This window comes from Clostridium sp. C2-6-12 (assembly GCF_009928485.1).
Classification (GTDB): Bacteria; Bacillota; Clostridia; order Clostridiales; family Clostridiaceae; genus Clostridium.
In genome coordinates this window covers 115,343-173,013 of record NZ_JAABNP010000004.1, presented here as the reverse complement: position 1 = coordinate 173,013, position 57,671 = coordinate 115,343, and the positions used below count along the sequence as shown (strand labels likewise).

At 30.0% G+C, this 57,671-nt stretch carries 49 protein-coding genes and 1 riboswitch (2 of these 50 running past the window's edge); of the genes, 42 read left to right on the top strand and 7 right to left on the bottom strand.

What is annotated here, in order from left to right:
- The 6 genes from GXK56_RS05165 to GXK56_RS05140 form a co-directional block, all read left to right on the top strand.
- Positions 1–2,483, top strand: the 3' portion of a protein-coding gene (locus GXK56_RS05165) for a glycoside hydrolase family 2 TIM barrel-domain containing protein (RefSeq protein ID WP_160685825.1). It extends 541 nt beyond the left edge of the window; the window shows 2,483 of its 3,024 coding nt (coding positions 542–3,024); the start codon falls outside the window, past its left edge; it ends in the stop codon at positions 2,481–2,483.
- A gap of 148 nt (positions 2,484–2,631) precedes the next feature.
- On the top strand, positions 2,632–3,417 hold the full coding sequence (locus GXK56_RS05160) for a nucleotidyltransferase domain-containing protein (RefSeq protein WP_160685823.1): 786 nt from the start codon (positions 2,632–2,634) through the stop codon (positions 3,415–3,417).
- Positions 3,418–3,501: 84 nt separating this feature from the next.
- Positions 3,502–4,452 (top strand): glycoside hydrolase family 43 protein, encoded by a 951-nt coding sequence (locus GXK56_RS05155; protein ID WP_202127827.1) that lies wholly within the window; start codon positions 3,502–3,504, stop codon positions 4,450–4,452.
- 110 nt (positions 4,453–4,562) lie between these two features.
- A complete protein-coding gene (locus GXK56_RS05150) occupies positions 4,563–6,551 on the top strand; it encodes an alpha-L-arabinofuranosidase C-terminal domain-containing protein (RefSeq protein WP_160685821.1) in 1,989 nt (662 codons plus the stop codon).
- A 228-nt stretch (positions 6,552–6,779) separates the two neighbouring features.
- Positions 6,780–9,425: an alpha-L-rhamnosidase gene (locus GXK56_RS05145; protein WP_160685819.1), complete on the top strand. Its 2,646-nt coding sequence runs from the start codon at positions 6,780–6,782 to the stop codon at positions 9,423–9,425.
- Between the two features lie 273 nt (positions 9,426–9,698).
- Positions 9,699–11,177 carry a DUF5605 domain-containing protein gene (locus GXK56_RS05140; protein ID WP_347707935.1) on the top strand — a complete coding sequence of 493 codons (1,479 nt, stop codon included), beginning with the start codon at positions 9,699–9,701 and terminating at the stop codon, positions 11,175–11,177.
- Positions 11,178–11,223: 46 nt separating this feature from the next.
- On the opposite strand, the gene GXK56_RS05135 is transcribed toward GXK56_RS05140, so the two are convergent.
- Positions 11,224–12,522 carry a glycoside hydrolase family 27 protein gene (locus GXK56_RS05135; RefSeq protein WP_160685815.1) on the bottom strand — a complete coding sequence of 433 codons (1,299 nt, stop codon included), beginning with the start codon at positions 12,520–12,522 and terminating at the stop codon, positions 11,224–11,226.
- A gap of 170 nt (positions 12,523–12,692) precedes the next feature.
- Here GXK56_RS05135 and GXK56_RS05130 point away from each other — a divergent pair, with 170 nt between their 5' ends.
- The 6 genes from GXK56_RS05130 to GXK56_RS05105 all read left to right on the top strand — a co-directional run bounded on the left by GXK56_RS05130 (position 12,693) and on the right by GXK56_RS05105 (position 21,451).
- Entirely contained in the window at positions 12,693–13,535 is an 843-nt protein-coding gene (locus GXK56_RS05130) for an AraC family transcriptional regulator (protein WP_160685813.1), read from the top strand.
- Positions 13,536–14,257: 722 nt separating this feature from the next.
- Positions 14,258–16,003 (top strand): methyl-accepting chemotaxis protein, encoded by a 1,746-nt coding sequence (locus GXK56_RS05125; RefSeq protein ID WP_243156021.1) that lies wholly within the window; start codon positions 14,258–14,260, stop codon positions 16,001–16,003.
- Positions 16,004–16,111: 108 nt separating this feature from the next.
- Positions 16,112–16,945 carry a deoxyribonuclease IV gene (locus GXK56_RS05120; protein ID WP_160685811.1) on the top strand — a complete coding sequence of 278 codons (834 nt, stop codon included), beginning with the start codon at positions 16,112–16,114 and terminating at the stop codon, positions 16,943–16,945.
- Positions 16,946–17,257: 312 nt separating this feature from the next.
- Positions 17,258–19,561, top strand: a complete 2,304-nt coding sequence (locus GXK56_RS05115) for a diguanylate cyclase (RefSeq protein WP_160685809.1) — start codon at positions 17,258–17,260, stop codon at positions 19,559–19,561.
- 188 nt (positions 19,562–19,749) lie between these two features.
- Positions 19,750–20,505, top strand: a complete 756-nt coding sequence (locus GXK56_RS05110) for a DeoR/GlpR family DNA-binding transcription regulator (protein WP_160685807.1) — start codon at positions 19,750–19,752, stop codon at positions 20,503–20,505.
- Positions 20,506–20,644: 139 nt separating this feature from the next.
- Positions 20,645–21,451, top strand: coding sequence for a Cof-type HAD-IIB family hydrolase (locus GXK56_RS05105; RefSeq protein ID WP_160685805.1), 807 nt, complete (start codon positions 20,645–20,647; stop codon positions 21,449–21,451).
- A 120-nt stretch (positions 21,452–21,571) separates the two neighbouring features.
- Here GXK56_RS05105 and GXK56_RS05100 read toward each other — a convergent pair whose 3' ends face one another.
- Together GXK56_RS05100 and GXK56_RS05095 are read right to left on the bottom strand one after the other, a co-directional pair.
- Positions 21,572–22,435: a winged helix-turn-helix transcriptional regulator gene (locus GXK56_RS05100; protein WP_243156020.1), complete on the bottom strand. Its 864-nt coding sequence runs from the start codon at positions 22,433–22,435 to the stop codon at positions 21,572–21,574.
- 89 nt (positions 22,436–22,524) lie between these two features.
- Positions 22,525–23,166 (bottom strand): hypothetical protein, encoded by a 642-nt coding sequence (locus GXK56_RS05095; RefSeq protein ID WP_160685801.1) that lies wholly within the window; start codon positions 23,164–23,166, stop codon positions 22,525–22,527.
- 247 nt (positions 23,167–23,413) lie between these two features.
- Between GXK56_RS05095 and GXK56_RS05090 the strand changes: the two genes are divergently transcribed.
- The 3 genes from GXK56_RS05090 to GXK56_RS05080 all read left to right on the top strand — a co-directional run bounded on the left by GXK56_RS05090 (position 23,414) and on the right by GXK56_RS05080 (position 26,256).
- The gene (locus GXK56_RS05090; protein ID WP_160685799.1) at positions 23,414–24,892 is read left to right on the top strand and encodes an alpha-N-arabinofuranosidase; all 1,479 of its coding nucleotides are present in this window, start codon (positions 23,414–23,416) and stop codon (positions 24,890–24,892) included.
- A 1-nt stretch (position 24,893) separates the two neighbouring features.
- Positions 24,894–25,148, top strand: a complete 255-nt coding sequence (locus GXK56_RS05085; protein WP_160685797.1) for a DUF6171 family protein — start codon at positions 24,894–24,896, stop codon at positions 25,146–25,148.
- A 163-nt stretch (positions 25,149–25,311) separates the two neighbouring features.
- A complete protein-coding gene (locus GXK56_RS05080; RefSeq protein WP_160685795.1) occupies positions 25,312–26,256 on the top strand; it encodes a glycoside hydrolase family 43 protein in 945 nt (314 codons plus the stop codon).
- 12 nt (positions 26,257–26,268) lie between these two features.
- Here the strand turns inward: GXK56_RS05080 and GXK56_RS05075 are convergent, their stop codons facing one another.
- Complete coding sequence (locus tag GXK56_RS05075) at positions 26,269–27,123, bottom strand: AraC family transcriptional regulator (RefSeq protein ID WP_160685793.1); 855 nt, start codon at positions 27,121–27,123, stop codon at positions 26,269–26,271.
- A 156-nt stretch (positions 27,124–27,279) separates the two neighbouring features.
- Here GXK56_RS05075 and GXK56_RS05070 point away from each other — a divergent pair, with 156 nt between their 5' ends.
- The 15 genes from GXK56_RS05070 (at position 27,280) to GXK56_RS05000 (ending at position 42,579) form a co-directional block, all read left to right on the top strand.
- Positions 27,280–28,080 carry a gluconate 5-dehydrogenase gene (locus tag GXK56_RS05070; protein ID WP_160685791.1) on the top strand — a complete coding sequence of 267 codons (801 nt, stop codon included), beginning with the start codon at positions 27,280–27,282 and terminating at the stop codon, positions 28,078–28,080.
- Positions 28,081–28,136: 56 nt separating this feature from the next.
- Positions 28,137–28,775, top strand: coding sequence for an RpiB/LacA/LacB family sugar-phosphate isomerase (locus tag GXK56_RS05065; RefSeq protein WP_160685789.1), 639 nt, complete (start codon positions 28,137–28,139; stop codon positions 28,773–28,775).
- A gap of 287 nt (positions 28,776–29,062) precedes the next feature.
- Complete coding sequence (locus tag GXK56_RS05060) at positions 29,063–29,701, top strand: lactate utilization protein (RefSeq protein ID WP_160685787.1); 639 nt, start codon at positions 29,063–29,065, stop codon at positions 29,699–29,701.
- 263 nt (positions 29,702–29,964) lie between these two features.
- Entirely contained in the window at positions 29,965–31,719 is a 1,755-nt protein-coding gene (locus GXK56_RS05055) for a heparinase II/III family protein (RefSeq protein WP_160685785.1), read from the top strand.
- Positions 31,720–31,784: 65 nt separating this feature from the next.
- On the top strand, positions 31,785–32,915 hold the full coding sequence (locus GXK56_RS05050) for a glycoside hydrolase family 88 protein (protein ID WP_160685783.1): 1,131 nt from the start codon (positions 31,785–31,787) through the stop codon (positions 32,913–32,915).
- A 111-nt stretch (positions 32,916–33,026) separates the two neighbouring features.
- A complete protein-coding gene (locus tag GXK56_RS05045; RefSeq protein WP_243156019.1) occupies positions 33,027–34,874 on the top strand; it encodes a DUF2264 domain-containing protein in 1,848 nt (615 codons plus the stop codon).
- Between the two features lie 110 nt (positions 34,875–34,984).
- Positions 34,985–35,302, top strand: coding sequence for an L-rhamnose mutarotase (rhaM, locus tag GXK56_RS05040; RefSeq protein WP_160685781.1), 318 nt, complete (start codon positions 34,985–34,987; stop codon positions 35,300–35,302).
- A gap of 281 nt (positions 35,303–35,583) precedes the next feature.
- Positions 35,584–35,994 carry a SoxR reducing system RseC family protein gene (locus GXK56_RS05035; RefSeq protein ID WP_160685779.1) on the top strand — a complete coding sequence of 137 codons (411 nt, stop codon included), beginning with the start codon at positions 35,584–35,586 and terminating at the stop codon, positions 35,992–35,994.
- Positions 35,995–36,155: 161 nt separating this feature from the next.
- Positions 36,156–37,475: an electron transport complex subunit RsxC gene (rsxC, locus tag GXK56_RS05030; RefSeq protein ID WP_160685777.1), complete on the top strand. Its 1,320-nt coding sequence runs from the start codon at positions 36,156–36,158 to the stop codon at positions 37,473–37,475.
- Between the two features lie 107 nt (positions 37,476–37,582).
- The gene (locus GXK56_RS05025; protein WP_243156024.1) at positions 37,583–38,545 is read left to right on the top strand and encodes an RnfABCDGE type electron transport complex subunit D; all 963 of its coding nucleotides are present in this window, start codon (positions 37,583–37,585) and stop codon (positions 38,543–38,545) included.
- A 4-nt stretch (positions 38,546–38,549) separates the two neighbouring features.
- Positions 38,550–39,113 (top strand): FMN-binding protein, encoded by a 564-nt coding sequence (locus GXK56_RS05020; protein ID WP_160685773.1) that lies wholly within the window; start codon positions 38,550–38,552, stop codon positions 39,111–39,113.
- A gap of 1 nt (position 39,114) precedes the next feature.
- On the top strand, positions 39,115–39,741 hold the full coding sequence (locus GXK56_RS05015; protein ID WP_160685771.1) for an electron transport complex subunit E: 627 nt from the start codon (positions 39,115–39,117) through the stop codon (positions 39,739–39,741).
- 8 nt (positions 39,742–39,749) lie between these two features.
- Positions 39,750–40,325: an RnfABCDGE type electron transport complex subunit A gene (locus GXK56_RS05010; protein WP_160686036.1), complete on the top strand. Its 576-nt coding sequence runs from the start codon at positions 39,750–39,752 to the stop codon at positions 40,323–40,325.
- Between the two features lie 92 nt (positions 40,326–40,417).
- Positions 40,418–41,269 (top strand): RnfABCDGE type electron transport complex subunit B, encoded by an 852-nt coding sequence (gene rnfB / locus GXK56_RS05005; RefSeq protein WP_160685769.1) that lies wholly within the window; start codon positions 40,418–40,420, stop codon positions 41,267–41,269.
- Positions 41,270–41,529: 260 nt separating this feature from the next.
- Positions 41,530–42,579: an FAD:protein FMN transferase gene (locus GXK56_RS05000; protein WP_160685767.1), complete on the top strand. Its 1,050-nt coding sequence runs from the start codon at positions 41,530–41,532 to the stop codon at positions 42,577–42,579.
- A gap of 120 nt (positions 42,580–42,699) precedes the next feature.
- On the opposite strand, the gene GXK56_RS04995 is transcribed toward GXK56_RS05000, so the two are convergent.
- Together GXK56_RS04995 and GXK56_RS04990 are read right to left on the bottom strand one after the other, a co-directional pair.
- Positions 42,700–43,260 carry a Gx transporter family protein gene (locus GXK56_RS04995; RefSeq protein WP_160685765.1) on the bottom strand — a complete coding sequence of 187 codons (561 nt, stop codon included), beginning with the start codon at positions 43,258–43,260 and terminating at the stop codon, positions 42,700–42,702.
- A 10-nt stretch (positions 43,261–43,270) separates the two neighbouring features.
- A complete protein-coding gene (locus GXK56_RS04990; protein WP_160685763.1) occupies positions 43,271–43,660 on the bottom strand; it encodes a NusG domain II-containing protein in 390 nt (129 codons plus the stop codon).
- A 537-nt stretch (positions 43,661–44,197) separates the two neighbouring features.
- Between GXK56_RS04990 and GXK56_RS04985 the strand changes: the two genes are divergently transcribed.
- The 4 genes from GXK56_RS04985 (at position 44,198) to GXK56_RS04970 (ending at position 48,351) form a co-directional block, all read left to right on the top strand.
- The gene (locus tag GXK56_RS04985; RefSeq protein ID WP_160685761.1) at positions 44,198–44,872 is read left to right on the top strand and encodes a hypothetical protein; all 675 of its coding nucleotides are present in this window, start codon (positions 44,198–44,200) and stop codon (positions 44,870–44,872) included.
- 198 nt (positions 44,873–45,070) lie between these two features.
- Positions 45,071–45,463, top strand: coding sequence for a BlaI/MecI/CopY family transcriptional regulator (locus GXK56_RS04980; RefSeq protein ID WP_160685759.1), 393 nt, complete (start codon positions 45,071–45,073; stop codon positions 45,461–45,463).
- A gap of 49 nt (positions 45,464–45,512) precedes the next feature.
- Entirely contained in the window at positions 45,513–47,285 is a 1,773-nt protein-coding gene (locus tag GXK56_RS04975; protein WP_160685757.1) for a M56 family metallopeptidase, read from the top strand.
- An 85-nt stretch (positions 47,286–47,370) separates the two neighbouring features.
- Positions 47,371–48,351, top strand: a complete 981-nt coding sequence (locus tag GXK56_RS04970) for a hypothetical protein (RefSeq protein ID WP_160685755.1) — start codon at positions 47,371–47,373, stop codon at positions 48,349–48,351.
- Between the two features lie 97 nt (positions 48,352–48,448).
- On the opposite strand, the gene GXK56_RS04965 is transcribed toward GXK56_RS04970, so the two are convergent.
- The gene (locus GXK56_RS04965) at positions 48,449–48,961 is read right to left on the bottom strand and encodes a hypothetical protein (RefSeq protein ID WP_160685753.1); all 513 of its coding nucleotides are present in this window, start codon (positions 48,959–48,961) and stop codon (positions 48,449–48,451) included.
- Between the two features lie 316 nt (positions 48,962–49,277).
- On the opposite strand from GXK56_RS04965, the gene sdaAB reads away from it, so the two are divergent.
- The 8 genes from sdaAB to thiW all read left to right on the top strand — a co-directional run.
- Positions 49,278–49,955 carry an L-serine ammonia-lyase, iron-sulfur-dependent subunit beta gene (gene sdaAB / locus GXK56_RS04960; protein WP_160685751.1) on the top strand — a complete coding sequence of 226 codons (678 nt, stop codon included), beginning with the start codon at positions 49,278–49,280 and terminating at the stop codon, positions 49,953–49,955.
- Positions 49,956–50,098: 143 nt separating this feature from the next.
- The gene (gene sdaAA, locus GXK56_RS04955) at positions 50,099–50,974 is read left to right on the top strand and encodes an L-serine ammonia-lyase, iron-sulfur-dependent, subunit alpha (RefSeq protein WP_160685749.1); all 876 of its coding nucleotides are present in this window, start codon (positions 50,099–50,101) and stop codon (positions 50,972–50,974) included.
- An 81-nt stretch (positions 50,975–51,055) separates the two neighbouring features.
- Complete coding sequence (locus tag GXK56_RS04950) at positions 51,056–51,745, top strand: response regulator transcription factor (RefSeq protein WP_160685747.1); 690 nt, start codon at positions 51,056–51,058, stop codon at positions 51,743–51,745.
- Positions 51,742–53,274 (top strand): HAMP domain-containing sensor histidine kinase, encoded by a 1,533-nt coding sequence (locus GXK56_RS04945; protein WP_160685745.1) that lies wholly within the window; start codon positions 51,742–51,744, stop codon positions 53,272–53,274. Before GXK56_RS04950 ends, GXK56_RS04945 begins: the two co-directional genes overlap by 4 nt.
- A 305-nt stretch (positions 53,275–53,579) precedes the next feature.
- Positions 53,580–54,602, top strand: a complete 1,023-nt coding sequence (locus GXK56_RS04940; protein ID WP_202127831.1) for an FAD:protein FMN transferase — start codon at positions 53,580–53,582, stop codon at positions 54,600–54,602.
- A 101-nt stretch (positions 54,603–54,703) separates the two neighbouring features.
- Positions 54,704–56,455 (top strand): FMN-binding protein, encoded by a 1,752-nt coding sequence (locus GXK56_RS04935; protein ID WP_160685743.1) that lies wholly within the window; start codon positions 54,704–54,706, stop codon positions 56,453–56,455.
- 200 nt (positions 56,456–56,655) lie between these two features.
- On the top strand, positions 56,656–56,865 hold the full coding sequence (locus GXK56_RS04930) for a hypothetical protein (RefSeq protein ID WP_207710258.1): 210 nt from the start codon (positions 56,656–56,658) through the stop codon (positions 56,863–56,865).
- A gap of 67 nt (positions 56,866–56,932) precedes the next feature.
- A riboswitch (TPP riboswitch) is annotated at positions 56,933–57,042 on the top strand.
- 115 nt (positions 57,043–57,157) lie between these two features.
- A protein-coding gene (gene thiW, locus GXK56_RS04925) for an energy coupling factor transporter S component ThiW (protein WP_160685739.1) crosses the window boundary here: on the top strand, positions 57,158–57,671 show its 5' portion. It continues 26 nt past the right edge of the window; 514 of the gene's 540 nt are visible here — the first part of the coding sequence; its start codon is at positions 57,158–57,160; the stop codon falls past the right edge of the window.

Here is a 57,671-nt window from a genome sequence, read left to right as displayed (position 1 = left end):
GAGAAAATAAGCTTGCAGTCGAAGTATATAAAAGAAGTAGTGCAAGCTGGATTGAAGATCAAGATTTTTGGAGATTTTCAGGTATCTTTAGAGATGTTTATTTATATGCAATTCCAGAAACACATGTAAATGATATTTTTGTAAAGACAGATCTATATGATGATTATAAAAATGCAAAATTAAATGCTGAGCTTAAAATAGTAGGAAATTTAGAAGCTACTGTAGAAGCATATTTAGAGGATAGTACAGGAAGGAAAGTTGCTGAATATAATAAGGTACCGGTTTTTAATGAATTAACTTTAACTATAGATGTGAAAAATATCAGCCCATGGAGTGCAGAAGAACCTAACTTATATACATTATATCTTCTAGTTCACAAAGATGATGGAAGTTTAGCCGAAGTTGTCACACAAAAAATAGGTTTCAGACATTTCGAAATGAATGATAAAATCATGTGCTTAAACGGAAAGAGAATTGTCTTTAAAGGTGTAAATCGTCATGAATTTAGTGCAAGACGTGGACGTTCAATTACTAAAGAAGATATGCTATGGGATATTAAATTCATGAAACAGCATAATATTAATGCTGTAAGAACTTCTCATTATCCAAACCAAAGCTTATGGTATAGATTATGTGATGAATATGGAATTTATTTAATAGATGAAACTAATTTAGAAAGTCATGGTTCGTGGCAAAAAATGGGACAATGCGACCCTTCATGGAACATACCAGGAAGTCTTCCAGAATGGCAAGGTGCTGTTTTAGACAGAGCAACTTCTATGTTAGAAAGAGATAAAAATCATCCAGCTGTGCTTATATGGTCATGTGGTAATGAATCTTATGCAGGGGAAGATATATTCCAAATGTCAGAATACTTTAGAAAGAAAGATCCTTCACGTTTAGTTCATTATGAAGGAGTATTTTGGAATAGAGAATTTGACAAGACAAGTGATATGGAAAGCAGAATGTATGCTAAGGCTGTTGATATAGAGAAATATTTAAGCAATGATCCTAAAAAACCATATATAAGCTGTGAATATATGCATTCTATGGGTAATTCAACAGGTGGAATGATGAAATATACAGAACTTGAGGATAAATATAAAATGTACCAAGGTGGTTTCATCTGGGATTACGGCGATCAAGCACTTTATAGAAAATTACCTAATGGAGAAGAAACTTTATCTTATGGTGGAGATTTTACAGATCGTCCTTCAGACTATAACTTCTCAGGAAATGGTTTGATTTTTGCTGATAGAACAGTGTCTCCAAAGGCTCAGGAAGTTAAGTACTTATATCAAAATGTAAAGTTGTTTCCAGATAAAAATGGTGTAACTATAAAAAATCAAAATTTATTTATTAACACAGATAAATTTGATTTGCATTATTCAGTTGAAAAAGAAGGTAAATTAGTTCAAGAAGGAAAGATAAATGTATCTGTTGCTGCTGGAGAAGAAAAGTATATTGAATTGCCATTACATAACTTTACATGTCCAGAAGAAATTGTACTTACAGTATCTTTAATTTTAAAGGAAGACACCTTATGGGCAGCTAAAGGTTATGAAATTGCATTTGGACAAAAGGTAATTAAGGAAAAGGAAGCTGTAAATAATGGTTCTGATTTTAAAATGAAAGTTGTTCATGGAGATGCAAATATAGGGGTTCATGGAAAAGACTTTAAAGTTATTTTCTCTAAACAAGAAGGTGGAATTGTATCTTTAAGGTATGCCAATAAAGAATTTATAACAAGAACACCAAAGACTTTCTATTGGAGAGCTACAACTGACAATGATAGAGGAAATAAGCACGAATTTAGATGTGCTCAGTGGTTAAGTGCAACTACAGGACAAAGATATGTAGATTTTTCTATGGAGGAAAATACTAATAAGATAGTACTAAATTATACTTATTTATTACCAACAATTCCAGAAACTAAGGTTAATGTAGCTTATGAAGTTTCAGAAGATGGTGTAATCAAAGTAAATGTATTATATAACGGAGCTAACGGACTTCCAGAACTTCCAGTACTAGGTATGAACTTTAGATTATTAGCAGAATTTAATAGCTTTAGTTGGTATGGAATGGGACCAGATGAAAATTACATTGACAGATGTGAAGGTGCTAAATTAGGAGTTTATGAAAGCACACCTAAAGCAAACTTATCAAAATATTTAGTTCCTCAAGAATGCGGTAATAGAACAGGAACAAGATGGGTAAAGGTTAAAAATGAAAAAGGAGAAGGGCTTAAGTTTACTTATGAAAAAGAGCCATTTGAATTTAGCGTTTTACCATACAATAATATGGAACTTGAAAATGCTCTTCACCAAGAGGATTTACCTCCTGTTAATTTCACTAATGTAAACATAATAGGAAAGCAAATGGGTGTTGGTGGAGATGACAGTTGGGGAGCACCAGTATTATCAGAATTCTGTATTGATTCTAGTAAGAATCTAGAATATAGTTTTACAATTTCTAACATATAAATGAAATAATATATTCTGAAGAATATTACAATATATATTCTTCAGAATATTATTATATATGGGAAAGTATAGGGCTGTAGAGATTTTTAAAGACATCATAATAAGTTAATTGAATAATTTATAAGTCTTTTGAAGGAGATGAAATTTTATGTTTGAACATCACAAAAAAGCAATTGATGATATAACTAATAAACTAAAGGTAAAGGAAGAAATATTAGGAATAATTGCAGGTGGATCTGTAGCACATGGATTTGCAAATGAAAACTCTGATATAGATATAATGATTGTTTTATCAAATGAAGATTACAAAAAAGCACTAGAAGAAAAGAAATTTGGTTATTATGAAGAAGACGTGTGCCCTTGGGAAGGTGGATACGTTGATGGTAAATGCATTTCTGTAGAATTCATAGAAAAAGTATGTGAATGTGGAAGTGAGCCAGCTAGATTTGCTTTTAAAGATGCATTTGTTACTTATTCCAAGATAGAAGGATTAGAAAAGCTTATTGAAAATGCAGCTTTATACCCAATAAGAAATAAGGAAAATAACATAAACAAGTTTATTGCTCAATTTAAGGGATGGCATTGGTATTATAATGAAGGACTAAAAAGAAATAATAGATATCTTATGGAGGTCGGATCAACAAATATGATTTTATTTGCTGGAAGATTAATATTGGCTTACAATGAAGTTTTATATCCATATCATAAGTGGTTTTTAAAAGTATTAGAAACTTGCCCTAATAAACCAGAAAATTTAATAGAAATAATGAATAAATTTATAGAAGACAAAAATGTAGATAATGCAAATTTATTGTATGACACAATAATTAATTTCAATACTTGGGAAGATGAAAGTAAACCATGGAATATTCAGTTCATGCTAGATAGTGAATTAACTTGGCTTCATGGGTTTACACCAATTGCTGATATATAAAAATTAACGTGTTGTGCTGGTAAAATTTAAATTAACTATACCAAAGATTATAAATATTGTTAGTGAGTATGGAGTGAAAAGGGGATGAATAAATTGAACAATGAAGCTAAGAGAAGCCTTCAAAATAATAACATGGAGGCATATTTATTTGTGCATTTTTATCATGGAGAAGATACTTCTGAGAAAGAACAAATCTATTTTGCTGTAAGCAAGGATGGAATGAAATGGGAAGCATTAAACAATGAAAAACCTGTATTAATAAGTGAATTAGGAGAAAAGGGAGTTCGTGATCCTTATATTATACGTTCTAAGGAAAATGATAAGTTTTATCTTATAGCTACAGATTTAAGCATTTATAATAACAATGATTGGACAAGAGCACAAACTAGTGGAAGCAAATCCATTATGATATGGGAATCTTCAGATCTGGTTAACTGGTCAAAGCAAAGAATGGTTAAAGTGGCAAGAGATGATGCTGGTTGTACATGGGCACCAGAAGTTGCTTATGATAAAAATTTAGGAGAATATATGGTATTCTGGGCATCAAAAGTAGGCAGTGATAATTATTCTAAACAAAGAATATATAGTTCAAGAACTAAAGACTTTGTGAATTTTACAGAAGCAGAAATGTATATTGAAAAAGCTAATCATATTATTGACACTACTATTATAGAAGAAGAAGGTAAATATTATCGTTTTTCAAAGGATGAAACAAGCTCTTCTATAATAATGGAAGTTAGTGAATCTTTAAATAGGGATTTTGAATTGATTGAAAGTTTCACCATGATGAATGTAAAAGGATATGAGGGCCCAATTTGCTATAAATTAAATGGACAGGGAAAATGGTGTTTATTATTAGATGCCTTTGCAACCGGACAAGGATATCAAGCTTTTGTAACAGATAACTTAGCAAGTGGCAACTTTACTGAAGTAAGTTCAGAGTTTATTACTCCATATAAGTTTAGACATGGTACGGTTATGCCTATAACTATTGAAGAATATAACAAGCTAAAAGAAGCTTTTGGAAATTTATAAATTAATAATTTTATAGTATGTTTTTAGAACAAGAAGAAGTACATACGTATGCAATGAAATGTTAAATATTATGCGATTTATTTAAAAATATGCAGGAGGAAATACTAATAATGGAAGCAAAAAATACGAATACAATAGTATTGAACATGGAGTCAGAAGGTATTGAAATTAGTCCTATGTTATATGGGCTGTTTTTTGAAGATATAAATTTTGCAGGTGATGGTGGAATTTATGGAGAATTGATTAAAAATCGTTCCTTCGAATATTTTGATATTAATGGAGTTTTAGATAAACGCCTTATGGGATGGGAGAAGGTTACAAGTGGAGAGAGCAAATTAGAAATTGGAGTTCTTTCGGAGAAACCTCTTAATGAAAATAATCTTAACTATCTTCACATAAAAGCTGAAAAAATTGATGGAATAACTGGACTTAAAAATTTAGGCTTTAATGATATAGGCTTTTCAATTAAAAAAGGTGAAAAATATGATTTCTCCATGTTTGCAAGAAATTTAAATGCTGAAAAAGCTATAAAAGTAGTAGCAGCAATTCAAAATCCTAAAACAGGAGAAATTTATGGTGAAACTTCATTAGAAATATCAGGTGAAGAATGGAAAAAATACGAAGGTGTAATTTCAGCTAATGAAACTTTTACAAATGCTATTTTTATCTTAATTTTTAAAGAGGCTGTAAAAATGGACATAGATATGGTTTCTTTATTTCCACAAAATACTTTTAACAATAGAAAAAATGGATTAAGAGCAGATTTAGTTCAAATGTTAAAGGATATAAAACCATCTTTTTTAAGATTTCCTGGAGGCTGTATAGTTGAAGGAAGAAGTTTTCCTAATATGTATAGATGGAAGGAAACTATAGGTGATGTCTCTGAAAGGAAGATAAATTGGAATCGCTGGCAATTACAAGAATACCAACTACCTAATCAAAATTCTGAAGAATATTTTCAGTCTTATGGCTTGGGATATTATGAATATTTTCTTCTTTGTGAAGATTTAGGAGCTGAGCCAGTTCCTATAATGAATGCAGGAATGACTTGTCAGTGGCACGAAGGTTTATTAGTAGAGCTTGATCAATTAGATGAATATATTCAGGATGTATTGGATTTAATTGAATATGCTAATGGAGATGAAAGTACAACTTGGGGAAGAAAAAGAATAGAAGCAGGTCATCCAGCACCATTTAATTTAAAATATATAGGAATTGGTAATGAGCAATGGGAAAAACAATATTTTGAAAGATATGAAATCTTCCATAAAGCAATTAAGGATAAATATCCAGAAATTAAACTCATAACTAGTGCGGGCTGGACAGCTGAAGGTGATGATTTTGATAAAGCTTATGAATGGATGAAAACAACAGAGCAAAAGGCTGAACTAGTAGATGAACATTTTTATAAAGCACCTAAGTGGTTTATTGAAAATGTTAATAGATATGATAATTATGATAGAAATCTACCTAAGGTTTTTGCAGGTGAATATGCAGCACATACATCAAATGAAATACCTGAGAGGAGAAATAACTGGGAAGCAGCACTTTCAGAAGCAGCATTTTTAACAGGGATAGAAAAAAATTCTGACCATGTATGGATGGCTAGTTATGCTCCCCTTTTTGGTAAGACAGGATATTGTCAATGGCAGCCTAATTTGATTTGGTTTAATAATAGTGAGGTTTATGGTACTCCAAGTTATTATGTTCAACAGCTTTTCAGTGTTAATGTTGGAAATAAAATTATACCAACAGAGATTAAAGAGAATAATTTTAATAATGATAATAATCGTACAAATAAAAGTGAAGAAGATTTTTACGTAGTTTCAAATTTTCATAGTGAAAGTAAAGAAATTATAATAAAAGTAGTAAATTTATCTGAGGCTTCAAAAAAATCGACAATAAAAATAGAGGGAATTAATAAGGTTTCTTCTAGAGGAACAGCAACTATATTAAAATCAGAAAGTTTAATAGATGAAAATACTTATGTTAATCCAAGAAAGGTTTATCCTGTTGAAAAAGTTATGGAAGAGGTAAGTACAGAATTTACTTATGAATTCTCAAAGTATAGTGTAACTGTTTTGAGATTATCAATGTAGAAAATCAAATTAAATAATAAATATATAAATTTAAAGTATAAATTTCGAAACCTATATCTTACCATAGAAGGAAGATATAGGTTTTATATTATTGATACTTTGATTGTGTTTAAAGATATGTGCTTTTACAACAATTAATTCATGACCACATTATTAGAAATATTTACAATAATAATAAAAATAAAATTTAAAGTGAGAGTTCAAAAACTCTATAGGGAGGAAAAATATTTGAAAATTTTTAGTATGAAATGTAATCGTATAATAAATCCATTGGGGTATACACTTCACAAGCCTAGTTTAAGTTGGATTACTGAAGCTGAAGGTGCAACAACTCAAATAGCTTGTCAAGTGGAAGTTGCTTATGATGAGAATTTCTTAAAACTATTACATGATAGTGGGAAAAGAGAGGATATTGATAGTATCGGTTATACCCTAGAAGCAAAATTAGATCCCTGTACCAGATATTACTGGCGTGTGCATGTATGGACTGAAAAGGGTGATGTTATAAGCCCTGTTGCATGGTTTGAAACTTCCAAGATGGAGGAGCCTTGGATAGGTAAATGGATAAGTCCAGATTTGGGGGATAAGTCCATTCATCCACTATTAAGAAAAAGTTTTAGTATTACTAAAGAGGTAGCACAAGCGAGACTTTATGTTTCTGGGCTAGGTCTATATGAGGCAGAGATTAATGGAAAAAAAGTTTGTGATGAATACTTAACACCGTATTGCAATAGCTATAATAATTGGATTCAATACCAGACTTTTGATGTTACAAACCTTGTAAATATAGGGGATAATGTTATAGGTTCTATGCTGGGAAATGGTTGGTACAAAGGACGTTTCGGGGTTGATAACAAAAAGGAAGGACATTACGGTGACAGTTTTGCATTTTTATGTGAACTTGTTGTTAAATTCACTGATGGCAGCTCAGAAATTATATGCTCTAATGAAAGCTGGAAGGCAGCACCATCATTTATTCTTGAAAGTAATATTTATGATGGAGAAATTCAAGATTCAAATAAGTTCTTAAAAACATGGTCTAGCGTTGGTATAAATGAGGAATGCTGGTCAGGTGTATATTTAATAGATATAGATTTTAGCTTATTGGAGGCTAGAAGGAGTGTTCCAGTACTTATTAAGGAAAAGCTAAAGCCTATTAATGTCATAAAGACTCCAAAAGGTGAAGTGGTACTTGATATGGGGCAAAATATGGTAGGATGGGTTAGTTTTGAGATTTGTGCGCCTAAGGACAGTGTTATATATCTTCAGTATGGTGAAGAAATGCAGGAAGGATGCTTTTATAGGGAAAATCTCCGCACAGCTAAAGCAGAATTTAAATATATTTCTGATGGAAAGCCTGCCAAAGTACAGCCGCATTTTACTTTCTATGGGTTTAGATATGTGAAGGTAGAAGGGTGGCCAGGAGAAGTAAGGGCAGAGGATTTTACAGGATGCGTTGTATACTCGGATTTGGAGAGGACTGGCAACATTGAAACTTCAAATCCTATGGTAAATAGATTGTTCCTAAATGCATTATGGGGTCAGAAAGGAAATTTTCTTGATGTTCCTACGGACTGTCCACAGCGTGATGAAAGAATGGGATGGACTGGAGATGCTCAGATGTTTTCAGGTACTGCATGCTTTAATATGGATTCAGATGCTTTCTACCACAAATATCTTTATGATCTGGCGAGAGAACAAGCTTGGATTGGGGGAGGGATAGTACCTCATGTGGTACCAACCTTCGGAGTAAGTAAAAAAGAAGTAAGCGACTTTTGGTCTGGTGGATCTTGTGCGTGGTCAGAAGCAGCTACAGTGATACCTTGGAATTTATATCTTCACTATGGGGATAAAGCTATTTTAGAGCAGCAGCTAAATAGTATGAAGGATTATGTTGATTATATAAGGAGACATGATAATGGCAGCAGGTTGTGGAATACAGGTTTTCATTTTGGAGATTGGCTGGCTTTAGATGGAAAAGGGGAGTTTGATCCAGTTGGTGGAACACCAACTGATCTAATAGCTACTGCATATTATTCCTATTCAGCAGGTCTGGTGGCAAAAGCAGCAAAAGTTTTAGGAAAAGAAGAAATTGCAAGAGAATATGAAAAACTGTCAATTGAAGTTAAGGAAGCCTTTTGTGAAGAGTATATTTCACCAAGAGGACGTCTTTTGCAGGATACTCAGACAGCATATGTACTTACACTTTTTATGAATCTTGTTACAGATAAATTTAAGAAAAGAATAATTGAATCACTAAAGAAAAATCTTGAGGATAATAATTATTATTTAAAGACTGGATTTGTTGGAACCCCATATTTTTGTAGAGTACTATCAGAAAATGGATATAATGATTTAGCTTATAGGCTTCTTCTTAATGAAGAGTTTCCAAGTTGGCTATATGAAGTCAAGCTTGGAGCTACAACCATATGGGAAAGGTGGAATTCACTGCTTCCAGATGGTAAATTTGGAGAACTAGGAATGAATTCTTTGAATCATTATACATATGGTTCTATAGTTGAATGGATGTATCGCAATATGTGTGGAATAAATCCTCTAGAGGAGTTTCCAGGCTTTAGAAGAATACGGTTGATGCCACAGCCTAATCCTCTTATAAATTATGCCAAAGCATCCTTAAATACAGCAGCAGGGCTTTATGAGAGTGGTTGGAGCTTTGAAGAAAAGGGTTTAAGCTATAAGTTTATTATCCCATTTAATGCTCAAGCTGAGTTGGTACTTCAAGATACTGATATTAATAAGGTAGATATAAATGGAATAGATCTTGAGAATTCTGGAATTCACTATTATGAGAAAGATGATAATTTAATGATATTGCTTAAGACAGGCAACTATGAGATATGGCATCAATTATGAGAATGATTTTATACTCAGATAAATTTCTTGTTATAGTTTAACCTTCTTAGATGAATGCAAAAACAAAATTAACATATTGATTAAAATTATTTATCTTATCAATGTATAAAGTTATAAGCTTATATTGAGGTAGACTTATTAAATTAAAAAAATAGTACTATCAGTAGAAAAGGAATTATATATATTGGGACTTGTTACAAAGGATTATTATTGAGATTTGTTGAATAGTAAAATTTATAGTAACCAGATTAATAGTTGGGGGGAATAATGAACATGGACAATAAAGTTGAAAGATGGAACATTTATGAAGCTACATTTCAAGGCCCTAATGACGGAAATCCTTTTATAGAGGTTGAAATTACAGCTGTTTTTAAGCATTTAGAAAATTACATTGAGGTTAATGGTTTTTATGATGGAGACGGAAAATATAAAATAAGATTTATGCCAAATATGTTAGGCGATTGGAGCTATACTACAAAAAGCAATATTGATTCGCTTAATAATATTACAGGAAACTTTGAGTGTATAGAAGCATTAGGAAATAATCATGGACCAGTAAGAGTTAGAGAACAATTCCACTTTGAATATGCAGACGGAACTCCACATTATTCTTTTGGGACTACTTGTTATGCTTGGATATATCAATCTAATGAACTTCAGGAGAAAACACTTAAAACATTAAAAGATTCTCCTTTTAATAAGCTGCGTATGTGTGTGTTTCCAAAACATTATGATTACAATCATAATGAGCCAGAATTATATGCGTATGAGGGTTCATTAGAAAAAGGCTTTGATTATACAAAGTTTAATCCTAAATTTTTTAATCATCTAGAGAAAAGAATACTAGATTTGCAGAAATTAGGCATAGAGTGCGATTTGATACTTTTTCATCCTTATGATAGATGGGGATTCAGCAATATGGGAGCTGACAATGATGATAGATATTTAAAGTATATAGTATCAAGATTATCGTCATTTAGAAATATATGGTGGTCAATGGCAAATGAATATGACTTGTTTAAAGATTTTGAAACTAATATTATGAATAAAACTATTGATGATTGGGAGCGATTAGCACATATAGTAGAAAAATATGATAAATATCATCATCTAAACTCGATTCATAATTGCCTAGAGTTTTATGATTATAAGAAATCTTGGATTTCTCACTGTAGCATGCAAAGAGTGGATGTTTATAAAACTTCAGAAAATACTGATGAGTGGAGAAATCTTTATGGTAAACCTATAGTTATTGATGAATGCACTTATGAAGGAAATATAAATCATGGCTGGGGAAACATAACTGGTCAGGAAATGACAAGAAGATTTTGGGAAGGTGTAGTAAGAGGAGGATATATGGGACATGGTGAAACTTATGTTCATCCACAAGACATATTATGGTGGTCTCATGGTGGAGAACTTCATGGAACTAGTCCAAAGAGAATAGCTTTTTTAAGAAAGATAATTGAAAGTGCACCAGGTCCTATAAATCCAATAGAGAAGCCATCTAATGGTGGATTTTTATATTGGGATGTTACAGTTGGAACTGTAGGAAAGGAGTATTTCTTATTCTATTTTGGATTCAATCAACCAAGTTTTAGAACGTTTACTATGCCAGAAGGTAAAAAATATAAAGTTGATATAATCGACACTTGGGAAATGACTATTACAGAGGTTGGAGTATTTAGTGGGGATTTTCGTATAGATATGCCTAGTAAACAGTATATGGCAGTTAGAATGACAAGCTTATAGGTTAAAAATAGGGTGCTTCTGCACCCTATTTTTTAATCACTATTTATTAAAATAATTTATATAGTAATGCACCATGTAAAGGAACAGATCCTACAATTTCTTCTTCAACTGAACCTAAATTTTCATGCTTCCATAAATCGCGAACAGAAACTTTTGAGTCGATTCCAATATCTTTTAAAGAAACTTTAATAGTTTTATTTTCATCAGATAAATTGAATAGAGCTAAATAGTAGCTATTATCATTATTATCTTTGCTAAGCCATATAGCATGGTTTTCATCACGTTCTATTTGAATTGCGCCATTTGAATTACTTATTAAATGAAGCAATTCATCATTTGTCAAAAGTTTTAATGTTTCTTCATCTAACTTGGTTAATTCAGCTCCAAGCATTAAAGGAGATCTGAAAATACACCAAAGTGTCATTAAGGTAATTTGCTCATCTGTTGTAAAGTTAGTGTAACGCTCTTTACCAAAGCCTTTACCTAAGAATCCAACTGGAATCATATCGCAGTCAGGATAACAGCCAGTGGATACGTGTTTTTGCCAAACTTCACAACGTTCAAACATATTTTTTAACAAGCCCCAATTATCCCAAAAGTCATCAGTAATACGCCACATATTGGCATACTTTTCTAGATGCCAAGCCTTTTCTATGACTGCTGGTCCTGGTGAGAGGCTTAAAACCATATCTCTACCAGAATTTAAAATGGCTTTGTGAATCATTTCAATTTCCTTTTCTGCTGAATATGGATTATCTGCATAAAAATTGGTATTACATATATCATCTACCTTTACGAAATCAACGCCCCATTCAGCATATAATTCAAAAATTGAATTATAGTATTCTTGAGCACCAGGTTTTCTATAGTCAACCCCATACATATCAGGATTCCATTTTGACACAGAATAAGGATTTGCAATTTTATCAGCAGTTATATCAGTTCCTTTGATTTTCATGTGTGTATGAGCTGCATATCTTGGAATACCTCTCATAATATGAATACCGAACTTTAAGCCTAAACTATGAATATAATCTGCAAGAGGGCGGAAGCCAGCACCATTTTTAGAAGATGGAAATCTGTTTTCAGCGGGAAGCTGTCTAGAATATTCATCCATATTAAAATGGCTGAAATTTATATATTGGTAGTTTTTTCTGTCAGTGCCTGCATCAGGATCAGACCATTGAATATCAATAACAACATATTCATATCCATGTGGTTTTAAATGTTCTGCCATGTATTCTGCATTAGCCTTTACTTCAGCTTCATTTACTGTAGTATCATAATAATCATAACTATTCCATCCCATTGGTGGAGTTTTTGCAAAAGTGTTTTTTAATAACATAATGAAAGTCCTTTCTAAAATAAAAATATTATTAATTAATTAGTTATATAGTGTTTTTTTGATATAATTATATTGTTTATACTTATGATAATAATAACTATATATTAAGTATATTACAGCATTTTTAAGTGATACAAGAGCAATAAATTGATAAAAGGGGTGAATTTTTGATGTCATATAAGTTTGGATCTTATGGTTTTGTATTTTTTGATGAAATTCAGAATCCACCATTTGAATTAAAGGATATGGGAATCGAAAAGAGAAATACTAAGGAGTATTACTTTGATAATAATTTTAGAGACATAAAAGGATATTTATTTCAGTATACCTTAAAGGGGTATGGTATTTTTGAAACAGGAAATCAAAAATATAGAATTGATCCAGGTCAGGCGTTTTTTGTTGAAATACCAGATGATGAAAAATATTACTGCCCAGATGGCTTAGATGAAGATGGATGGCAGATATTATATATTCACTTTGAGGGAACTGCTGTAAAGCCATATTATGATAAGATTGTGAATAAGATTGGAAAGATCATAACACTTTCAGAAAGCAGCAGCCCAATACAATATTTATTAAAGTTTCATGAAAATTTAAGTAATGGAATGCAGCTTCAGCCCTTTTCGGGAAGTGAAGCAGTCTTTCATTTCTTATGTTTATTATGTAGCAAAGTTGCATATAATAAAGAAGATTATTCAACAAGAACGAGAATAGCCATAGAGAGAATGGAAAATGATTTTTCAAAGCTTGAAGGAATAAATACTTTAGCAGAAGAATTTGGAATTTCTCTTAGTCATTTTACAAGAGAGTTTACTAAGGAAGCTGGAATTAATCCATTAAAATATCTTAGCAACATAAGAATGCAGTATGCTATGGAGCTACTTCGCAATACAGAGCTTTCTATAAATGAAATAGCTTTAAAATGTGGATTTTCCTGTGGCAACTATTTTAGTAAAGCCTTTAAAAAGAATACCCACCTTACACCTTTTCAATTTCGCAATGAAAAAAATTAAGATTTTTATTTAATAAATTATGAAAAATTATATGTTGAAAACTGCAGTTAAAAAAATATTAATGACTGCAGTTTTTAGTATTTCTATATTCTTTTGCAGTGGAATTCATTTTAATTATAGAAGTTATATAATATAGTGTTTTATCACAATTTTTAACTTTTAGATTGATATAGTGAAATTATCTATTTGTATTTATAAAAAAGATTCAAATGGTTTTGTTGAATAGTAGCATTAAAAACACTAGATATTAAATAAGGGTGAAAAACAATTGACAAAAAAGAATGATACGAGATATAATTATTTTATGAAACGGGTTTCAAAATAATTTGAAATAAAATTAGAACATAGAAAAAATTTGGATATATCATAATCAAAAATTAATAAATGAGTAAAATATGTAATGGATTTTTCTTAGAAAGATGTATTTCATATTTTACTTGTTTGTTATATAAATTAACACTAAGTTTTTTTCTAGAACTAGTTGAAAATGAAGTTTAAATTATATAGGAATCTATAATTTAAAATTAATAATAAAAATCATAAAATTAAAAAATTATGTGTTTTTAACCAGGTATTAAGTAGTTTAAATTATTTTGAAAATGTTTACTTAAAGTGTTGAGAAAAAGTAAAGAAAATTCATCTAGATTTAATATTTGTCTATGCAAAATGAAATCAAAAAGTTAAACGTTTAAATTATTTTTAAATAGGGGGAAGAAGTTAATATGAATTTAAAAAACAAGATGAAGAATCTAAAAGTGAGAACCCAATTAAAGGATTTAAAAAAGAAAAATAAGCTAAAAGACATGAAAATAAAAAATAAACTATTCAATTCATTATTATTAATAGCGTTAATTGGAACAATAACATCTCTAATTGGATTGGGATTTTTAATTCAAACAAATAAAAAATATCAATATGCAATAACTAATTATGGGTTTTCTCAAGGTAAAATTGGACAAGTTGGAATCAAATTTCAAGAAATGAGAGTAAAGTTAAGTGAACTTAGTGTCGCTAATGATAAAGAGAGAAACCTGAAATATCAAAAGGACATTGATGAATATGTTAATCAAATCAATCAACTTTTAGATGAAGTAGAAGTAACAATTGAAACTAAAGAGGGCAGACAGTGTTTTGCTGAGCTTAAAGGAACTATAACTCAATATACACCAATTAAAACTCAAATTGTTTATGCAGCAATTTCAGATAATAGTAGTGATGCTAGTAAATTACTTTATGAAAAAGCGTCTCCATTAGCAGTTAAAATCAGTGATAATATTTCAACTTTATTACAAATGAAAATAGATGATTGCAATAAATTAGTAAATCAATTAAAAATACTACAAATAATTTCAATAGTTGTTATAATTATTGCAATTGTTGGTCTTTATGTAATAACTTTATTTATATCAAAGTATATTTCAATATTAATTGCTAAGCCATTAGAAAAGATGAAGAAGATAGCAGAAAAAATGGCGAATGGAGATTTAGAAGTGGAAATACAGGTTGAATCAAAGGATGAAATAGGTGATTTGGCTAATTCATTTTCATTAATGATTACAACAATTAAATCGTACATAAAGGATCTGTCTTATGTTTTGTCTGAAATGTCAAAAAAAAATTTAGCAGCTGAAACAAATGCAGATTATAAAGGAAATTTCATAGAAATAAAAAGTTCAATTGATAATATTATAGTAGCTTTTAACGAAACTTTCCATGAAATAAAGGAAGCTTCTAAATATGTAAGCGGAGGATCAAGACAAGTATCAACCACTTCTCAAAGTTTATCACAAGGTACTATAGATCAGGCAAGTTCAATTCAGGAATTATCTGCAGTTATTGAAGAGATTGATTCTAAAATACAAACAGCAGCTAAAAATGCTGCTAATACTAATAATATTACAATTAAATTAGTAGAAAATATAGAAAGCAGCAATGAAAAAATGAAGGAAATGTTAAGTGCAATGGATGACATTGAAGAATCTTCTAAAAATATTAATAATATAATTAAGACTATTGATGATATAGCTGAACAAACAAATCTACTTGCATTAAATGCAGCTATAGAAGCTGCAAGAGCTGGAGAAGCAGGGAAAGGTTTTGCAGTTGTTGCAGATGAAGTAAAAAAACTTGCAGAACAAAGCTCTCAAGCAGTAAAGCAAACAGCAAATTTGATTAATTCTTCAATAAGCAATGTAAATAAAGGGAAAGTATTAGCAGATGATACAGCAAAATCTCTAATAAAGGTTGTAGAAGATGTAAGGGAAGCAACTGAATTAGTTTCTGATATAGCTTTAGGAGCTGCAGAAGAAGCTTCATCCATAAAGCAGATACATGGTTCAATAGAGCAAATATCTGATGTAGTTCAATCAAACTCTGCAACGGCAGAAGAAAGTGCTGCTGCTAGCGAAGAATTAATGGCACAAGCAGAAATATTAGGTACAATGGTAAGTAAATTTAAAATAAAATAAAAATATTTATTTAATTAAGCAGATGATTATCTTATACAAAAAGTTAGCAAATATGCTTTAAATATGTTATGTTTAAGTTGATAATAACAAACCTTAGGAGGTTAATTTATGTTAAAAATAGGATGTCACTTATCAACTTCAAAAGGCTTTAAAAATATGGGTAAAGAAGCCCTTCAAATAGGTGGAAATACATTTCAGTTTTTCACAAGAAATCCAAGAGGGAGTAAAGCAAAGGCTATTGATGAAAAAGATATTAAAGAATTTTTAGAGCTTGCAAAGGAAAATGATTTTGCTAAACTATTAGCTCATGCACCTTATACATTAAATCCTTGCTCAGCAGATGAAAGTACTAGAGCTTTTGCAAAAGAAGTAATGGTAGATGATTTAGTTAGAATGGAATATATTCCAAATAATCTTTATAATTTTCATCCTGGCAGTCATGTTAAACAAGGTGTGGAAGTTGGTGCTAAATACATTTCTGACCTATTAAACGAAGTATTAAAAGCAGAACAAACTACAACTGTATTACTAGAAACAATGGCAGGCAAAGGAACTGAAATAGGACGTAATTTTGAAGAATTAAAAGAAATTTTAAATTGCGTAGAGCTTTCTGATAAAATGGGAGTTTGTCTTGATACATGCCACGTATATGATTCGGGATATGATATTGTTAATGATTTAGATGGTGTGCTTGAACAATTTGATAAGATTATTGGCTTGGATAAATTACGTGCAATACATTTAAATGACAGCATGAATCCTTTTAACAGCCATAAGGATAGACATGCGAAGATTGGAGAAGGTTCTCTTGGTTTAGAGGCAATTTCAAATATTATTAATCATCCGAAATTATGTGACTTACCATTCTTCCTCGAAACACCAAATGAACTTGATGGGCATGGAAAAGAAATTGCTTTACTAAAAAGCCTTTATAAATTTTAAATAAATAGATTGCTATAAAAAATAGTATTTTTTGTAGCAATCTATTTATTTATATATGAAAATATTGTATATAGCGATTTAAAAAGATAAATTTTTATACCTTAAAGGAGAAAAATGAAAAATATAGAATTATATATTATGATTATATATTTATATAGACAGCTTGAATAAACGAATTTCATACACTGTAGTTTAAGGCATTTTTGAAATATCTAAAACAAAGAAAGGAGTTTGCTAAAGCTTTTATTATGAGCAGTTGGTTGAACTAGAAGAAAGAGTAAAGAGTTTTGAAGTTTTAGCATTGATGATTTTATGAAACAATATGGAATTGTATATACTAATTTCGAAGAAATGAACTCTTTTATTAAGAAGCAAAATATTAATAATAATGAGAATATTTTAATTCAAGTTTTTACAAGTACAGTTAAAATTGAATTTATTAATAAGCTTATTAAAGAAATAGTGGCATTGTTGCCAAATGCAGAAATTATAGGTACATCAACTGCTGGCGAAATATTTTTAGGGAATGCGTTTGACAATACAACAGTAATATCATTCACTGTTTTTGAAGAAGTACAGGTTAAAGCAAAGTTGTTTAATGGTAATAAAGAATATGAAGTAGGAGTTGAAATAAGTAAAGAATTAATTGAAGAAGATACAAAGGTGATTATTTTATTTTCTAATGGTTTGTTGGTAAATAGCTGGGAAGTTATTCAAGGAATAGGTTTGGAGAATCATAATGTTATTATTTGTGGTGGGCAAGCTGGTGATAATGGGTATTTAAAAGAAACACTTGTGTTCACTAAAGAAGGAGTTACAAAGAGCGGTATTGCGGTTGCTTCCTTAACAGGAAAAAATTTAATAGTCACAACAGAATTGAATTTTTCTTGGTCGCCAATTGGGAAAATAATGACTGTAACAAAGGCAGTTAAAAATAGAATCTTCACAATAGATAATGTTAAAGCTATAGAGATTTACAGAAAATATCTTGGTGATGAAGTTGCTGATGAATTACCAATGTCTGCTACTGAATTCCCATTAATAATTAAAAAGTCTGACATTGATATAGCTAGAGTAGCGTTTAGATGCTACAAAGATGGATCCTTGGGGTTTCTAGGAAATGTTGAAATTGGAGATAAAATTCAATTTGGATACGGAAATGTAGGTATGCTAAAAGAATGTGGCTTGAAAATAGCCGATAGATTAAATGAGAATAAGAGTATTGAAGCAATTTTTGTATACTCTTGTTCAGTGAGAAAATCATTTATGAAAGATAGTATTAAGGTGGAGACTTGTAATTTAAATGATATTGCTCCTACTTTTGGATTTTTTACTTATGGAGAGTTTTTTACATACAATAATTCGTATAAGATGCTAAATGTAACAATGACAATTCTAGGACTTTCAGAGGGCAAAGAGACTATCCATAAGAATAAAACATCATTACTTAAAAGCAAAAATCAAAACCATAGTTTTTTCGAAGGAAAGGATTTAGGGGTCATAAATGTATTTACAAATCTTGTGAACCAAGTAACGAAAGAGTTGCAGGAATCAAATGAAATATTGGAAAAGCAAAAATCTACAATAGAAAAGATGAGTGATTTTACAAAATCAATTATGGAGATAAACACCAAAATGCTTACTTCATGTGAGACAGATAGTATTTTTACATTAATATTAGATAAAGTATTAGATATAATTCCAAAAGGTAAAATGGGAAGTATTATAGTAATGCAGAATAATAAGTTGCAGTACAAAGCAACAAAAGGGTATATTTCAAATGAAACAGAAAAGATAAATTTAGATATTCCAGATATATTGGAGGTTTATAAAGATAATATTTTTAATTCTGAAAATATATTTAAGCCAGTAATTTTAAAGAATTTAGAAGAGAACTTATTTGATTCACAGGAACATTATGAGATATGGAGAAAAATATTATTGGAATCTCCATATGAAATATTAACTTCTGGAATTGGGATTGATGGAAGAAGTGTTGGTTTTATTAATCTCTTTAATAATAATGAGGCTGAGAGTTTTGATGAAGAAGATAAAAAATTACTTCAACATCTATGCTATGATATAGCTATAGCTTTTAATAATGCTGAATTGTTAGAAAATATTATATATATGTCAAGGTATGATAAGTTAACAGGGGTATATAATAGACGTTATTTTGAAACTTTATTAAATAAAGCCTTAAATGAAGCAAATAACTTTAGTCAAGAATTTGTAATATGCACATTAGACTTAAATGATTTTAAAGAAATTAATGATGTATATGGACATGATTCTGGAGATAAAGTATTAGTTCAGTTTGCAAAAATATTTAAATCAGAACTTAGTAAAGAAGATATTTTTGGGAGAGTTGGCGGAGATGAATTTTCAATAATATTTAGGAATAAAGATAGACGCCAGGTGAAAAATATTATTAATAGAATTTATATGGCTTTTGAAAATAGTGTTATCCATCTAAATGATGATATTAAAAAGATTAGTTTTGCATATGGAATTTCTCAGTTTCCAGATGATTCAATTGACGCAGAGGAACTATTGAAAATAGCTGACAAAAGTATGTATGATGAAAAGAGAAGAATGAAAAGCTTGAAATTTTAGTTATAAAACAAAAAAACTATATGTAATGTTTATACATGCATATAGTTTTTTGCTTTATAAAAATAAAGTGAGCATATTTACTTATTAATATTGACAAAATGCTTATAATTACTTAAAATTAAACTAAAGAAAACTATATAGGCTAAATAATAAGTAATTTATTCAAATTAATGAAATAAGGTGATTAGATGTATCAAGAAGAAAGACTTTTAAAGGTCTTAGAGTACTTAAATGAACATAATTATATGTCAATTCATGATATTTGTGAAATGTTTCAAGTATCAAGGGATACTGCACGCCGTGATATTGTAAAACTTATAAACCAGGGGACAGCAATCCGTACTCATGGGGGAATTAGTCTTCCAATTTTAAACAATGTAATTAAAGAATATAGAGAAAGAATCGAATCATACTCAGAAGAGAAAAAAAATATTGCTAAAAAGGCATTAGAATTTATTGATGAAAATAAACATTACTTTCTTGATGTATCTACAATAATAAGTTATCTAGCACAAGAGGTAAATAAATCAATTTGGGTGCTTACTCATTCACTTGATAATATTGAAATACTTTCGGAAAAAGAAAATGTAGAATTAAATTCCATTGGAGGGTGTCTTAATAAAAAAAATAGATTCTTTTATAAAGCAGATTATGTAAACTATTTTGATGGAATGAGATTTGATGCGGCAATACTTGGTGCTGCAGCAATAACGGAGGATGGAATTTATTATGTTGATGAAGAAGATGCTTTGATTAAGCAGGCAGCAGTAAAAAAATCGGATCAAGTAATTATTCTTGCTGAATATGGAAAGTTTAAGTGTTTGAGTTATTATAGGGGAGCAAAGTGGGAACAAATAGATGTTATCATAACTGATAAAACGCCTCCTGCAGCCTTTTTAGATATTATAGAAGCATATGATATTAAACTAATTATTACTAAGTAATTATTAATTTGATAATAAGTAATTGTAAGTATTATTATGATTAATAATTAAAATTAAGTTGATTTTATTATTTTGAAAATCCAGTAGGATTTTAATTATAAATTGTTAACTGTTAACTGAATTAAGGGGGAGGAAATTTATGAACAATTTTAAAATGGTATGTTTAGATATTGATGGAACTTTATTAAATTCAAAACATGAAATTTCAAAGAAAGTAAAAAGTGCAATAAATTTTGTGGCGAATAAAAAAAATATACCTGTAATATTAGTTTCGGCAAGGATGCCAAAGGGAATATCTTTTCTGCAGAAAGAACTTGAAATAGAGCAGCCAATAATTTGCTATAGTGGAGCTTTGATTTTAGATAAAGACAATAATATATTATCTAAAGAAATCATAGACGTTTCTGATCTTAAACAAATATATAAATTGGCTAGTGAGCAGAATATTCATATGAGTTTGTATAAAGATAATGAATGGTATATAGAAGAAATGGATTATTGGGCTAAACAGGAAAGTGAAATAACCAATATTATACCTAATGTTGTAAATTTTGTGGAACTGATTGAAATTTGGGATAGAGAGGAAACAGGACCAAATAAGATTTTATGCATGGCAGAGTCAGATAAAATAACTTTACTAAAGCAAGGAACTGAGAATATTAAATTAAATATATATCCTTCAAAACCAACATACTTAGAAATTATGCCATCAAATGCATCAAAAACTTCGGCGATTAGCGTATTGCAAAAGAAATTTAATGTTAAACAATCAGAAATAATAGCAATGGGTGATAACTATAATGATATAGATATGCTAGAATATGCAGGACTTGGAATAGCTATGGGAAATGCTCCAGAGGAAGTAAAGAAGCATGGAAATCATGTGACTTTAACAAACGATGAAGATGGGGTAGCGGTAGCATTAGAAAAGTATATTATTATATAAGAGATAATTAAAAAGCATTTTTGAAGTGAAATAAATCAAAAGCTTGTAGAAGTATTGAAATACTATCTACAAGCTTTTTTTATATTGGTGCCCAATATTGGTGACCGTCACTACATATAATTAGGCTTTTTCGGTTTCATAAAAAGTCTGCATTTTTATAGATTGGTTATAGTCTCCAAAACCTTCACCAAACAATGTGAAACCACCAGGATTTTTTGTGTCTTTTGGTACAGAAAATCTAAAAGCAATAGTGCTGGTGTAATCTATTTTAAGATCATCAATTGTAGTTTCAGAAATTTGATATCCTCCATCAATAAAGGTTCCATCTTTATTGATGGAGAGTGTTTTAAGTCTTCCATATTGATTACAGCCTTGGGGCCACCAAGTAGGCGTGAAGCGTCCACGTCTTGCACCAAAATCACCAGGACTTACCCAACAGCCTAAATCGATATTGTTAATTGAAAAATAAATATCTGAAGGATAGTCTTCATTAAATCCAGGGCTTTCAGAAGAAATTTCAAAAGAAAGTTGAAGTTCTGTAAGCTTTTGTCCAGCAGTTAATCGATTTGGAAGATTATATTCTATAAATCCAGTAGTGAACCAAAGAACAGAAGCACCAAAATGTTCTGGAAATAAGAAATAGCGTGGATCATCAAATTCTCCAATAATATTGTCTTTTGTTGAAATTCCACAAGTAGCTGTTATTTGACAATTAGAGTAATACCCAACTTCAATTTCATCTTGGTACGAAGAAACATCAACTTTTTTAGGAAATAAATCAATTATTAACATATCGTGAAGTGGTTTGCAGATTTTCATAGAACCACGTTTACCAGACATTGTACGAATTTCTATTAAACCAACTTCCTCTAGTTTTTTTATATGAAGGGAGATGGCACTATTAGTCAAATTAAGCATATTTGCCAAGTCGTTTAAATTTTTATCTCCGTCTTCGTATAATATTTCCATTATTTTAAGTCTCATAGGGGCACTAAGTGCCTTGAAAATTTCACTTGCATCGCTCATTGATTTAAAATGTAGCATATATTTATCCTTTCTGTATAAATTGGTGATTACCCTAGAAATGTTTTTAACACATTCATGATAGCATCCTTATGTTCAGTATTAGAAATAACCACAAGATAATTATCGTCATTAGTATAATGAACATCTTTTAAAAGGTTTAAATTTTTAACAGATATACCATAAATACTATTACCGTTACTATCAGCCTTCTTTAGCAATTCATGATTTGAAATTGAAAGTTCAGAAAATCCATCAAGAGATTCTAAATTCATAAACATTTCAGAAGAAAAATTTTCTTCGAAAAATTTTTTGTTTACAATAGCAAGATCTATTTGCTGTGCTGCAATACTTACATGAAGCTTTTGTTTCATTGCAGTACCAGCCTCAGTATTAAGATCAGTAAAGACAGAATCAAATAGAATAACTTGCTTTTTTGGATTTTGCAGTAAGGTATCACTAAGGGTATTTTTTATTGGCTCTAGTTCTTGAGTATTAATTGAGTTTCCAACATATGTAATATTGCAATATACTTCTTGTCTGTTTATAAGATTAGATATGTAAGAACCTACAAAAAAGAATAAAACTAAAAAACCTATTATATGTAGTTTGTAGTAAGTCCATATATAATCTACTTTTTCCATAAATGTTTTATTTGCCAGCCCTTCACGTAGGGTAAGAGTACGATCCATTAAAATTCCTCCTATGTACTAAGCTAAATAACAGCTTAAGAAATTATATTTATTAGATATTATATACCTACTAAAGTTTAAATAAAAGTAAAAAAATTCATATTAATTAAAAAGAAAAGATAGTTTTTATAAGCTTTCACAAATTTATAGAAAACGTTTGACGTAAAATAATCCTCATGTTATATTAAAGATATATTAAATGAAAACTTAAATATTAAAGTATTTACTTAAATAAAAGGAGGATATTATGGGCAAATTAGTTGTAAATGTACATAATAAAAAAGGAAAAATTAATAAAGAAATTTATGGACACTTTTCAGAACATTTAGGTAGATGTATATATGAAGGATTATATGTTGGAGAAAATTCAAAAATTCCTAATACAAATGGTATGAGAAACGATGTAGTACAAGCGTTAAAAGAAATGAAAATACCAGTACTTCGTTGGCCAGGAGGATGTTTTGCTGATGAATATCATTGGAAAGATGGTATTGGACCAAAGGAAAATCGTAAGAAAATGATTAATACTCACTGGGGTGGAGTTGTTGAAGACAACAGCTTTGGTACTCATGAATTTATGGAATTATGTAGACAATTAGAATGTGAACCATATATTAATGGAAATTTAGGAAGTGGAACTGTTCAAGAAATGTCTGAATGGGTTGAATATTTAACTTTTGATGGTGTTTCTCCAATGGCTGACCTTAGAACTAAAAATGGCCATGAAAAGCCTTGGAAAGTAAAATACTTTGGTGTTGGTAATGAAAACTGGGGTTGCGGTGGTAACATGACACCTGAATTTTATGCAAATATGTATAGGAGATACCAAACATATTGCAGAAATTATGGAGATAATAAACTTTTCAAAATAGCTTGTGGACCAAATGTTGATGATTATAATTGGACAGAAGGTGTAATGAAGGTAGCCGCTAATTTTATGGATGGATTATCTCTACATTACTACACAATTCCAGGAGAATTTTGGACAGTAAAAGGAGCAGCAACTGGTTTTGATGAAAAAGATTGGTACGTAACTCTTAAGAAAACATTAATGATGGAAGAATTAATTCGTAGACATACTGCAATAATGGATCAATATGACCCAGAAAAGAAAGTTGCACTATTAGTTGATGAATGGGGAACTTGGTATGATGTTGAAGTTGGTACTAACCCAGGATTCTTATATCAACAAAATACTATGAGAGATGCATTAGTTGCAGGTATTAACTTAAATATCTTTAACAAGAATTGTGATAGAGTTAAGATGGCTAATATAGCCCAATTAGTAAATGTACTTCAATCTGTTATTTTAACAGAAGGAGAAAAAATGATATTAACTCCAACTTATCATGTATTTAATATGTACAAATGTCACCAAGAAGCAACTCTTGTTGAAAGTTATATAGACACTAAGAATATTGGAATTGAAGAGGAAAATCAAGTTCCTAACTTACATGAATCAGTATCTGTAGATGCAGAAGGAAGAATTAATATTACTATAAATAACTTATCAGTTTCAGAAGCTTATGATATTCAAGGAATTTTGGTAGATAGAGAAGTTAAAGCTGTTAAAGCTACTGTTTTAACAAATGAAATGGGTGCTTATAATACTTTCGACGAGCCAGAAACAGTAAAACCAGAAGAATTCAAAGACTTCAAGATTACTGATAAAGGAATTGATTTTAAGATTCCTAAGTGTAGTATAATTCACTTTGTTATAGAATAATATGAGTCAAAGATTTTGCAAACGCTGTTTGTTAGATGAGCTTTTCGATGAAAAAGAATATAAGCATTTACAAGATTATATTGAACATTTAGATAAGCACATTAAAACAGAAGAAGAAGAATATAATAGAAGGCTTGATATATGTAAGGAATGTGATAATTTAATTAATGGCATGTGCAAAATTTGTGGCTGCTTTGTGGAAATGAGAGCAGCTATTAAGAAAAATTATTGTCCTGATATAGAAAGATATTGGTAAATATATATTTAATGTTTATTTTGAAATAACTTGAAATAAAGAATATTAACTTATAATGTTAGCTAAATATTGAAATATAAGGTTTATACAAGCAAAATATTGCTTGTATCAGCCTTATTTTATTGTTAATTATGATTAAGATATTAAAAAAGGAGAATTATTTATGTTAAACAATAAAGAATTTAAAAATCCAATTGTGTTCCAAAGAGCTGATCCTTGGGTTTACAAACATACTGATGGCTATTATTATTTTACAGCATCAGTTCCTGAATATGATCGTATTGAACTTAGAAGAGCAACTAGCATTCAGCAATTAGGGAGTGTTAAGCCTGAAACAATATGGAGAAAACATGAAAAGGGAGAAATGGGGGCACACATATGGGCACCAGAAATCCATTTTATTAATAATAAGTGGTATATATATTTTGCAGCAGGAGATGTAGAAGATATTTGGCGCATAAGGATATATGTCCTTGAAAATTCATCACAAAATCCACTGGAAGGTTTATGGGTAGAAAAAGGACAAGTAAAAACTAATTGGGAATCTTTTTCATTAGATGCAACTACTTTTGAACATAAAGATAAAAGATATTTAGTTTGGGCCCAGAATGATCCTAAATTTAAAAATAATTCAAGTCTCTTTATTGCCCTTATGGAGAATCCTTGGACAATTACAGGAGAACAAGTTATGATATCAAGGCCTGATTTAGAATGGGAAAAGGTTGGAGAAATAGTTAATGAAGGACCAGCAGTAATTAAAAGAAATGGAAAAATATTTATTAGCTATTCTGCTAGTGCAACAGATCATAATTATTGTATGGGTCTATTAAGCGCTCCAGAAACAAGTGATTTATTAGATCCTAATTCATGGAGTAAATCGCCAAAGCCGATTTTTGAAACAAGTATTGAAAATAGTCAATATGGTCCTGGACATAATTGTTTTACTGTTTCCGAAGATGGAGCTTATGATGTTTTAATATATCATGCTAGAAACTACAAAGAATTAATGGGACATCCTCTTACTGATCCAAATCGCCATGCTAGAGCTCAAAGATTAAATTGGAATGAGGATGGAACTCCAAACTTTGGAATTCCAGAAGAGGATTAATATTATTAATATTTAATTCATACTAAAAGTAGAATATTTTTTAGGAGAGACACCAACAGCTTTCTTAAAAGATTTCAAAAAGTTGCTATAATCATTAAAGCCGCAATCAATGTATACATCATTAATATTAGCTCCATTTGAAAGAAGAGATTTTGCTATTGATATTCTCCGTGCAGTTATGTATTTATTTATAGTAGTTCCAGTAGCCAATTTAAAAATTCTGCAAATATATGATTCACTTAAAAAGAAATGTTCGGCCAAATGTTTAATTGTTATATTTTCTAAAACATTATCATTTATGTAGCTTATTACTTCTTGAATTTGATTATTATATTTGTAGTTTGATAAAATGGAATCTTCATTATCAACAAATAATTTGGTGAAATAGGTCATAAGCTCTATAAAGCTTGAATATTCAATTCTATCAGCTCCAAAGCCTTCAGCACTGATAATTTTATTTATAAAATACATAAATCTATTTTGCTGTTCCTTATCTAATTGAATTTTATGACTAAAGTTTTCATCGCGATGAGTGAAACAATAGCTTAAATCCGTTTTATTAGTGGAGATAGCTTTTAAAAAATCAGGATGAATGGAAAGTACTATTCTCTCATGAATCATTTTACTTATTTGAGAAACATAGTGACTTTCAAATTGATTTATAACAAATAAATCTCCAGGATTAATATGGTAGAGCTTATTATCTATTAAAAATTGTTTTCCACCAGAAATAGAATAATAAACCTCATAGGAATCATGTATGTGAATTGCCATAGTTTCTTCTTCACTATGTAAATGTGCAATAGAAAAATATTTATTTGAGATACAATTATTAATGGCTTCTTTACAAGATGCAAATTCTTTCATAAATGTCACCTCATTATAAGTTATTTACTTTTTATTATACTTACTACTTCAAGATTTGCAATATTTTGAGGAAAATATAACAAGAAACAGTTATATTATCATAGTATAATTATAGTATCAAAATAAGTAGAAGAGATTTTAAGGAGGAAATATTAAATGGATATAAAGAAATTTTCATTAGAAGGTAAAATAGCATTAGTAACTGGAGCGGCATATGGTATAGGCTTTGAACTTGCAAAATCCTATGCAGAAGCAGGAGCTACAATAGTATTTAATGATATTAATCAAGAAATGGTTGATAAGGGTTTAAAGGGCTATGAAGAATTAGGAATAAAAGCTCATGGATATGTATGTGACGTTACAGATGAAGATGCGGTAAATGAATTAGTTGAAAAGATTGAAAAAGAAGTTGGAGTAATTGATATTTTGGTAAACAATGCAGGAATAATTAAGAGAATTCCAATGCTTGAAATGAAAGCATCAGAATTTAGACAAGTTATTGATGTAGATTTAAATGCTCCATTTATAGTATCTAAGGCGGTAATTCCAGGAATGATCAAAAAAGGTCATGGAAAGATAATCAACATTTGTTCAATGATGAGTGAATTGGGAAGAGAAACAGTTTCAGCTTATGCAGCAGCTAAGGGTGGACTTAAGATGTTAACAAAGAATATTGCATCTGAATACGGTGAATATAATATTCAATGTAACGGTATTGGACCAGGATACATAGCTACACCACAAACAGCACCACTTAGAGAAGTTCAAGCTGATGGATCAAAACATCCTTTTGATCAGTTTATAGTTGCAAAAACTCCAGCAGCACGTTGGGGAACGCCAGAAGATTTAGCAGGACCAGCTGTATTCTTAGCATCCGATGCCTCAGACTTTGTAAATGGTCATATTTTATATGTAGATGGTGGAATCTTAGCTTATATTGGAAAACAACCTAAATAATTAAATTTATCTAATGTCACAACAATTTAAATTAATATAGTTTGGAGGAGAATGAAATGAAGATTGCTTTAATAAATGAAAATAGTCAAGCCGCTAAAAACCCAATTATATATGAAGCTTTAAAAAAAGTTGTAGAGCCAAAAGGCCATGAAGTATTCAATTATGGAATGTATGGCACAGAAGGTGAAGCACAATTAACATATGTTCAAAATGGTATATTAGCTGCTATTCTTTTAAATTCAGGAGCAGCAGATTATGTTATAACTGGATGTGGAACTGGTGAAGGTGCAATGCTTGCAGCTAATTCATTCCCAGGAGTTTTATGTGGACATATAGTTGATCCAGCTGATGCGTATATGTTTGCACAGGTAAATGATGGAAATGCAATAGCCTTACCTTTTGCAAAAGGTTTTGGATGGGGAGCTGAATTAAACTTAGAATATATTTTTGAAAAGTTATTCCAAGGTGAAAGCGGACAAGGATATCCAAAGGATAGAGTTATTCCAGAACAAAGAAATAAGAAAATCTTAGATGAAGTTAAAAAAGTAACGCACAAAGATATGGTAACTATTTTAAAAGAAATAGACCAAGAGTTATTAAAGGGTGCTGTAAGTGGAGAAAAGTTCAAAGAATACTTCTTTAATAATTGTAAATGTAAAGAAATAGAAGCTTGTATTAGAAATATATTAGAATAATAAAAAAACTATTAGTGTGTGTAATTAATCATAAATATATATAACAATCTTAAATATAGACATTAACCAATTAACTTAAACAGAGAATATTTATATAGCCTTATTAAGTACAAATATTAAAGTGTAGATTTTATATTTAGTACTTAATAAGGCTAAAAAAATAAAGTTAAACAATAAATAGCACTATATAAATGATCTTAAATTCAGCAAAGGTTTTAATAAATTTAATTTTTATTATCAATGTAAATGTATTCAAAATATTTTATATAACATGGGAGTGTTGAAAAATGAATCAATATAAAAAGAAACAATATCAGTTAATAGCTAAAGAAATGGTAGAAATATTAAATGAAAAAGGATATGTAAGCTACTATGCTGAGGATAAAGAAGAGGCTAAGAGGAGGATTTTAAGCTTAATACCAGAAGGAGCCAGTATATCTGTAGGAGGCTCAGAAACTCTTGGAGCAATGAATATGACAGAAGAATTTAGAAGTGAAAAATATAAATTTTTTGATAGATTTCAAGACAAGCCTTATGAAGAAATTTATGAAATTTATAGACAATCATTGCTTTCAGATTATTTTGTTTCAAGTACAAATGCAATAACTAGAAAAGGACAGCTTGTTAGTACAGATGCATCAGGAAACAGAGTGGCATCTATGATTATTGGACCTAGAAAAGTAATTATAGTAGCGGGAGCAAATAAGGTAGTTGATGATTTAGAGGAAGCTTTTAAGAGAATAAAAAAGATTGCACCAATGAATGCTACAAGGGTTAGACATGAAACTCCATGTGTTCAAACTGGACGATGTATGGAATGTGAAATGCAAAGTTCTGTGTGTAATTATACTGGGATAATAGAAAATGGACGCAAGGAACCTGGAAGAATAACAGTTATTATGGTAGCTGAAGAGTTAGGATTTTAATAATATGAATTGACAACAAAGAAACATAAGGTCTATAATTATTTTATGAAACTGGTTTCAAAAATTGTAGTGTGTAAATAAGAAGAAATAAATATATTAATTTAAGTATACTTTTTAATATATAAAGTATAGAAAATTAAAGGACAATTGAATCATTAAAGTTTTTGTGAAAATGTTTACTGAAATGCTTTCATAAATTTAAGCAAATAATAAAGAAATAATAATGTTATAGTCCTAATCATTTAGAAGGGAAATATTCAATTATGAAGGAATGGTTTTTAAAAGAGATAAAGCTTAATAATACAAGAGCTCCATTAATGAAACAGATTGAGGAATATGTAAAAGTTATCATTAAGGGAAATATACCACAAATACCCTTTAGCTCATATGTAGAGTTTTATACTAAAGGAAGCAGAAAAGAGTTTGAAAGAGCATATTTTGAAAGGAGAAAACAGTTAACTGCTTTAGGCTTATATCTTCAATGGAATAATTCTAAGGAAGCAATAGACTATTTTCATGAATTATTATGGACAATATCCAATGAATTCAGCTGGTGTTTAGCTGCTCATCTTCAATATGGAGAAGAAGAATTTTTAGGTGAATCAGAAAAGATAATAGATCTTTTTTCAGCAGAAACAGCACAAACTTTAAGTGAAATAATAATTATTCATGGAGAAAAGCTGAATTTGCTATTACAAAATCACATTAGAAGACAAATTAAAGAAAGAGTTATAAATCCATTTATAAATAGAAACTGGGAATGGGAAACAGCTACTCACAATTGGAGCGCGGTTTGTGGAGGTTGTATTGGAATAACAGCTTTGCTTATAGAAAAAAATGAAAGGCAAAAACTAATTTTAGATAAGGTTGAAAAAGCTTTGGAATACTATATTAGTGGGTTTGGTGAAGATGGAGCAACTTTAGAGGGGATTGGATATTGGTCTTATGGTTTTGGATATTATATTTATTATAAGGCCTTAAAGGCGGAAATGTATTTTGAAGATAAGAAAATTGAAAGAAGTTTTAAAGATGAGGAAGTAGGTAATAAAATTGCTGCTATAGCTGAGTTCCCTCAAAAGATTCAAATCTCAGAAAAAGTATTTTTACCATTTTCAGATGTACCTCCTAATATGATTTTGCCATCAGGATTAATTTCATATTTACATAATAAATACAAAATAAATGTTCCTTTAATAAAAGAAATTAGTACTTTTGATTTTGATCATTGTTATAGATGGGCACATGTTAGCAGAAACTTATGGTGGACAAGCGAAGAAATATTGAATAAAGAATTAATAAATGGTTCGTATTATTTTAAGGATGCTGATTGGATGGTTCATAGAAAAGATAAGTTGTTTTTTGCCATAAAAGGAGGTAGCAATAATGAACCTCATAATCATAATGATGTTGGAAGTTTTGTTGCAGCTATAGATGGGGAAATTATTTTAACAGATTTAGGTGCAGGTGCATATACAAAAGGATATTTTGGAAGTGAAAGATATACTTATCATAATACAAGATCATATTGGCATTCGGTACCATTTATAAATAATTTTGAACAAGAAGAAAGCAATATAAAAAGTAACTTTATTAAACAGGAAATCAATAATGATTATATAGAATTTAATTTAGAATTAGCCAAAGTTTATACTTCAGTAAATTTAAAGGATTTTTACCGGAAAGCAAAGTTTGAAAATCGTGATTCCACGTTGATTATAGAAGAGTCAATTTCAGGTGAGGATGTAATTGAAGTAAATGAAGGATTTATAAGTTATATAAAACCACAAGTAATTGAAGATGGGAAGGTTATTTGGAAAGGAACAAGTGGGAATATTGTCTTGTTATGTGATATTAATACATTTGATTATGTTATAGAAAAAGAAGAAGTAGCTAACCATTACAATGAAAGCGTGAGTATATATAGATTGGGATTAGTGACGCGTAAAAAAGAAAAAGAATTTAATATGTTATTTAAATTTTGTTATCAAATGATACATAGTCAGGGTTTAGTTGAATAGAAGATTTATTTAAATATAGATAATATAGGTATTTAGTTAAATATTATCAAGGAGGCACATTTAGAATGAATAACGATTGGAAAGAAGAAGCATGGGGCTTTATTCAAGAAAAAACTAATTTAAATAATGATAGAATTGGTGTGAATTTCCCTCATGTAAGCAAAAATAAGCATTATGATTTAGAAAAGCCTCAGTGGTGGACAGCAGGTTTCTGGCCAGGAATACTTTGGTATGTGTATCTTGCAAATAAAAACCAAAAATTAAAAATCACTGCTGAAGAATGTGAAAAAGAAATGGATTATTTGTTAACTGATTCTGAATTAATAGATCATGATATGGGATTTATGTGGACATTAAGTAGTTTGGCTAATTATAAAATAACAGGAAATAAGGAGTCAAGAAGGAGAGCATTACTTGCTGCTAATCTTTTGGCAGGAAGATTTAATATAAAAGGAAATTATATCCGTGCGTGGAATGATTGGATAGGTAAAGATGACAATTCGGGAGTTGCAATAATTGATTGTATGATGAATTTGGCACTTTTATATTGGGCATCAGAAGAAACAGGAGATCCAAGATTTAAACATGTTGCAGAAAGTCATGGCAAGATGGTATTAGAAAATTTTATCAGAGAAGATGGTTCGGTTCAGCATATGGTGGTGTTCGACTCAGAAACAGGAGAAGTTGTTGAAAAGCTTGGAGGACAAGGATTTGCACCTAATAGTGCATGGGCAAGAGGTTGTGCATGGGCAATCTATGGTCTTGCAATTTCATATAAATATACTAAAAATATAGAATTTTTAAATGCAGCTAAGAAAACAGCTAATTATTTTATTGCAAATATGAAAGATAAAAAGTGTCCAGTTTGGGATTTTAGAGTCCCAGAAGATGGGGAAAGAAAATATAGATATCCAGATTCATCAGCGGGAGCCATAGCTGCATGTGGCTTGCTTCTTATAAGTGAAGAAGTTTCAGAATTGGAGGTTTCATTATATAAGGATGCTGGAGAAAATATATTAAAAGATTTGTATTATGAATGTGCAACGAAAGAGGATATGGAAGAAGAAGGCTTATTATATCATGCAACAGGGCATTTTCCAGAACAAAAAAATCTAGATATTCCAATAATTTATGGTGACTATTTCTTTACAGAAGGAATTGCAAGGTTAAATGATGAAAAATTGTTATTTTGGTAAATGAGTTCAGGTTCAGTTTTTATTATTAAAAGTAATATAATGATTATTTCGCATTATTCTACATAGGTATTGAGATTTAATTATAATTAATAAGGATAGAAGGTAGTTTAGATGATTAACGAAAATATAGGTTTATATAATAAAAATCTTAAGAAGAATCCATTGAAAACTAAAGAAGATTTAAGAGCAGCATTAATTAATATAATAGAGCCCTTAACACCATTTTTAAAGGAACAAAAGCCTGGTCATTTAAATTTAGGAACCAGTGGGTCAGTTTATAGTGAAAATTCAAGAGAATGTGAAGCGTTTTTAAGACCTTTATGGGGAATAGGACCTCTTTCTACATTAAAAAATGAAAGTGATTCAGAATTAATTCAATATTTTGTTAAGGGATTAATAGAAAGTACTGATCCAAATAGTGAGGCTTACTATGGAAAAGTCAATGATTATGATCAACGTATAGTTGAAATGGCTTCAATTTCATTATCACTAATGTTATCTAAAGATATATTTTGGGATGCTTTAACAAAGGAACAACAGGATAATTTATATAATTGGTTAATTCAAATCAATGATCATACAATTCCAGATACTAATTGGTTATTCTTTAGAATCTTAGTTAATGTTGCAATGAAAAAGTGTGGAAGACAATGGTCAAAAGAGATACTTTTAAGAGATTTAGATAAAATAGATTCATTTTATTTAAATGATGGTTGGTATTTTGATGGATATGAAAAGCAAATAGATTATTATATTCCATTTGGAATGCATTATTATGGATTAATTTATGCAAAGGCAATGGAAGAAGAAGACCCAAAAAGATCAAAAGATTATAAAGAACGTGCTAGGATTTTTGCTCAAACTTATAAAGATTGGTTTTCAGTAGATGGATCAGCTATACCTTTTGGAAGAAGTTTGACCTATAGATTTGCTCAAAGCTGTTTTTGGTCTGCCTTAGCTTATGCAAATGTAGAAGCATTACCTTGGGGGGTTATAAAAGGTATTGTAATGAGAAATCTAAGATATTGGATTAATGAAAATATATTCTCAGCAGATGGATTGTTAAATATAGGATATACATATCAAAATTTAAATATGGCAGAAGGGTATAATGCACCTGGATCACCTTATTGGGCTTTAAAGACATTTTTAGCATTAGCAATACCTGAAGATCATCCGTTTTGGACATCAGAAGAACAAGATTTACCTTTTGCAGAGAAAAGTATTCAAAAAAGTTCTAGAATGATAGTTTGCCATGATAAAATAGGTAAAGAAGTTCAAGCATTCACCTCTGGCCAGCATTCACATGAGCATGCTCATGGAGATGCAAAGTATGAAAAATTCGTATATTCAACAACTTTTGGGTTTAGTGTACCTAAAGGAAGATTGCTATTAAAGCAAGGAGCCTTTGACAGTTGTCTAGCACTATCAGAAGGTGATGGATATTATAGAACTCGTTATGGCTGTGAAAGTTATGATATAAAAGAGGATTATATTGAATCATGTTGGAAGCCTTGGAAGGATGTTATAATAAAAAGTTTTATTATTCCTTTAACTCCATGGCATGTTAGAGTACATGTTATTGATACTAAGCGCATATTAGACATTGCAGAAGGCGGTTTTGCAGCACCTGCATGGATTGGGAATGGAAAGTTATTTGATGATAAAATTTTTTATAAATTCAAGGATTGCATTACTGGTATTTTAGATTTAAGTGGAAAATTAAAAGCAGAAATGATTGAGCCTGAACCTAACACGAATTTGTTATATCCACGAACTGTATTACCAACGCTGACAGGCAGCATTAATCCAGGAAAAAATATTTTAGTTTCAGCTGTTTTAGGTGCAGTAGCTGTTGATGAAGAATTTAATTTTGATGAAGGTCCTGTTGCAAAAATAGATCAAAATCTTGTGGAAATTTCATTTAACGGAAAAATAATATCAATAAAAATAGATTAAATTGAAATTGCATGAATGAGGATATTTCACCATGAAATATCCTTATTTAAATAAGGATATGCAAAATATGATCAAATTATTTTGAGAACTTAATGTAAGGGAGCGATAAAATGAAATCAAGAAAATGTTTCAAAATGAAACTTTATGATGGTTTTGAAGAGGAATATAAAAAAAGGCATGAAAATTTGTGGTCAGAAATGAAAAAAATGATTCATGAACATGGAGGGAGTAATTATTCTATTTATTTAGACAAAGATACTAATTATTTATATGGATTTATAGAATTGGAAGAAGAAGCTTTATGGAATAAGAGCGCTGAAACAGAAATTTGCAAGAAATGGTGGAAGTATATGGCTGATATAATGGAAACCAATCCAGATTGTAGCCCTGTTTCAGTGGAATTAGAACCAATGTTTTATCTACAATAAGAAAATATATCAGCAAGTATAATTAATATAATTCAATAAAAATATTGAATTATATTAGGAGTAAGTAAAAATAGCCTATTGATTTTAAAGAAATTATTGTTAAAATTAACAGACTATTTTTATATAATATTGTTAAAAAAATACTTATTCTTTAAAACAAGGGAATAGAAGTTTATAATGGAATAGAGCAATAAACATGACCTTATTTATAATATCTTACAAGCAATATTCTATGAAAATGGAATAAGGTACAAGCAAAAAGATTAAGGAGAATGATAGTAATGAAAACAGAACAAGGTATAGTAATTGAGGTGAATAATAATGAAGCCCAAATCAAAGTAGGCAGACATAGTGATTGTAGTAGCTGTGGAGGCTGTCCAGGAAGTGATAGTATCATAATAAAGGCAAATAATAAAGTTGGAGCAACCGTTGGACAGCGAGTAGTTTTTGAAGTTAAGGAGGTGAATGTATTAAGAGGTGCCTTTGTTGTTTTTGTTTTTCCATTAATTGCTGCTTTTATTGGGGTGTTATTAGGAGGAGGAATAGGAGATTACATTGGAGGTAATGTACATACTTTTCAAATAGCAGGTGGGATAATAGCTTTCTTATTATCGATGGTGTTAGTTAAGCTATTTGATAAAGCTGCTACTGCAAATGAAAAATCCAAACCAGAAATTATAAATATTTTATAAAATAATTAGTTTGATTTTTATGTACAAGTTCTAATAAGGAAATTTACTGTCGAAAAAAGTAATTGTTTACATTAAATTTTGATTTGAATTAAATTTAGTGAATATGAAATTTAGACAGCTATGAGATTAATTTATTTCTATAAACTTGAGAGGTGATTGTAATGTTAAAAAGTTTTCTTGGAGGGGTTCATCCTAAAGACAGCAAAGGGTATAGCTCCAATCAAGCAATTAAAATTCCAACATTACCTTCAACTGTAACTATTCCAGTGAGTCAGCATATAGGAGCTCATTGCGAACCAATAGTTAAGGTTGGAGATAAGGTTAAGAAGGGACAAGTAGTAGCAAAAAGCGATGCTTTTATGCACAGTCCAATACATTCGTCGATTTCTGGAGAAGTTATTAATATTACAGAAATGCCACATGCATCATTAGTTAAATGTTTATCAATCGTTATCAAAAATGATGGACTAGATGAATGGGCAGAGGGTCTTCCACTAAATCGTGATTGGGAAAATTTAAGCCCAGATGAAATTAGAGATATTATAAAAGAAGCTGGTATTGTTGGACTTGGAGGAGCGACGTTCCCTACACATATTAAGCTTTCTCCCAATAAAGATAAAAAAATTGATACTTTTATAGTAAATGCAGCTGAATGTGAACCATATCTTACAGCAGATTATAGAATGATGCTTGAATATTCAGAGCGTATGGTTAATGGAGTAAAAATTGTTATGAAGCTCCTAGGTGTTAACAAAGGATATGTAGGAATAGAAGATAATAAACCAGAAGCTATAATGGCTATGAAAGAAGCTTTTAGAGGAACTTCTGTTGAAGTTGTAGCACTTCCTACCAAATATCCTCAAGGTGCTGAAAAGATGCTTATAAAAGTACTTACAGATAGAGAAGTTCCAGCAGGTGGATTACCTATGGATGTTGGAGTAGTAGTCCAAAACGTTGGTACTACTATTGCAATTTATGATGCTGTAGCTAATGGAATCCCATTAATAGAAAGAGTTACTACAGTTTCAGGAGATGCAATTAAAGAACCTAAAAATCTATTATTAAGAATTGGAACAAGCTTTAAGGAAGCAATAGATTATTGTGGAGGTTTTAGTAAGACTCCTGAAAAGATAATTATGGGAGGACCTATGATGGGATTTGCTCAATTTACTTTAGATGTACCAGTAATGAAGGGTGTATCAGGTATATTAGCATTAAGCAGTGAAGTTGTAAATTCAGGAGAAGAAGGTCCATGTATTAGATGCGGAAGATGTGTTAAAGCATGTCCAATGGGATTAGTTCCAAGTATGCTAAGTATATTAGGTGAACGTCATAAATTTAGTGAAGCTAAAGAAGAATATGGCTTATTAAACTGTATAGAATGTGGAAGCTGTGTTTACGTATGTCCAGCAAAACGTAATATTGTGCAGTACATAAAATATTCAAAAGCACAAAACTTAGCAAAAGCAGCGAAGAAATAGGAAGTGAGGGGATAAAAATGAGTTCTGAAAATATAGTACAGACAAATAATGTACAAGAAGATAAAGTACGTGAAATCAAAGCAAAGGGAATAGAAGTTCAAGAAAGTATGTTTACTGTTTCTACCTCACCTCATGTACGTTGTGAAGAAACGACTTCAAAGATAATGTGGAATGTAAATATAGCCTTAGCGCCAGCAGCAATTTTTTCAATATTTTATTTTGGACTTACAGCTTTAATTAATATAGCAGTTGGTTTAATTTCAGCAGTTGCATTCGAATATTTACTACAAAAATTCACTAAGAAGAAGATTACTGCTTTTGATGGAAGCGCAGCTATAACTGGTATTTTATTAGCAATGTCTCTTCCACCTAGCTTACCTCCTTATATGATTGCAATTGGTTCTTTTATTGCTATAGTGGTAGCTAAGCAGTCAATGGGAGGACTTGGCTTTAACATTTTCAACCCTGCTCATATTGGAAGAGCAGCCTTAATGGTATCATGGCCAGTTGCAATGACAACTTGGACAAAGATAACAACATCAGTAGATGTAGTTACTAGTGCAACACCATTAAACATATTAAAACAACAAGGATATGATAAATTAGTTGAAACTTTTGGTGGAAATTTTGAATTGTATAAAGCAATGTTTCTTGGAACAAGAAATGGAAGTTTAGGTGAAACTTCTACTATATTGCTTTTAATTGGTGGAATTTATCTTATATATAAAGGATACATTAACTGGCATGTTCCTGTATTTATGATTGGAACAGTTGGTATTATTACTTGGATTTTTGGACCAGCAGGATTATTTACTGGAGATCCGTTATTCCATATGATGGCTGGAGGTCTTATAATTGGAGCGTTCTTTATGGCAACAGATATGGTCACTATTCCAATCACAACAAAAGGACAAATTATTTTTGCTGTGGGAGCTGGTGCTATAACTGCTTTGATCAGATTAAAAGGTGGTTATCCAGAAGGGGTTTGTTACTCAATTTTATTAATGAATGCTGTAACACCATTAATAGATCGTTTTGTAAAGCCAAAGATGTTTGGAGCAAGGGGGTAATGACATGTCAGAAGTAGAGATTAAAAAAGAAGAGTCTATATTTAAAGTAGCTATAAATTTAATAGTGACTTGTTTAGTTTCTGGGATAATAATAGCTTTAGTATATTATGTAACAGCGCCTATTGCAGTTCAAAAAAATGAAATGATGAAGCAGGAATCAATGAAGGCATTGGTTAGTGATGCTGATAATTTTAAGGAAGTATCAGGACAAAAAGAATGGTTTACTGCTGAAAAAGGTGGAAAAATAATAGCCTATGTAGTACCTGGTGAAACTAAAGGTTATGGTGGTGCTATTAAGATGTTAGTAGCAGTTACACCAGATGGGAAAATAGTTGATTACAGTATATTATCAGCTAATGAGACTCCTGGTCTTGGAGATAATGCAGGAAAAGAACCTTTTAAAAGCCAGTTCAAAGGAAAGAGTGCAGAAGCTTTAACTGTAGTAAAAGATCCTTCTAATAAAGAAAATATTCAAGCTATGACAGGGGCAACAATTTCCTCTAAAGCTGTAACACTAGGTATTAAGGAAGCTGTAGAAAAAGTAGTACACTTTACAGGAGGTAAGTAATATGAGAGAGTTATGGAATATTTTTAAAAAAGGTATAATAGATGAAAACCCAATATTTGTATTAGCCTTAAGTCTTTGTCCAGCGTTGGCAGTTACGACTACAGTTGTTAATGGATTAACTATGGGATTAACAGTATTATTTGTTATTACAGCTAATAATGTAGCAGTTTCAATAACACGTAAGCTTGTAAATGATAAGGTTAGAGTACCTGTGTATATAACTTCAATTGCAACAATAGTAACTATAGTACAACTTGTATTGCAAGCTTTTGCGCCTACATTATATAAGGCACTTGGCGTATATTTAGCATTAGTAGTTGTATTTGCAATAATCCTTGCTAGAGCAGAAGTATTTGCATCTAAAAACAAGATTATTCCATCATTTTTTGATGGACTTGGAATGGGTGTTGGATTTACAATAGCTATGCTTGTAATATCTGTTATAAGAGAGCTTTTCGGTAATGGAACAATATTAGGATTTTCAGTGTTTGGAGCTGGTTACAATCCTGCTTTAATTATGATTTTACCTCCAGGAGCCTTCATATTAATTGGTTATATGATGGGTGGAATTAAAATGTATCTAGAGCGTAAAGAAGAGCGCATAAAATCAGAGGGGAGTGAATCGTAATGACTGTAATGAAGGAATACTTTGCACTATTTATAGGTGCAGTACTTGTAAATAACTTTGTATTAACAAAATTTTTAGGTTTATGTATATTTTTTGGTGTATCAAAAAGTTTAGATGCATCTATAGGAATGGGAATGGCGGTTACGTCAGTTATAACCCTTAGCTCAATTCTTGCATATATAGTATATCATTTTGTATTATTGCCATATGGTCTAACTTTTTTAACAACAATTGTATTTGTAATACTTATAGCAAGTTTTGTACAGTTGTTAGAATTAATAATAAAGAAACAAGTGCCTGCTTTATATAATATGTGGGGAATCTATCTTCTTTTAATAGCTACAAACTGTATAGTATTATCTGTTCCAACATTAAGTGTTGAATCAAATTATTCATTTGTGGAAAGTATAGTGTTTGCAATAGGTTCGGGTATAGGCTTTGCTCTTGCATTAATACTCATGGCAAGTTTAAGAGAGAAGCTGGTGAATGCAGATGTTCCTAAGGCATTACAGGGAACTGGAATAGCATTTATTTTAGCAGGAATGTTATCTCTTGCATTTCTTGGGTTCTCAGGAATGATATAAGTTAATTTACCATTGATAAAATTGTGCTTTTGGTAAATTTATACAAGGGTCTGACCCCTTTATTGATAAAGATTAAGGAGATGAATTGATATATGAGTACTGCTATAATGGTTGTTGTAGTAATGGGAGCAGTTGGAATTGTTTTTGGATTTATTCTTGCAGTAGCAAATAAAAAGTTTGCCATGGAAGTAAATCCGCTTATACATGAAGTTGAAGAGGTGCTTCCTAAAGGTCAATGTGGAGCATGTGGTTTTGCAGGCTGTGCTAATTATGCAGAAGCTGTAGTTTTAAATCCTGATGTTGCACCTAATTTATGTGTACCTGGTAAGGAAGCTGTGGCAAAATTAGTAGCAGAGCTTACAGGAAAAGCAGCAGAAAAGGTAGAACCAAGAATAGCTCATGTTAGATGTAGAGGAACAGGGGACAAAGCTGTTTTAAGCTATAATTATAAAGGTGTAAAAGATTGTAAAGCAGCAAGTATGGTTCAAGGCGGACCTAAAGGCTGTAAAAATGGTTGTGTAGGTTTTGGAAACTGTGTGGAAGTTTGTAATTTTGGAGCTATGTCTATGGGAGAAAATGGACTTCCAGTTGTTAATAAAAAAAGATGTACTGGCTGTGGAGCTTGTGAGATAGCGTGTCCAAAGAGCGTTATTCAAATGATACCAACCAATGCAAAGATAAAAGTAGATTGTAATTCTAAGGATAAAGGAGCAATAGCAAGGAAATTATGTACAGCAGCATGTATAGGCTGCGGTATTTGTGCAAAAAACTGTTCATATGGTGCTATTGAAATTAAAAATAATCTTGCAGTAGTTGATCATAAGATCTGCATGGAAAAATGTAGTGAAGTAACCTGTATAGCTAAATGTCCAACAGGAGCAATTAATCTTGCTATCCAAGGACAAACAAATGGAAATACAGTTAATTTAAAAGCTACTGTTTAATAAATAAAAAATTAAGCTTGTAATCTTAATTCTTATAAAAATTAGGCTCATGCTAATTAGAATTAGTTTGAGTCTAATTTTATGTAAAAGTAGCTTGTGAATTAATGAAATTTAAGTTGAAATTTTATATAATTTATATTAATAAAGCAACTAGTAAATTGTATTGTTAATATTATAAAGTTAGTTAATAATTAAAGATAAGATTTTTCTGATGTATTTTTGTATAGCATCAATATAAAATAAGAGATTGGAGTACATATATGAAAAAGATTATATATCCACTAATAGGAGTAATTTTAAGTGGTATGTTTTGTGTTTCTTGCACAAATAACAAAGGTAAGTTCTATGAAAAAAGCAATATAGTAATGGATACAGCCGTGACTTTAAATGCTTATGGAGAAAATTCAAAAGAAGCGGTTGAGGAAAGTTTTAAAAAATTAGATGAAATTAATGAAATGGCAAGTACAAACATTAATACAAGTGATGTTTATAAAATAAATGAAGCTTCAGGGAAAGGTTATGTAAAAGTTCATCCGGAAATTTTAAAAATGGTAAAAACCTCAGTGGAATATTCTAAATTAAGTGAGGGAGCTTTTGATATTACATTAGGACCAATAATAAATTTATGGGGAATAGGTACAGACAATGAAAGACTTCCATCTGATGAAGAAATTAAAGGAAAGCTTCTGCTAGTTGGATATGATAAAATTAGCATTAACGAAAATGACAGCAGTATTATGCTTCAAAAGGAAGGCATGGCAATAGATTTAGGCGGAGTGGCTAAAGGATTTGCAGTTGATGAAGTATTAAAAATCTATAAGAAATATAAAATTGAAAATGGACTTATTAATTTAGGTTCAAGTTCAATTTATGCGGTTGGAAAAAATAAAGAAAATAAGGATTGGGCAGTTGGAATTAAACATCCTAGAAATGAAGATCCTAATGAATATTTAGGAATAATAAAGATGACAAATGAATCTTTATCTACTTCTGGAGATTACGAAAGATGTTTTATAAAGGACAATAAAAGATATCATCATATTATAGATCCTAAAACTGGGTATCCAGTAGATAATGGAGTTATGAGTGATACTATAGTAATAAATGGAGAATTTGATGACAATGGTATGATAGCAGATCTTCTTACTACTACAGTTTTTACACTTGGACCAGAAAAAGGCTTAAAGTTAATTAATAATATGCCAAAGGTATCATGTGAAATTACAACTTCAGATTATAAAGTTTATACTTCAAATGGATTTAAAGATAGAGTTACAAATTTACATAAGGATTTTAAATTTGCAAATTAGAGAGGTTATTTAAATAATAAATTTAGAATAATTCCCCTTTCTACAATTGCAAGGAATATTAAAGATTAGAAATCTTAAACAAAATTATATAAGGTGTAGCTAACATAAAATTTATGTTAACTACACCTTGTTTTGTTCATGTTCCAAATTATATTCACTTATATTTAAATTGCTAAAATAATGTAGTTTAGAAAGATGTCTAACTATAAAATTTGAAGTGATTCCAATGAAAATTCCAGTAGATATACCCGTTAGAGATAAAATAGGAAGATAAAGCATTATAGCAATATTTTCAACCATAGCAGAAGCCACAATTAACTGACCAACATTATGAAAGAAAGCACCAGCAGAACTTACGCCGATTATACTAACTTTATCTTTTAATGATCCTTTGACTAATACCATTGCTAAATAACTAAGAATTGCACCAGCAACGCTATATATGAAAGTTGATAGTGTGCCACCGATCATAGTTGCAAGTAAAAGTCTTAGTAATATTACTAAAAAAACATCTTTTTTACTTTTCAATGTGTACAATGCTACAACAGTAATTAAATTTGCGAGTCCAAGCTTTGCACCAGGTGCAATGAAGGGCACTGGAATCATACTTTCAACAGCATAGAGAGCTAAAGCTTGTGATACCAAAAGACCTATAAAAACTATTCTAAATGTTTTACTCATCGGATTCACCTCAATGTACTGGTATAATATCAGTATCTTTTTCATTATTATTGCTTTTAATTTCAACCATTAACTTATGTGGAAGACATACTAAAAGATCTCCTGGTTTTGATATAAAGCCGGATTTTACACAAATTTTATCAGGACAGTCTGAATCTACTATTCTAATAGAATCATCTTTAAGTTCAATTGTATTATATCCGTAGTCTGTTTTTACTTCTATTTCTTCTTCACCTCTATGCTCTGATAGGAGAACTTTCTTATAAAGCTTACCATCTAGCGTTATTTCAGCATAAGTTCCATTATAATTGTGTCCCATTATTACCCCAAAAACTAGTTCAGGAATAAAAGATAAGCAGATTAGTAAAATGATTATAATTATATCCCACTTTTTAAACATAATAGTTCCTTCTTTAATTTCAGCTTTTGAATTTAGGTAATTATAAAAAATCTAAAGCTTGTAATTTGATTTAAGACGTTTAATGATAATATGTATCTTGTATATAAGTAAATATTATCATTAGATAAAATTATGGGCAATAAATAAGTGAAAAAATAATCCACATATACAAATATAAATTTATTTTATTATTTCTATTATGTAGATTACTTAAAATTCTAAATATAAAAAGCCAAGATTAAATTAGAATTACAGAGAAAAGAAGTTAACAAAGCTGTTTATAAATATCTTTAACCCTTTAATAGTATCTATTTCTTTAGAAAATATTTTAGTGTCGTCAGGGGTAGAAAAGTAAGGATTTCTTTTGAATTGTTGATATTTTAATCATGAATTAGTAGAAAATATATTAAGAAAAAATCTTAAATTCTAACTTAATATTTAATTGTTAAGTATTGACAAAATAAATCTACAGTTGTAAACTTAATGTGTGGTTTACGATTGTAGATTTATTTTTAATTTGAGAAAGGAAGAATAAGGATGAGAAATATTTTTATAAAGAAAACATTAGTATTTGCATTAGCAGCTACAGCATTAATAGGAGTGTTACCAATATCAGCTAATGCTGAATGGAAAGAGAAGGATGGAAATAAATATTATTTCAATAATGAAAATGGAACATATATAACAGGATGGATGCAAGATCAAAATGGAAATTGGTATTATTTTAATGATAATGGAGTTATGCAAAAAAATACGACAATAGATGGTGGATATGTATTAGGAGCAGATGGAGTATGGACTGAAGGAAAAAAATATGTGTCAGCAAGTACAAGTTATTCAAATAATACTGAAGGAACATGGAAACGTGATGGAGGCAAGTGGTATTTTTATGATAAATCCGGAACTATGTTAAGAAATACAACTGTAATGTCTGGTGGTAAAGAGTATAAGCTTGGAGCAGACGGTGCATGGATTGATGGGGAAGCGGATGCAGGATCAAGTTCATATAAATTGAATGGCCTTTGGATAAATAATAGTGGTAAATGGTATTATAAAAAGAATGGAGAAAGTTCATACACTAAAGGATGGCTCAATGAAGATGGTAAGTGGTATTATTTAGATCAAAATGGAGTTATGCAACAAAATACAACTATAAAAATTGATGATAAAAACTATACGTTCGGAAGTAATGGGGTTTGCACAAGCAAATAATATTAAAAGTAGGTAAATGAAATTAAACAGCTTTTTACTAAATATTAATAGTATTAGGCTGTTTTTAACTATACTTGAGTATATCGCGTACAAATAAGTTTAATTTTGGTAATTAATGCATTGACAAACAAAATTCATGGAGATAAACTAAAAATGGATATTTACAGATGTAAACCAAAAGTGAAAGGGGCATTATAAATGAAGGAACTTCCAAAGATATCTGAAGCAGAGTGGGAAGTAATGAAACTTTTATGGAAAGCAAATCCATTAACTTCAGAAAAAATTATAGCATCATTAGCAGAAGAAAATAATTGGTCAACTCAAACTATAAAAACTTTTATAACAAGACTTATTAAAAAAGAAGCAATAGGTTTTGAAAAAACGGGGAGAGTTTATAACTATTATCCATTAGTATCGGAAGATGAGTGTATAAAGTCTGAAAATAATTTCTTTTTAAATAAAGTATACAATGGGGCTTTAAACATACTCTTTAGTAAGTTTTTAGAAGACGATAACTTGTCTATTGATGAAATTGAAGAATTAGAAAATCTTCTTAAAGAGAAAAAAGAAAAAAATTTAAATAAAAAGTAATCAATATTGTTTAAATAAATTTTAATGCACTTTCAGAGAGGTTATTTTTATGGAAATATTAGAAAGAATTTTTTTGAGTTTTTTACAAGCTTCTTTATCAGCAAGTATTTTTATAATATTAGTGGTTTTTATATTAAAAATATTTCGTAATAACATTAGTATTAGAGTTAAAAATGCACTGTGGATTTTAGTACTAATTAAGCTTCTTATACCAGTTGTTACTGAAACGAATACAAATATAATAAGTATTTTATATGAGAAATATGGAAATTCAGTTCAAGAGCAAAATAAAAAAAATGATATTTATGAAGTGGGTAACCTTCCTCAAGTCACTCATAATGAATATGTGGATTATAATTATAATATTAATGAAGATTATACTAAAAATGATAAAATTCAAGATACTGATATAAAAAATTTAATTTCAAATATTTTAAAAATAGCTTCTCTTATATGGACTATAGGAGCAGCAATTGTTGGTTTAACGCTATTAAAATTTATATTTAATTTGAGAAGAACAACCAAGTTATTAGTGAATAAAGCATCTTCAGAGATTGTTTCATTAATAAAAGAATGTAGGAATAAAATAAATATAAAATCAAGGATTCCTGTATATGTATATGATGGCTTTAAGAGTCCGTGTATATTAGGTGTCATAAAACCTAAAATTTATATTCCTAAATATGTTTTAGATATAAAGGATAATAATCAGCTTGAACACATATTTTTACATGAATTAATGCATTATAAAAGAAAAGATTTGATTTGTAATTTTTTAGGAATAATGGTGTTGATATTACATTGGTTTAATCCACTAGTATGGCTTGCAGTAAAAAAAGCAAAACTATATAGGGAATATGCCTGTGATGCAAGTGTTCTTGAACTTCTTAAGGAGGAAGAAGGTATTGAATATGGAATGACTCTTTTAAAGCTTTCAAGAATGCTTTTAAATAGAAAAAATTATTATCAAGTACCGGTCTTTTTTGAAACTAATAATCAAATTAAAGATAGAATAGGAATGATAAAAGAATTTAAAAAAGGCTCTTATAGAATGACATTAAAAGCGGTCATGGCATGTGTGGCTGCAACAATAATAATACTTAGTAATAATTTGGCAGTCAAGGCTTTAGATGCTGAAAATATTATACAGATGCCACAGATGGAAGCAGTAATTGAAAATAATGATATTGGAGTTACAAGTAACAATAAAGATGAATCAGAAGTAGTCAACTCAGAAAATGAAGGAAACGCTAATTTATCAAGCAATAACAATGGATGGATATTGGATAATGATAAATGGTATTATTACATTAATGGTGTCATGGTAAAGAATAAAGAATTAGTTCTTGAGGGTAAGAAATATAAATTTGATGGAAATGGTGTTTGGATTAAAGAATTTGAAAATAATAATACAAATCATTCAGTAGATAAATTGCCAGTAAGTAATAAAAATCAGGAAGCAGAAAAGCTTATAAATAAAACATTAGGTGAAAAGGAAATAGAGCAGAAGCAAGAAAAAAATATTGATCAATCTCAAATAAATAATAGTAGAGAAGCATTAAATAATCAAATTAATGAAAATAAAAATATAGCTATCAACAACAGTGAAGATAATAAAAAATCAAGTGAAAATGAAGTGAAGAGCTTGAACAATAAAATTCAAAATCATAATAAGCGTACAACAGGATGGGTAAATGATCAAGGAGATTGGCACTATTATAATGAAGATGGTGTTATGCAAAAAAATGTAACTATTACTGATGATGGTAAAGAATATAAAATTGGTGAAGATGGTATTTTGAAATATTGGAAAAATAAATAATTTCCATTGAGAAAAATATATTTACGGGCAGCTTATGCAAAATAGATTAAATTGAAAAGGAAGAAGAATTAGGATGAAAAGCATTTTGAAAAAAGGAATATTAAGCGTAATAACATCTGCAACTTTCTTAACATTATTACCAATAGCAGCTAATGCTGAATGGAAACAAGAAGGAGAAAATAAATATTATATTAATGAAGATGGTTCAAAGGCAAGAGGCTGGCGACAAATTGACGGAAAGTGGTATTACTTTGATGAAACAAATGGAGTTATGGTAAAAGATGGAGTAGTGGTTTCGAAGCTTAAAGAGTATCATTTAGATGCAGATGGAGCATGGATTCAGGATAAAAATAGTGTAACGTCAAATACAGCTAAAATAGGAGATACTGAAGGCCTTTGGATACTTAAAGAAGATAAAAAGTGGTATTTTAAAGATAAAAATGGAGTTATGCTTAAAAACACAACTATAATTTCAAATGGTAATAAAATCATGTTAGATGAGAATGGTGCAGCGAATCAAAACGGAGCATTAGCAACAGTAAGTGGGGAAAATGATTTAATAGAAGGAGCAACAGCCAATGTAGCATCTACTAATGGAGAATGGGTATATGATGAAGCAGCTCAAAATTCATATTTTCAAGATAAAACTGGAAAAAGGCTTACAGGGTGGATAGCTTATAACCATAGATGGTGTTATCTGGACAAACAGACAGGACTGAGACTTAAAGATACTATAATAGATGGATATAAACTAAACGAAGTAGGTGCATATGCTGATGATAAAATTGTAGATTTAACGACTGCTGAAAATGCGCATAAAAATACAGATGCATATAAGGTAGAAAGCAAATCGTGGAAAAAAGAAGGAGATAATTGGTATTACTATAATGAAATGAATGAAAAGGTAACTGGTTGGCAAGAATTTAAAGGGGATATGTATTATTTTAATAATAATGGAATAATGCAAAAAAATACAACTATAAATGTTGATGGAGTTGAATGTACCCTTGGTGAAGACGGGGCTTGGACTAAAATTAACTTTATACAAAAAACATTAAATCCATAATATTTAAGATCCAATATAATAATAGCTTCTTACTAAAATAGTAAGAAGCTATTATTATATTTAGAAGATTATTTGACGAAGTATTTTTACTTAATATTTACATAACTAAATGTCTAATGGATTTTAGAGTTCCAAGAATATCATTTGAATTATTTTTGCCGTTTATTAAATCCATCATATCTCTTACGTTTTGTTTATGAGTGCTCTCAATGCTTAGCTGTTGTTTTAGCTCAAAGGAAATATGAGCATCTTTAAGCAAATTATAATTAGAAGGTGATGATGTATCTGGAGATTGAATTGGACTTTCTAAACTGTTTTGAATTCCAGCTTTAGCAATAGGAACTTGGCTTATTTTTGTTTTTTGCCCTTCTTCATCAACTAAATAAGTACAATAATATTGACCTTCTATTTCAGAAGTAATTTGCATTTTCTTTTGTACTTTCTTTTCATCTTCGCTGCTATCTTCTGCATTTTGTGTATTTTCACTTTTTTGTGTACTTTTACTTTCAATCTGAAATTCTTGAGTAGTCTTATTATTAGACTTATAATCTGCTGTTATACCTGAAGTATAAGGATTTCCTAAAAAAGTATTGTCAATGGATAAACTCATTTTCTCACCTCCTGAGAATAATATTTGATATATATTTAATAAAATCTTATATAAATATTTTTTTATATTTATAATTAAATAAAAATTTATTTACTTATATTATCGTTTATTTATTTGGAAATTTAAGTTATATTTTTAAAAGATTCTTATTTTACAAAATAAATAATACTAATTCATATAAAAAATTAAAATATATAAAAAATACGTTAGATTATTTTGTAATTATATATATTAAATTATCTAATGATATGTTTTAATATATATAAAATAAGCAAACTAATAATATATTTTCATTTGATAAGAAAGAGGAGTAGCAATGAAAGGAATAGGAGTTTTTGATATTTTAGGACCTATTATGATAGGACCATCAAGTTCACATACAGCAGGTGCAGCAAGACTTGGGAAGATTGCAAGAAGCATAGCAGGAGAAGATATAGAAGAGGTGACATTTATGCTCCATGGTTCTTTTGCTAAAACATATAGAGGACATGGAACAGATAGAGCTTTAGTAGCAGGAATACTTGGGATGGAACCAAGTGATGAAAGATTAAGGAATTCTCTAGATATTGCCAAAGAAAGAAATATAAAATTTTTATTTAAAGAAGCTGATTTAGGAGATGTTCATCCTAATACAGTAAAATTTATTATGAGAACGGTAAATAATAATTATTGTGAAGTCATGGGATCTTCTATTGGTGGTGGGAGCATTCAAGTCATAGAAGTTAATGGAAATGAAGTGGATTTTATTGGAATATATGAAACTTTGATAGTAACTCAAAAAGATGCGCCAGGTGTTATTAATAGTGTGACAAGTATTCTTTATAGTGAAAATATAAATGTGGCTTTTATGAGAGTGTTTAGAAATCATAAAGGTCACGAGGCTACGATGATTTTTGAAATGGATAATAAGGTAAATGACGAAATAATAGAAAAAATTAAAAAGCTGGAATTGGTTTATAATGTGATTTCTATAAGCCCGGCTAAAATCAGTTAAGAGTTGCACTTATATAAAGAGTGACTATGCGACAATATGGAACTTCTCGCATATAAAAAGAGTAGTTATACAATAATGCGGAACTTTTCTGCAATTAAAAACTTAAAACTATTTAAAAAGTAAGGAAGGTGGAATAATTATTTATGTTGGCAAAGAGTGGAGCGGAATTACTAGAAATATGTGAAAAACATAATATTTCTTTAAGTGAATATGCAATAAGATGTGAAGTAGAAGAAAAAGGTTTAACACGAGATGAAGTTATAGAAAAAATGAGAAGTATTTTAAAGGTTATGATTTCAGCAGCTAATGAAGGTATGGAAAAGGAAGTTTATTCTGTTAGTGGTCTTATAGGTGGAGATGCTTATAAACTACATAATTATGTTAAAAAGGGAAAGACCTTAACAGGAGATGTAACAAATTTAGCAATGGCAATGGCACTTTCTTCTTCAGAAGTAAATGCTTCTATGGGCAAAATAGTTGCATGTCCAACTGCTGGTTCCTGTGGTATATTACCAGCAGTTATTTTAGCAGCAGGTAAGAAGCTGGAATTGGATGAAGACGGACTTTTAAAAGGATTGTTAGCAGCTTCAGCAGTTGGTATAATTATTGGATTAAATGCAACCTTATCAGGAGCAGAAGGTGGCTGTCAGGCAGAATGCGGATCAGCATCAGCAATGGGAGCAGCTGCTGTTGTTGAAATGATGGGAGGAACTCCTGAAATGAGTTTAAATGCAGCAGCGATAATACTTAAAAATGTTTTGGGACTTGTGTGTGATCCTGTTGCAGGACTTGTTGAAATACCTTGTGCTAAGAGAAATGCTCAAGGGGCAATAACTGCTCTTTGTGCTGCTGATATGGTAATGGCAGGAGTAGCATCTAAAATTCCATTTGATGATACAGTGTGTGCAATGTATAAAGTAGGAAAATGTCTGCCAGTAGCACTTAGAGAAACTGCTTTAGGTGGTGTAGCAACAACAAAAGAGGGCTTAAGACTTAAGGAACAGGTATTTGGAAAATAGAAATTGAAGAATTATATATAAATGATTAATAGTTAATTTGATGTAGTATATATTGTATTATTTAGATAGTGAGGGGCAAAAATGAATTCAATAGTAAAGGAACAAATTACAATTCTTGTAGTAGATGATGAAAAGAGTATAGTTGATTTTGTTAAGATGGGCTTGGAAGCTGAAGGATATGTGGTATATTCAGCTTTTGATGGAAATGAAGCAATTGAGGTAGCTCAAAAAGTGAATCCTCATATAATAATATTAGATATTATGCTTCCAGGAATGGATGGATATGAGGTTTGCACTAGAATTAAAAGATTAATAAAAACTTCAGTAATAATGCTTACAGCAAGAGATGATGTAGATGATAAAGTTAGAGGCTTAAATACTGGAGCTGATGACTATATGGCTAAGCCTTTTAGTTTTAAAGAACTTTTAGCGCGTATTAATGCAAGGATAAGAAACAGTTTTCCAGAGTTAAATCAAGTTATAAACATTGGTGATTTTACTATTGATGATGGTGCACATGAATTTACTTATGGTGGAAAATTAATAGATTTACCACCAACACAATATAACTTATTAAAGTTTTTATTAATTAATAATGGAACTGTACTAAGTAAATCTTTAATACTTGAAAAAGTTTGGGGATATGATTTTAATGGAGAAGAAAATATCGTTGAGGTATACATAAGATACTTAAGAGATAAGCTTGATGATAAGGAGCATAATATTATAAAAACTGTCCGTGGTGTTGGATACAAGATGGTGGCACAATGAAAAAGTTAATAGATAAATTTACAATTAAGAGTTTAAAGTGGCAGTTATTGTTTCGCTTTATTATGATACTATTTATTTTATTAGCTGTCATGGGAATTTTTCAATATATAAGCATGAGAGAATATTTGTATAAAACTAAAGTGCAGGTATTGCAGGAAAGATTTCATAATTTAGATATGGAAGCATTAGCTAAAGAAAATGCGGATAATATAACAGAAGATGCTTCAAAAGAAATTCTGAAAAACTTATGGGATAAAACCATGAGCGTAGCTATAATAAACAACAATGGAGAGGTAGTAGGGAAAAGATGTAATTCAGAAACACCTAAAGATGATAAAGATGGAGATGATGATTCTAAAGAAGAACATGAAAGAAAAATAAAAGAAATACCAGTTCCAATTAGATACCAAGAAGATTATATTGAACTTTGCAGTGAAGAAGGAAACCTAGAAAGAGACTTTAAAAGTGTAAAAGATTCAAATGGTGATATGCAGTTGGCTGTATGGAGAAAAATTGGTCCTTTAAATTCGCCTTCAGGATTAATTCAAATTAGCACTTCAATTAAGGATATTGAGGAAATATTAAATCGTGAAGTATATATGCACACAAGTATTTCCATTTTAATACTTATAGTTGGAACTATAGTTGCTGCTACAATTATTAAACGTACTTTAGTTCCTCTTGATGATATATCAAATACCGTTGAAGGAATAAGTGTAACAGATTTGCATACAAGATTAGATTCAGAAAATGGGCAGCTTGAAATTAATAGATTAGCAAAAGCCTTTAATATAATGCTTGAAAGAATAGAAACTTCGTTTGAAAAAGAACAAATAATAAAGGAAAAGATGAGGAGATTTGTATCTGATGCTTCTCACGAACTGAGAACACCTTTAACATCAATTCATGGCTTTGTTGAAGTTCTTTTAAGAGGTGCAGCTAAAAATGAAGAGCAATTGGATTTAGCTTTAAATAGTATATTGACTGAAAGTGAAAGACTTACAAAACTTGTGAATGATCTTTTAGTATTAACCAGATTAGAGCAAAATCCAGTTGTAGAAATGAAGCAGGAAAATTTAAAGGATATTGTAGAAGAAATATTTCCACAACTTAAGATTCTTGCTAAGGATAGAAAGTTAGAATTGGATTTACAAGAGAATATAATAGCATATATTAATAGAAATCAAATTAAGCAGGTCATATTTAATCTAACTCAAAATGCAGTTTTACATACGGATAAAATTGAAGGGATTATTAAAATAGCTACAATTATTGAAGAAATAGAAAATGAAAATTATGCAGTATTAAAGATTTCAGACAATGGAATAGGAATATCTAAAGAAAATATTTCAAAAATATATGATAGATTTTTCAGAGGAGAATCACATAGATCAAGAGAACAGGGCGGTTATGGATTAGGACTTTCAATTGTAAAGTCTATATTAGATAGTAATCAGGGTCAGATCAAAGTGGAAAGTGAAGTTGGTGTTGGAACCACCTTTTATGTATATTTAAAATTATTTTGGTAATTTTATACTAATACATGTATAAGGAAAATGCACCAATAAACATAGATACTTACTTTCTGTATTAAAATTAATGCAATATGTTAATTTAACAATAAAATATTTGAGTAAATAGAAATTGAACTTATTATTAAGGATTTAACAGGTCTATTAATATTAGGTTCTTTTTGTTTTTCTATTTTCTCAGCAAATTCTAAGCTTAGGTTAAGGTTGTATTCAGACTCGGTTGTTATAATTCAAAATGTAAGTTATTTAAAGAATGTATTTCAAGGAGGTGGATTACTATAGGTGCTATAACTACCCAATTAATAATAATAGCAATTATAACAGTATTAATTTTATGTTTTATATTTATTACTGGAAAAAAAGAAAAGATTGAAGTTATAAAAGGCAGTTATGTTCTTGGAACTCTTATAAATTTAAAAGCATTTGGGAAGCAAGCAGAAAAAGCAATAAATGAAGCAGTTGATAGGTTAAATGATATTGATGATAAAATGTCAGCTTTTAAAGAAGAAAGTGATATATCAAGAATAAATTCTAAAGCAGGTTTGGCTAAAGAAACTGTAAGCAAAGATACTTATTTTGTAGTAAAAGAAGCGGTAGAATACAGCAAAATATTAGAGGGGACTTTTGATCCAACAATAAGGCCTTTAGTAAAGCTTTGGAATATAGGTACTGATAAAGAGATAATTCCAAAAGAAAAACAAATAGAAGAAGCACTAAAGCTTGTAAACCGTGATGATGTAATTTTAGATGAAAGTAATTGCACAATAATGTTAAGAAATATAAATCAAGCATTAGATGTTGGTGGAATAGCAAAAGGCTTTGCAGCTGATGTTGTTAGGGATACTTTTCGTAAATATAAGGTGCAAAGTGGACTGATTGATTTAGGGGGAAACATTTTTGCTCTTGGCTGCAAAGAAGATGGTAGTCTTTGGAAAGTTGGGATTCAAAATCCATTTAAACCAAGAGGAGAATACCTTGGAGTATTAAGTGTTAAAGATAAATCAGTGGTTACTTCAGGGAATTATGAAAGATATTTTATGAAAGATGGACAAAGATTTCACCATATACTTGATCCTAAAACAGGCTATCCATCCAAAAGTAAAATTATAAGTGCAACTATAATATCAGATAATTCAATTGATGGAGATGGATTATCAACAGGTGTTTACATTTTAGGTATAGAAAAGGCTTTAAAGATTATAGAAAGTATAGAAGGCATTGAAGCAATATTTGTAACAGAAGATAAGGAGGTTTGCATAACCTCAGGCATTAATAAAAGTATTTTTACTTTAACAGATGATGAATTTAAGTCAGTTAAGAGTTAAAGAGAAATTTAAAAATAAATATAATGGTTGAATTTAATTCCAGGGAAAACTTTTGGTTTTATGAATTTCCCACAATTAAGGATTAAAAAGGAGTAATTAAGATGGCTAAGAAAATAAATAAATCACAGATTTTAAGGCATATTATACAAATAATTTTATTTTTCACATTACCAGGATTATATGCAATGACATTTAGTGAATTAAAGACAGTATATCAAATGATTATTCAAGGGAATTTTAAATTTCTTGAAGCAATTCCAAGTTTAATTGAATTTATTACAGTAATGTTATTAACAGCAGTAATGGGAAGATGGTTTTGTGGATGGTTATGTGCTTTTGGTGCATATAATGATTTGGTATATTTCATATCAAAGAAAGTTTTTAAGACGAGATTTAGAGTAAATGAAAAAGTTGACTCCATATTAAAATATGCAAAATATGTAGTATTGGTATTTATTGCAATTATTTCGTGGACAATGGGAAGCAGTATTTTAGAAAGTACGAGTCCTTGGGATGCTTTTGGTCAAATAACTGATATTTCTACTATTTTCTCAAGTTTACTTATTGGGTTAACACTTTTAGTTTTAATTACTATAGGTGCTGCTTTTATTGAAAGATTTTTCTGTAGATATTTATGTCCTTTAGGCGCAGTATTTTCTATAATTTCAAAGATTGGAATAGTAAAAATTAATAAACCTAAGGCTGATTGTGGTAAATGTAGAGCTTGTACAATGAACTGCTCAATGGGACTAAACCTTTATAATGTAGATGGAGTTCGTGGTGGAGATTGCATAAACTGCTTAAAGTGTACAGAAGTTTGCCCAAGAAATAATGCTAATGTAAATATATTTGGACAAGATGTAGATCAAAATTTAGCTGGATCAGTAGCAATGGCAGCAATGCTTGGAGTATATGGACTAACAAATTTTGGCGCTGATGCATTAACAAGTTCTGGTGTGGTTTCAAATCAAACTGAAATTTCTATCAGTGATGTTATAGAAAATCCAGCTTCAAACATTACATCACAATATAAAGATGGAACATACACAGGAAGAGGAATAGGATTTAAAGGTAGAACAACAAAGGTTTCTGTTACTATAGCTGACGGGAAAATTACTAAGATAGAAACTTTATCATATGGAGATGATCGTCCATATTTTGAAAAAGCAGAAAGTGGTGTAACTCAAAATATAATTTCAAAGCAATCAACATCAGTAGATACAGTTTCAGGAGCTACTTATAGTTCAAAAGGAATCATAAGTGCTGTTAAAGATGCTTTAAGTCAAGCAACAGCATCATCTAATGATACAGCTAATGTAAGTAAAGAAAAAGAAGAAAATGCTTCAAGTGCAACTTCAACAGAAAATTCAAAGAATCCAGCTGCTGCAGATACTAAAAAAGCAGCAGACAGCGCAAAAACAAGTGAAGGTAATACAAGTGCAGCTTCAACTAGCAACAATACAGCTAAAAGTGAAGCAGCAGCATCAAATAATCAAACAACTTCATCTTCAAATACACAAGCAGCTACTCCAAAAGCAAGTCAAGGAACTACAAGTTCAAACACAACAAGTAGTAATCAAGGTGCTTACAAGGACGGAACATATACAGGAAGCGGAAAAGGGTTTAAAGGTGGAACAACTACAGTTTCTGTTACGGTATCAAATGGTAAGATTGCAAGTGTGCAAACTGTGTCAAATGGAGATACTCCTCAATACTACAATAGAGCTTCAGGAACTGTAATAAAGAATATAATTTCAAAACAATCAACATCAGTAGACACAGTTTCAGGTGCTACCTATAGTTCAAAAGGAATAATGAGCGCGGTAGCAAATGCATTAAGTCAAGCTAAATAAGAACATTATTATAAGATGGCCGGTTTTCAATATACATGTTTTTATTTAAAAGTGACTATTATTATTTATATTTTACTTAGAAGCAGAATACAGAATTTCAGCAGTTAAAAAGCAGATGATATCTAAAATAATTCATAATTAATGCACGTTTATTGAACTTGTTAATATAATAGTTGAAGGATTTATAATACTACAGGAGTATGATAAAAGTGCCAAGCAAGAATAGAAACAGAAATAATATGAATTATAAACCAACATTTATTCCAGAAAAGAGGGTAAAGCCCAAGAAAGAAAAAATCTTAATTGAAGTTTCCAAAGATCAAGAAATAGAAGAATTTATCAATGGTTTTGAAGTTATAAAACCTGTTAAAAGATTTGGAAAATATTATGTTTTAGTCAAAAATAAGTAAAGAAATAGATACTTGACGTTTTATGTTTAATAGTATAATCTTAAACTTGTAGAGACAATTTAATAATTAAAATAACTAGAGGGGCTAATATTTTAGCTGAGATTGGAATAATTGATTTCCTGACTCTTATAACCTGATTTGGATAATGCCAACGTAGGGAAGTATATTAATATTGATAGGTATTTTATTGATGTATTCCTTTTTGGAGTACATTTTTTTTCGTTAAAAATTAAAATATTTGTAAAGTTAGTGTTCTGTAGTTATTTTAGAAAATTTAAGGAGGAAAATTGAAGTGATGGAAAAAAGCAAAGCACAAAAAATTGCCTTAAGTGGAGTGTTAATTGGTATTGCAGTAATTTTTGGAACTTTTTCAATACCAATAGGAGCAGCCAAAATATCTCCAATACAACATTTTGTTAATGTAGTAGGAGCAATAACACTTGGGCCAATGTATGCAGTTTTAAATGCCCTGGCAGCATCAATAATTAGAAATGCTATGGGAACAGGAAGTTTATTAGCATTTCCAGGAAGCATGGTAGGCGCGTTTCTTGCAGGAATTCTTTATAAAAAATTTAGAAAGCCAGTAATAGCTGTATTGGGTGAAGTGATTGGAACAGGAATATTGGGAGCTTTACTAGCATATCCAGTGGCGGCGTTAATTTTAGGAAAACAAGTAGCGCTTTTTGCATATATAGTTCCATTTTTAATGAGCTGTAGTGCAGGGGCTGTTATAGCATATTTATTTGTAAAAATTCCTGTCATAAAAAAGATATTAATAAATAATGAAGCCATAATAGATAGTCATG

Excerpts from the sequence above, each read along its gene's own strand:
- sdaAA (WP_160685749.1), top strand. The coding sequence starts at position 50,099 with ATGTTGGCAAAGAGTGGAGCGGAATTACTAGAAATATGTGAAAAACAT.
- GXK56_RS05035 (WP_160685779.1), top strand. The coding sequence starts at position 35,584 with ATGAAAACAGAACAAGGTATAGTAATTGAGGTGAATAATAATGAAGCC.
- GXK56_RS05000 (WP_160685767.1), top strand. The coding sequence starts at position 41,530 with ATGAAAAAGATTATATATCCACTAATAGGAGTAATTTTAAGTGGTATG.
- rnfB (WP_160685769.1), top strand. The coding sequence starts at position 40,418 with ATGAGTACTGCTATAATGGTTGTTGTAGTAATGGGAGCAGTTGGAATT.
- GXK56_RS05050 (WP_160685783.1), top strand. The coding sequence starts at position 31,785 with ATGAATAACGATTGGAAAGAAGAAGCATGGGGCTTTATTCAAGAAAAA.
- GXK56_RS05065 (WP_160685789.1), top strand. The coding sequence starts at position 28,137 with ATGAAGATTGCTTTAATAAATGAAAATAGTCAAGCCGCTAAAAACCCA.
- GXK56_RS05020 (WP_160685773.1), top strand. The coding sequence starts at position 38,550 with ATGTCAGAAGTAGAGATTAAAAAAGAAGAGTCTATATTTAAAGTAGCT.
- GXK56_RS05100 (WP_243156020.1), bottom strand. The coding sequence starts at position 22,435 with ATGAGACTTAAAATAATGGAAATATTATACGAAGACGGAGATAAAAAT.
- GXK56_RS05025 (WP_243156024.1), top strand. The coding sequence starts at position 37,583 with ATGTTTACTGTTTCTACCTCACCTCATGTACGTTGTGAAGAAACGACT.
- GXK56_RS05075 (WP_160685793.1), bottom strand. The coding sequence starts at position 27,123 with ATGAAAGAATTTGCATCTTGTAAAGAAGCCATTAATAATTGTATCTCA.
- GXK56_RS04965 (WP_160685753.1), bottom strand. The coding sequence starts at position 48,961 with ATGAGTTTATCCATTGACAATACTTTTTTAGGAAATCCTTATACTTCA.
- GXK56_RS04950 (WP_160685747.1), top strand. The coding sequence starts at position 51,056 with ATGAATTCAATAGTAAAGGAACAAATTACAATTCTTGTAGTAGATGAT.
- GXK56_RS05125 (WP_243156021.1), top strand. The coding sequence starts at position 14,258 with ATGAATTTAAAAAACAAGATGAAGAATCTAAAAGTGAGAACCCAATTA.
- GXK56_RS04975 (WP_160685757.1), top strand. The coding sequence starts at position 45,513 with ATGGAAATATTAGAAAGAATTTTTTTGAGTTTTTTACAAGCTTCTTTA.
- GXK56_RS05010 (WP_160686036.1), top strand. The coding sequence starts at position 39,750 with ATGAAGGAATACTTTGCACTATTTATAGGTGCAGTACTTGTAAATAAC.
- GXK56_RS04985 (WP_160685761.1), top strand. The coding sequence starts at position 44,198 with ATGAGAAATATTTTTATAAAGAAAACATTAGTATTTGCATTAGCAGCT.
- GXK56_RS05095 (WP_160685801.1), bottom strand. The coding sequence starts at position 23,166 with ATGGATCGTACTCTTACCCTACGTGAAGGGCTGGCAAATAAAACATTT.
- GXK56_RS05080 (WP_160685795.1), top strand. The coding sequence starts at position 25,312 with ATGTTAAACAATAAAGAATTTAAAAATCCAATTGTGTTCCAAAGAGCT.
- GXK56_RS04935 (WP_160685743.1), top strand. The coding sequence starts at position 54,704 with ATGGCTAAGAAAATAAATAAATCACAGATTTTAAGGCATATTATACAA.
- GXK56_RS04930 (WP_207710258.1), top strand. The coding sequence starts at position 56,656 with ATGATAAAAGTGCCAAGCAAGAATAGAAACAGAAATAATATGAATTAT.
- rhaM (WP_160685781.1), top strand. The coding sequence starts at position 34,985 with ATGAAATCAAGAAAATGTTTCAAAATGAAACTTTATGATGGTTTTGAA.
- GXK56_RS05055 (WP_160685785.1), top strand. The coding sequence starts at position 29,965 with ATGAAGGAATGGTTTTTAAAAGAGATAAAGCTTAATAATACAAGAGCT.
- GXK56_RS05105 (WP_160685805.1), top strand. The coding sequence starts at position 20,645 with ATGAACAATTTTAAAATGGTATGTTTAGATATTGATGGAACTTTATTA.
- GXK56_RS05110 (WP_160685807.1), top strand. The coding sequence starts at position 19,750 with ATGTATCAAGAAGAAAGACTTTTAAAGGTCTTAGAGTACTTAAATGAA.
- GXK56_RS05070 (WP_160685791.1), top strand. The coding sequence starts at position 27,280 with ATGGATATAAAGAAATTTTCATTAGAAGGTAAAATAGCATTAGTAACT.
- GXK56_RS05115 (WP_160685809.1), top strand. The coding sequence starts at position 17,258 with ATGAAACAATATGGAATTGTATATACTAATTTCGAAGAAATGAACTCT.
- sdaAB (WP_160685751.1), top strand. The coding sequence starts at position 49,278 with ATGAAAGGAATAGGAGTTTTTGATATTTTAGGACCTATTATGATAGGA.
- GXK56_RS05120 (WP_160685811.1), top strand. The coding sequence starts at position 16,112 with ATGTTAAAAATAGGATGTCACTTATCAACTTCAAAAGGCTTTAAAAAT.
- GXK56_RS05155 (WP_202127827.1), top strand. The coding sequence starts at position 3,502 with ATGAATAAATTGAACAATGAAGCTAAGAGAAGCCTTCAAAATAATAAC.
- GXK56_RS05150 (WP_160685821.1), top strand. The coding sequence starts at position 4,563 with ATGGAAGCAAAAAATACGAATACAATAGTATTGAACATGGAGTCAGAA.
- GXK56_RS05130 (WP_160685813.1), top strand. The coding sequence starts at position 12,693 with ATGTCATATAAGTTTGGATCTTATGGTTTTGTATTTTTTGATGAAATT.
- GXK56_RS04990 (WP_160685763.1), bottom strand. The coding sequence starts at position 43,660 with ATGTTTAAAAAGTGGGATATAATTATAATCATTTTACTAATCTGCTTA.
- GXK56_RS05135 (WP_160685815.1), bottom strand. The coding sequence starts at position 12,522 with ATGTTATTAAAAAACACTTTTGCAAAAACTCCACCAATGGGATGGAAT.
- GXK56_RS05085 (WP_160685797.1), top strand. The coding sequence starts at position 24,894 with ATGAGTCAAAGATTTTGCAAACGCTGTTTGTTAGATGAGCTTTTCGAT.
- rsxC (WP_160685777.1), top strand. The coding sequence starts at position 36,156 with ATGTTAAAAAGTTTTCTTGGAGGGGTTCATCCTAAAGACAGCAAAGGG.
- GXK56_RS04945 (WP_160685745.1), top strand. The coding sequence starts at position 51,742 with ATGAAAAAGTTAATAGATAAATTTACAATTAAGAGTTTAAAGTGGCAG.
- GXK56_RS05015 (WP_160685771.1), top strand. The coding sequence starts at position 39,115 with ATGAGAGAGTTATGGAATATTTTTAAAAAAGGTATAATAGATGAAAAC.
- GXK56_RS05140 (WP_347707935.1), top strand. The coding sequence starts at position 9,699 with ATGGACAATAAAGTTGAAAGATGGAACATTTATGAAGCTACATTTCAA.
- GXK56_RS05045 (WP_243156019.1), top strand. The coding sequence starts at position 33,027 with ATGATTAACGAAAATATAGGTTTATATAATAAAAATCTTAAGAAGAAT.
- GXK56_RS04980 (WP_160685759.1), top strand. The coding sequence starts at position 45,071 with ATGAAGGAACTTCCAAAGATATCTGAAGCAGAGTGGGAAGTAATGAAA.
- GXK56_RS05090 (WP_160685799.1), top strand. The coding sequence starts at position 23,414 with ATGGGCAAATTAGTTGTAAATGTACATAATAAAAAAGGAAAAATTAAT.
- GXK56_RS05060 (WP_160685787.1), top strand. The coding sequence starts at position 29,063 with ATGAATCAATATAAAAAGAAACAATATCAGTTAATAGCTAAAGAAATG.
- GXK56_RS05160 (WP_160685823.1), top strand. The coding sequence starts at position 2,632 with ATGTTTGAACATCACAAAAAAGCAATTGATGATATAACTAATAAACTA.
- GXK56_RS04995 (WP_160685765.1), bottom strand. The coding sequence starts at position 43,260 with ATGAGTAAAACATTTAGAATAGTTTTTATAGGTCTTTTGGTATCACAA.